Here is a 56,330-nt window from a genome sequence, read left to right as displayed (position 1 = left end):
ATCCCGGCCTTGATGATGCGCTGCTCGTGATAGAGGTCGGCGAGGAACATGTTCAACGCCTTGACCCGCTGGATGCAGCCACGCTCGACGATCCGCCACTCGCTGGCGGGAATGCTGCGCGGAATGGTGTCGAACGGAATCAGGCGCTCGGTACCCTGCTCGTCGCCATAGAGCGTGAACGTGATCCCGGCCCGGTGGAAAAGCAGATCGGCCTCGCGTCGCCGTTGTGCCAGCAACTCGTCAGGCGTGTCGGCCAGCCAGCGGGCGAACTCCCGGTAATGCGGGCGGACCTGGCCGCCGGCATCGTACATTTCATCAAAATAGGTGCGGATCATGCCGTACTCCTTGTCACCCGGACCTACAGGCCTTCGCAAGGCCCGTGCCATCGGCATAAACGCTTTGATTTCAATCGGTTGGAGAATCACGCCGCAAGCACCGCACCATTCCTGTGCGGCAATGGCCCCAACCGGATTGCCCCCGCTTCATTGCGACGCATTGCATCGCCTATCACCAGCATAGTCAGAGTTGATTTCACCGCTCGCACCGAGCTGCGGATAATCGGCGCATTCGCTGAAAACTTCCCCGGTGAAGGTTTCAGCTCCACTGATCCGGACTGCCCGCGCAGTCCCCGCAGGCCGTAACCCTGACCGGTTTCCTCTCCTTATCGGTCTTCCCTTTAGCCACCCTCTCCGGTGGCTTTTTTTTGCCCGGGATTCTTGTTTCAGGGTTTTGCCACGGGCTATTCGGCGGCCAGAAACGACAACGGCCAACCCGAAGGTCAGCCGTTGCTCAATACCTGAAACCAGAGATCAGTTCAGACGATGGCGGTTACGCACCTCCTGCTTGACGCCCCAGCCCTCGATGATGCCGCCCAGCGGCTCGACCACGGCGGAGAAGCCCTGCTCGAAATCGCCAATGTCGTCATAGGTTGCGTACATCACTTTGCTCAGTTCCAGCGACCAGGCGCCATCGTCGCGCGCACTGACCTGGGCATTGATGGATTCACCACGAAATTTGCCTGCCGCCCTGCGCGCCCGCTCCTCGTCCGGGAAAATGGCGTAGAACTCGATGGGATGGAACCGGGAAAAGTCGAAACCGCCTTCTTTCATGCGGCGCAGAACATTGCTGCTGATGTCTTCTTGATAGGCTGTGCTCATGAATCGTCCCCCTCGGATAGATGGATAGACTTTCCGTATTCCCGCCCCGGGCCTTACAGGCCAAAGTACTTCGGCAACGTGGTTGCACGCGGGAAACAAGCATGTAGCTGACAAGACCAGACCTTAGCGATTGTTTCGCTGATCTCGCTTGCAGAGTAGCCCCAAGATAGAGCTGCTGCCAAGGCCTGGTGCTTCAAGTGACAGGAAGAATTTCAGATTGGCGTGATACTGCGGATTTCGATGCTGTTCTGGGTTTTCAGGCTTTTCACGCCAGCATCGGTGGTGCGCCCTTCAAGATCGTTCATATCCAGTTCGGCGGCCACCGGCAGGAGCCGTTCCTTGATCAGGCGTGCAGCCTCGTCGTCGCTGGGGCATTCCGCGCGCTCGAACACCTCATCGACAATTTCACCATGATCGTCCACGAAAGTGACTTTCCACTTTTGCATCGGTGCCTCCTCGATCAAACCCGCAAATGGGCTTACTACTATCTCGACTTTTGGCGAGATTGATCGTTCAAAAGGATTGCAGCAGACGAACATGAAAAAAAATATATTCAGTGTGCATCGAGCTCTTGTGGGAGCGGGCTTGCTCGCGAAAGCGCTGGATCATTCAACAGATATGTCGAATAACAATACGCCTTCGCGAGCAAGCCCGCTCCCACAGGGGAGTTGCGGGGCTTTTAGTCGTTGCTTGGCTTGTTGATCGCCTGCAACACGTACTGCGGCAGCGCAAATGCGCCGATGTGGATTTCCGGATTGTAGTAGCGGGTGACGATGCCGCTGCCGATGAAGCGCTGTTGCAGGGTTTCACGGCTCAGTTTGCGGTAGGCAGGGTTGGTCGAGCCCCAGGCGAAGGTCATCGACCCGCCGATGTAGGTCGGCACGGCCGCCTGATAGAAGTGCCAATCCGGAAACAGGCTGCGCAGGCGGCCGGCGGTGGTTTTGACTTCGTCGATCTGCATGAACGGCGTGCCGTTCTGAGTCACGAGGATCCCGCCTTCGTTCAGGCAACGGTGGCAGGCCTGATAGAAGTTTTCCGAGAACAGCACTTCGCCCGGGCCGATCGGGTCGGTGGAGTCAGAGATGATCACGTCGAATTTTTCCGTGGTGGTGGCGACGAAACGCATGCCGTCGTCGATCACCAGGTTCAGCCGTGGATCGTCGTAGGCGCCCTTGGAGTGGTTCGGCAAGAATTCCTTGCACATGTCGACCACGGTGCCGTCGATCTCGACCATGGTGATGTGCTCGACGCCGGCGTGCTTGGTCACTTCGCGCAGCATGCCGCCGTCGCCACCGCCGATGATCAGCACGCGCTTGGCGGTGCCGTGAGCGAGGATCGGCACGTGAGTGAGCATTTCGTGGTAGATGAATTCATCGGCTTCGGTGGTCTGGATCACGCCGTCCAGCGCCATCACCCGGCCCATGCGCGGGTTCTGGAAAATCACCAGGTGCTGGTGTTCGGTGCGCACTTCGTGCAGCAGTTTTTCCATGCGAAAACGCTGGCCGTAGCCTTCGTAGAGGGTTTCCAGGTACTCGCTGGTTTTGGTGACGGTCATGGTCAAGTGCTCCGATGAATGCGCGGGCGCCAATCGTGGGGGACGATTGCCCGGGAAAGGCGCGCATTCTACGTTGCCGAAGATGACAGGTCGAACCTTCCTCCGACAGGGCACACTCTGGAGCTACCACAAGACCAATGTGGGAGCGGGCTTGCTCGCGAAAGCGGAGTGTCATTCAACCTGTGTTTCGACTGAACAATCGCCTTCGCGAGCAAGCCCGCTCCCACAGGGGATCAGCGTGTTTTCGGGAAAGCGTCAGACCCGCACATTGCCCCGTGGCCCGGCGATCGCCCAGATGATCAGGCCCAGTACTGGCAGGAGGATGATCAGCAGAACCCAGAGGATTTTCATCCCGGTCTCGGCGCCGCTTTTCAGTACGTTGATGATCGCCCAGATATCGAGGGCAAGAATGATCAGGCCAATCAGACCGTTGAACGTGGAACCCATGGTGTCGCTCCAGAATAGTGGCATGCACTTTTAGGATAGACGGTCGCGCGCAGGGTTCCCTTTTATTGCGTTCAGACGTGAACGGCGACTTTCAGCGCTTCCAGCGAAGGCCCGGCAGCGATGCCGACTTCGGCGCACAGCTCCAGCACCCGTGGCACGTCGTTGCCGTAGACCAGCACCACTTGCAACTCGTCGTCGAGCAACTGGCTGAAGTTCATCAGCGTGTAACCGCCGTTTTCCTTGTTCAGGCTGCTCATCTGCACCTGGATGCGATTGAGCGCAGTCAACGCTTCGGTCTTGGCCAGTTGTTTGGGCTTGAGGTTGAATTCGACGCCCGGGCCGAACGAGGCGACGATCTGCGCGAACAGGTCGACGTAGGTGTCGGCCTGGAACAGTACGGTTTCCGGCAGGCTGCCGACCACCACCCACTCGCCCAGCGGGATCGGGAAGGTGTCGTCGTAGTTGATGTCCGGGTTGGCTGCCAGAAAGGCGTCGGCATCAGCGTAGGCCTGCGCCGCTTCGTCCGCCACGTTCAGGATCTCGTCCTCGCCCATGCAGCCGGAGCTGATTTTGCTGATGAGTTCGACGAGTGCGGCTTTCATGAGGGCGGATCCTGTGGAAGGTTGAATTTGAGGGCGCGGAGGATAGCGCACAAAGCAAAAGATCGCAGCCTGCGGCAGCTCCTACAAGTTCCGCGCCCATTTGGCGAACGAATGTGAGACCTGTAGGAGCTGCCGCAGGCTGCGATCTTTTGACCTTATCAGGCCAGCAGTTTTTCCAGCTGCGCCGTGGTATCGACCGCGCCCATGGTGCGGGCCGCGTCCAGCGCGGTGACGCCATTGGCATCCTTGGCTTGCGGGTCGGCGCCCTTGCTGATCAGGTAATCAACGATTTCAACGCGGTTGAACATCGCCGCCATCATCAGCGCGGTGCGGCCGTCGAAGGACGAACCTTCGATCTCGGCGCCCGCTTCCACCAGCGCCTTGACCACCGCCAGATCGCCCTTGAACGCGGCGCCGGCAATCGGGCTCTGGCCGTTGCCGTTGCGCATTTCCGGGTCGGCCTTGTGCTTGAGCAGCACCTGCACGGCGTCGACGTGGCCATAGTAACTGGCGAGCATCAGCAGGGTGTCGCCCTTGCTGTTTTTCAGGTTCACCGGCAAACCGGCGCTGATCAGCCGATCAAGCATCAGCGCATCACCTTCGCGCGCCTTGTTGAAAACCTGCTCGGTGAATTCGGCAGCTTCTTCAGGGGTCATCTGGCGGCTCTGGTCAGACATAGGGCAACTCCACTTTCGGTTATTCGCAAAGCCGACAGTTTCCCGAGCGCGACGATAGCTGTCACCCCCTTTTTCTCAAGTCAGGCCATAGCCAATCTCAATAGCGGTATTTGCCTTGATGAATATCGGCCAGAATTTCGTCCGTCACTTGCACGTAAGTCTGGGTGCCAGGCAGCCACGCGTAAATCGGATCATCACCTGTCTGGCCGGGGTCGAAGCCCTCGTTTTTCAATCGGGTCTTTTGGTATTTGAAAGTCCCGGTGGTTTCCATTTTCACCTTCACCCGCAGAAACAGCGGCACCGCATAGGCCGGCATGCGCTGACGGGCGAATGCGAGCAATTCGGCGAAATCCAGGGTCGCCAGTGACTCGGCGGGCGTGATTGCCGCCATGCCGGCGCGACCGTTGGTGTTGCGCACTTCGACGCCGTAGGCGACGGCCTCAGAGATATGCGGATGCTGCAGCAGCAGGTTTTCCACTTCAGTGGTCGAGACGTTTTCGCCCTTCCAGCGATAGGTGTCGCCGAGTCGATCGACGAACTGCGCGTGGCCGAAGCCAATATTGCGCAGCAGGTCGCCGGTGTTGAAGAAACGGTCGCCCTTGCTGAACACATCGTGCAACACCACCTTGGCGTTTTTCTGTGGGTCGGTGTAACCGTCCAGCGGTGCTTTTTCGTCGATCCGCGCCAGCAGCAAGCCCTGCTCGCCTTTACCGACCTTGCGCATGAAGCCGTCGGCGCTGCGCAACGGCTGACCGCTGTCGTGGTCGTACGCCACCAGCTCCCAGGCCATCAGCGAGAAACCGATGGTGTTGTCGAAGTTGAGGATATTGCTGAAGCCGATATTACCGTCGCTCGCCGCGTACAGCTCGCAGATGTGCTCGACGGCAAACCGGGTCTTGAACTCGGCCCAGGCGCCGGGACGCAAGCCGTTGCCGATCATCTTGCGCACCGCGTGACGGCTGTCATCGGCGCTGGGCGGTTGATCGACCAGATAGCGGCACAATTCGCCGACATAGCCGAGGGTGGTCGCGTTGTAGCGACGCACGTCCGGCCAGAACTGACTGGCGCTGAACTTGCGACGGATCGCGAACCCGGAAGCGCCGTTGATCGCCGAGCCCCAGCACACGCAGAGGCCGGTGGCGTGGTACAGCGGCAAGGTGCAATAGACGACATCGTTGGGGCACATGTTCAGGGCAATCAGGCCGAAGCTGGCGGAGCTGCGCATCCAGCGCCCGTGCTTGAACACGCCGGCCTTGGGCAGGCCGGTGGTGCCGGAGGTGTAGATGTAAAAGCACGGATCGTTGAAGAACACTTCACCGCTGCTGGGCGGGTTTTCAGCGCAGGCGTCAGTACTGGCGCTGATCAGATTGACGTAGCCCTCGGGCGCAATGCCCGGGTGGCTATAGGTGTCACGGTCGGCGATAAACCAGGTGCGCTGCGCCGGGATCGACACCTGCTCGCGGATCGCGGCAAACGCCGGCTGCAATTCCTCACCGAGGACAATCGCCACCGGCGCCACCAGATTTACGCTGTGAATCAGTGTGTCGCGGGTTTGCGAAGTATTGAGCAGCGCACTGACCGCGCCGAGTTTGGCCAGCGCCAGAATGGTCACCAGCAGCTCGGGACGATTTTCGATGAACACCGCGACCACGTCGCCCTTGCCGATGCCCTGCGCGCTCAGATAGTGGGCGATGCGGTTGGCCCACTGGTTGACCTGCGCATAGGTCAGCAAGACGTCGTCCTGCAAGATCGCCTGCCCCTCTGGATTGCGCAGCGTTGCTTGCTCGAAGGTCCAGCCGAGGCCACACGTTTGGGTCGGATCCGTGACGTTGGCGACTTTCATGCCCTTGACCACCCGCGGGATGGCTTTGGCGATCGTCGGCAGTTTGCGGAGCATCATGCTCCAGGTAATCGTGTCGCTCGACGCGTGACGCATGGCAGCTCCCCGGTCGGCCTGGTCGGCCGGTTTTTTATTGTTCGGGCTGTGGCATGACCTGCGTGGTGGGCAAGGTCGAGATCGAAAATACGTCAGCGCTTCGCGGCCTGTACACGCGGTTTTTGCAATGTTTTGTATCCGCCCTTTCACGTCTGGCGGCAGTGATTGCGCCTTTGCCGTTTGGTTCCGTTCAACTCATGAGAATCCCGCAAAATGCAGGATGCACGATGGCCATTCATGCAGTTTGCACGACGCCTGCAAATTTCACGATTTTTAACTTATTGATTTATAAGCATTTTTATTTTTTCGCGTGCTGGCACAATCGCTGCAACCTCCTCTGCATGCTTGCCATTCAAGTGCATACGGAGCTGAAAGACATGAGCCTGATCCAAGAAAAATTTACCTCGCTGTTCTCCAACTTCAACGTCACCACTGCGCCACGTCCCGATGGCGGGATCCTGCTGACGCTGCGCAGCAGTGAAGGCAAAGTATTCAAGCGCGCCCTGACGTATCAGCAAATGCACAACGCCGACCAACTGTCGTGGGCGATCAGCGCGATCCGTCGTGACCTGGCGGAAGAAGCCAGTGAGCTGCCGCAGATTGCGATGCTGCAAAGCCAGCAGCGCTTTGCCCTGCCGACGTATCACTCGCTGTAATTTGATTCGAGGTTTTAAACAGCCTTAAACAAAAACAGGCCGGGCAGTTTTCACTGTCCGGCCTGTTTTTTTGGCTGATGCAAAACTCCGTGTGGGAGCGGGCTTGCTCGCGAAAGCGGCGTGTCAGTCAAAAATATTTGGCTGACACACCGCTTTCGCGAGCAAGCCCGCTCCCACATTGGATTGAGGGTGGTTAGAAGGCTTCGGGTTCGATGCCGGTGAAGCTGTCGACGGTGATATGGCTTCCCAGCTCCCCACCCTCGCGCGCCAGGCCGCAGGTCTGCAGGCCTGCCGATTGAGCGGCATCCAGCTCCTCAACAATGTCGGACAGAAACAGAATGTCCTGCGGTTCGACACCAATCGCCTGTTGAATGTTGGTGTAAGACTGCGCCTCACGCTTGGGCCCCGACGTGGTATCGAAATACCCGCTGAACAGCGGTGTCAGATCTCCCGCCTCGGAGCAGCCGAAGATCAGCTTCTGCGCCTGGATCGAACCCGACGAATACACAAACAGTTGATATCCGGCCTGATGCCAGCGCTTGAGCGCTTCAACGGCATCCGGGTACACGTGGCCCTTCAACTGCCCGGCGTGATAACCCTGCGCCCAGACCATGCCTTGCAAGGCTTTGAGCGGCGTGGCTTTGCGATCTTCCTCGATCCAGCTCAAGAGAATTTCAACAACCCGTTCAACATCGGCCTGCGGTGCATTGCTGTCGCGGCGCACGGCGTCGAGTTGCTCAGCCACATCGGCACGTTCGGCGTTCTGCCGAACAAAATCCGGCAGGTGTTTGGCCGCATATGGGAACAGCACATCAAAAACGAAACTCACCGCGCTGGTGGTGCCTTCAATGTCAGTGACAATGGCTTTGATCGGCATCGGCTCAGTCCTCCAGACGTGGGAAGCGCCCGGCGATGTCTTCGCCGGTGAAGTTGGCGACCCAGCCTTCCGGGTTGTTGAACAGACGAATCGCCACGAAGTGCGGGTGCTCGCCCATGTCGAACCAGTGCTTGGTACCGGCCGGCACCGAGATCAGGTCGTTCTTCTCGCACAACACCGCGTAGACATAATCGTCGATGTGCAGGGTAAACAGGCCACGACCGGCAACGAAAAAGCGTACTTCGTCTTCGCCATGGCGGTGTTCTTCAAGGAACTTGGCGCGCAGTTCGGCTTTTTGCGGGTGGTCGCTGTTGAGGCTGATCACATCGACGGTGATGTAACCGCGCTCGGTCATCAGTTTGTCGATCTGCTCCTGATAGGCGCTGATCACCTCTTCCTGGCTGGCGCCGGGCTGGATCTTCGCGGCGGCTTGCCAGCGGTCGAAGCGCACGCCCTGCTCGGCGAGCGTCGAGGCGATGTCTTCGAAATGGGTCAGCACCTTGTTCGGAATCTCGGGGCTGGATACGTGATAGACGGACAGGCTGCTCATGGGCAATTCCTCGGTATCGGCCTTGCCGTCCGGCTCTTGCAGACCGGTCGGGCAGTGCATTTCATCAGGCGAATGGGCGGCTTCTGGTGAAGTCAGCCTTGGCGGTTCATGACGCTGCGGGTTTTCAACTCGCATTCAAACAGGAATTCAAAAGCCTCAATCTGCCGCAGGGCATCGCTCATCTGCGCGCCCCAGGTGTAGAGGCCGTGGCCGCGAATCAGGTAACCGACGCAATCGGGATGGGCGTCGAGCCAAGGCTGCACCTTGGCGGCGAGGCGCGCAATGTCCTGATCGTTGTCGAAGATCGGCACGCGCACCCGGGATTCGTGGGTGGAGATGCCGCTGAAGGCTTTTTGCAGTTCGTAGTCTTCGAACTCGATAAAGTCTTGCGGCGTCAGGCGCGACAGCACCGTGGCGTTCACCGAGTGGGTGTGCAGCACCGCGCCGATCTCCGGGCGCCAGCGATACAGCTGGGTGTGCAGCAGGGTTTCGGCGGAGGGCTTTTTGCCCGGTTCCAGGCTGTTGCCGGACAAATCCGTGGCGAGCACGTCGTCCAGGCCCAACTGGCCCTTGTGCTTGCCGGACACGGTCAGCAGCGCTTCGCTCGGCGACAGGCGCGTCGAGTAATTGCTGCTGGTGGCCGGCGACCAGCCGCGACCATAAAGAAAACGCCCGGCGTCGACGATTTGCTGGGCGAGTTGTTCACGCGTAAGGCTCATGGCCTGTCCTCTTGCATACGTGTGGCAATGATAACGGCAGCAGCGAGCGCCGCGAGACTGGCAATACTAAAGGTCAATGTGGCGCCGAGGGCATTCCAGCTGTAACCGGAATACAACGCGCCCAGCGCGCCACCGGTGCCGGCCAGCGCCGCGTACAACGCCTGACCCTGACCTTGCTGACGCGCACCGAAGCTACGTTGCACGAACGCGATGGCAGCCGCATGAAAGCTGCCGAAGGTCGCCGCGTGCAGCACCTGGGCCAACAACAGTACCCAGAGGAATTCGGCGAACGAACCTAGCAGCAACCAGCGCAGCGCCGCCAGCAGAAAACTCGCCATCAGCACCCGACGCAATGAAAAGCGCACGAGAATCCGGCTCATCGCCATGAACATCAGCACCTCGGCGACCACGCCCACGGCCCAGAGCATGCCGATTGTGCCGCGTGTGTAACCGAGGCGTTCAAGGTGCAAGGTCAGAAACGTGTAATACGGGCCGTGGCTCATCTGCATCAGCGCGACGCAGGCGTAAAACGCCAGCACACCGGGGCTGCGCAGCTGCTTGAGAAAGCCCTCCCCGCTCGGCCGATTACCTTGCGGTGGCTGCGCGTTCGGCACCCACAGGCTGCTGAGGACGATGCCGGCCATGATCAGCACCAGCGCCGCCGGGTAGATGTCGAGGCTCAGCCATTCGAACAAACGGCCCAGCGCGACCACGGTGATGATGAAACCGATCGAGCCCCACAGGCGAATCTGGCTGTAGCGCGCGGTTTGCCCCTGCAAGTGCGCGAGGGTGATGACTTCGAACTGCGGCAGCACCGCGTGCCAGAAGAACGCGTGCAACGCCATGACCATCGCCAGCCAGGCGTAGGTCTTGCTGACGAAAATCAGCGAGAACGTCAGCAGCGTACACACCGCACCGAAGCGCACGATGGCCAAGCGTTTGCCGGTGTAGTCGCCGAGCCAGCCCCAGATGTTCGGCGCCACACAGCGCATCAGCATCGGGATCGCCACCAGCTCGCCGATGCGCGCAGGGCTGAAGCCGAGATGATCGAAGTACAGCGCCAGAAACGGCGCTGTCGAGCCGAGCAAGGCGAAATAGAACAGATAGAAACTGGACAGCCGCCAGTACGGGAGCGCCGCCACGGTCAGACCGCGACGGCTTGGCGATCAACCATCAAAGCTGACCCAGCACCGGGGTGCTGACGCGCACGTCGGCGTTCTGCCCACGATGACGCAGCAGGTGATCCATCAGCACGATGGCCATCATCGCTTCGGCAATCGGCGTGGCGCGGATGCCGACGCACGGGTCGTGACGGCCCTTGGTGATCACGTCCACCGGGTTGCCGTGGATGTCGATCGAACGGCCCGGGGTGGTGATGCTCGACGTCGGCTTCAACGCCAGGTGCGCGACGATCGGCTGACCGGACGAGATGCCACCGAGAATGCCGCCGGCGTTGTTGCTGAGGAAACCTTGCGGGGTCAGTTCATCGCGATGCTCGGTGCCGCGCTGAGCGACGCAGGCGAAACCGGCGCCGATTTCCACGCCTTTCACTGCGTTGATGCTCATCAGCGCATGCGCCAGTTCGGCGTCAAGGCGGTCGAAAATCGGCTCGCCGAGACCCGGCATCACGCCTTCGGCAACCACGGTGATCTTCGCCCCGACCGAGTCTTGGTCGCGACGCAATTGATCCATGTAAGCTTCCAGTTCCGGGACCTTGTCCGGATCCGGGCTGAAGAACGCGTTCTGTTCCACCGAATCCCAGGTCTTGAACGGGATTTCGATCGGGCCGAGCTGGCTCATGTAGCCACGGATGACGATGCCCTGGCTGGCCAGATACTTTTTGGCAATCGCACCTGCCGCCACACGCATCGCGGTTTCCCGCGCCGAGCTGCGACCGCCACCACGGTAGTCGCGCTCGCCGTATTTGTGGTGGTAGGTGTAGTCGGCGTGCGCCGGGCGGAACAGATCCTTGATCGCCGAGTAGTCCTTGGACTTCTGGTCGGTGTTGCGGATCAGCAGGCCGATCGAGCAACCGGTGGTGCGGCCCTCGAACACGCCGGAAAGGATTTCGACTTCATCGGCTTCCTGACGCTGGGTGGTGTGGCGGCTGGTGCCTGGCTTGCGCCGATCGAGGTCGCGCTGCAGGTCTTCGAGGGAGATCTCCAGGCCCGGCGGGCAGCCGTCGACAATGGCGACCAACGCCGGACCATGGCTCTCGCCAGCGGTGGTGACAGTGAACAACTTGCCGTAGGTATTGCCGGACATGCAGGACGCTCCGTGAAATCAAACCCGAATTCGTGATGCGCGCCAGTATACGCAGGCTAACCGAGTAGTTCATCCTCGAACCTTAGTGGTGTTGGTGAGTCCAACCGGCACCTTGGCGAATGATGGCGTGATGATGCTGCGAGTTCTGATCTTGAGTCTTACCCTGTTTACCGGTTTTGCCCACGCGACTGTCCTGCAGCGCCCGATCTCTCTGGATACCGGGAGCGGTGAGCTTTTCGGCTCGCTGTTGCTGCCAAAATCCGACAATCCGGTGCCGGTTGTCCTGATCCTCGCCGGCTCCGGTCCTACAGATCGTGACGGCAATAACCCCGATGGCGGGCGCAATGACAGCCTCAAGCGGCTGGCCTGGGTGCTGGCCAAACACAACATCGCCAGCGTGCGCTACGACAAGCGCGGGGTGGCTGCGAGCCGGCCGGCCACACCTGACGAGCGCAATCTGTCTGTGGAGGGCTACGTTGACGACGCTGTAGCGTGGAGCCAGAAGCTGAAAAGCGATCCGCGCTTCGGCCCATTGATTGTGCTCGGCCACAGTGAAGGCGCCCTGATCGCTACCCTCGCCGCCCCGCGCGCAGATGCTGCTGCGCTGATTTCGTTGTCCGGCAGTGCCCGCCCGGTGGATCAGGTAATCCGCGAGCAACTGGCGCGCAGCCTGCCGCCACCGTTGATGTTGCGCAGCAACCAGATTCTCGACAGCCTCAAGGCCGGTCACACCGATGCCGACGTGCCGGCGCCGTTGCAACCGATCTTCCGCCCGAGCGTGCAGCCGTATCTGATTTCGCTGTTCCGCCAGGACCCGGCCAAGGCTTTTGCGCAACTGAAGATGCCGGCGCTGATCGTCCAGGGCAGCAACGACATGCAGGTCGGCGTCGGCGATGCGCAGGCGCTGAAAGCCGCCAAACCCGACGCCGAACTGGTGGTGATCGAAGGTATGAACCACGTCATGCGCATCGTCCCCGCCGATGTGAAGCGGCAATTGGCCTCGTACAAGGACCCCAATTTGCCACTGGCGGCGGAACTGGGCGGCAAACTCATCGAATTTATTGACGGCATTCGCAACCGTTAACCGTAGTTTGCCCTCCAGTCCTGCAAAAAACGGCCGATAAGCCTTTGTCGCCAGCGTACCGGCTGGCGACAAGCAGAGCTTGGACAGGATCTCGCCGTTATGACTGATACCCCGACTTCACCCGACACCACCGCTGAAAAAGACGCACCGCCAGCGGTCGAGCTGCCATGGGCGGACGTCAGCGTCGAGCACCACAAGATGCTCCGCCTGGCCCCACTGCAGACTGATCGTCACACTGGTGGCCGGCCTTTGCGCTTTGTCGAATTCGGCTATGCCGAGCGCAACAGCAAAGAACACAGCCTGATGCGCATGGCGATCAAACTGCCCGGTCAGCGCGTGCGCAAAGAGCAGAACCACCTCGACGTGTGGGTCGATCACACCAGCAAACGTGTGCACTTCGGCCCCGACAGCGGTTTGCAGATCGAACCGTTGAACCGTGGCATCGGCCGTTTCATGGCCGCGCAAGGCATCAACTGGGCGAAAAAACGCTGGCCCGCCTACACCGTCGACGGCATGGACTTGAACAACAAGGACGCGCTGAACGAAGACACCCGCCTGCGTCGCGATCACTTCTTGCGCGTGCATGGTTTTGACGTGGTCTACGCCGACGCCCAGCATTTGAAGGGCAGCGTCAAAGAGGTGCAGGTCGGTGACCTGCTGGGCGACTGGAACAGCGAAAAGCTGCAGATCGTCGAGATTCTCGAAGCGGCGCAGATGCTGCAACAGGCCGAGCAGAACCTGGCCGAGCAGGAAGTGAAGCTGAAGAAGCAGGAAGAGAAGGTCAGCAAGTTCAAGCGTGAAGACGCTGGATTGCGCTTTACCATTACCTGTCTGGTGGCGTTTGCGGTGTTTCAGGCGGGGTTGTTGATCTGGATTGCTACGCACCGCTGAAATCAGCGTTGACCTGTGGCGAGGGAGCTTGCTCCCGCTCGACTGCGAAGCAGTCGTAAAACATGCACATGCGGTATGTCTGGTGCACCGTCATTGCATATTTTGGGTCTGCTTCGCAGACCAGCGGGAGCAAGCTCCCTCGCCACAAAAGTCAGTCAGGTCAGACGCGGGAAGCGAACAAGGCCTGATGATCGCGGCACTGCTCCGCCGTCAGCATGAACACGCCATGCCCGCCGCGCTCGAAATCGAGCCAGGCGAAGTCGACTTCCGGGTACAACGCTTCGACGTGTACCTGACTATTGCCCACTTCAACGATCAACAGCCCCTTCTCGGTCAGGTGATCCGCCGCTTCGGCGAGCATCCGCCGTACCAGGTTCAGACCATCATCACCGCAGGCCAGACCCAGCTCCGGTTCGTGCTGGTATTCGTCCGGCATGTCGGCGAAATCTTCGGCATCAACGTACGGCGGGTTCGACACGATCAGGTCGAAACGCTGCCCCGGCAGGCCATCGAAACCATCGCCCTGCACGGTGTACACACGCTCATCGACGCCATGGCGCTCAATGTTCTGGTTGGCCACTTCCAGCGCTTCGAACGACAGGTCCGCCAGCACCACTTCGGCGTTCTGGAACTCGTAGGCACAGGCGATACCGATGCAGCCCGAGCCGGTGCACAGGTCGAGGATGCGTGCCGGCTCGTCGCCGATCCACGGTGCGAAGCGGTTTTCGATCAGCTCGCCAATCGGCGAACGCGGGATCAGCACGCGCTCATCGACGATGAACGACATGCCGCAGAACCACGCCTCGCCCAGCAGGTACGCAGTCGGGATGCGCTCTTCGATGCGGCGCTTGAGCAGGCGTTGCAGGTTGACCAGTTCGTCGTCTTCCAACGCACAGTCGAGGTAGCTGTCGGCGATCTCCCACGGCAGGTGCAAGGCACCGAGCACCAACTGCCGGGCTTCATCCCAGGCGTTGTCGGTGCCATGGCCGAAAAACAGATCCTCCCCATGGAAGCGGCTGACGGCCCAACGGATGTGGTCGCGCAGGGTACGAAGTCGGGAAGTGATCACGGGGCAGAACTCCAGAAAAAACGACTGGCGATTCTACCAGCCAAAACGCGTCACGACGACGCGGGAAACATTCGCGGCCGACAGTAGGACTTTTCTGTTTTTTGCATCAGCTATTGAACAGAACGTGTAACTTGACAAGGCTGCAGGCCAGTAACGACGCTGCCTACGATGGTAGCGGTTCACAGAACCGCTCAGCCAGAGGACAATGCCGCAAAAGCCCCACCCCAAGGAGCCCCGAATGTCCGTTCCAAAAACGATGTTTCAACTCAGCGGCCGCGGTTACGCAGCGGCCACACTGAGCCATGCCACCGTGGTCATCATCGATGCCCAGAAAGAGTACCTCAGTGGCCCGCTGGCCCTGAGCGGCATGGACGCGGCCGTCGCGAACATCAAACAACTGGTCGCCGCGGCCCGTGCAGCCGGTCGGCCGATCGTGCACGTGCGTCATCTCGGCACCGTCGGTGGCCTGTTCGACCCGCAGGGCGAACGCGGCGAATTCATCCCCGGCCTTGAGCCACAAGGTGACGAAACCATCATCGGCAAACTGCTGCCGAGCGCGTTCCACGGCACCGAACTGCTCGACCGTTTGCAGAATCTTGGCTCGCTGGACCTGATCGTCTGCGGTTTCATGAGCCACTCCAGCGTCAGCACCACCGTGCGCGCGGCGAAGAACCTGGGCTTCCGTTGCACCCTGGTCGAAGACGCCTGCGCTACCCGTGACCTGCCGTTCAAGGGCCGCGTGCTCAGCGCCGCCGTGGTGCAGGAAGCGGAAATGGCGATCATGGCCGACAACTTCGCCACCCTTGCCCTGACTCAAGATCTGATCTGATCTGCTCTGATGAGCGGCTCAGCACGCCGCTCATCCGCAAAAGCCTCGCATTTGCTTCAATTGCCTTAGCCTCAGGAACAACCCGGTCAACTCCCGGTCGAAGGGCCGATACCCATTGAGGAAGGTCGGAATGAAGTTATCCGATGGATTTGACGCACGCCGCTTGCGGCCCAAAGGCCAAAGTAACTGGCGTTTTCGATTCGGCGCATCGATCGCCGCCATTCTGGCGACGTTCGGTGTGCTGCTGGCGATGGCCGGTGCCGCCAGCCTGCTGGGGCGCCCGCCGGCGCTCGGCGACTTGAATGCCACGCCGACGGGTTCGGCGATCATTCTCGCGGTCGGCTTGTTGTTCCTGTATTTCGGCGTGGCCCTGTGGCGTCGATGCCGGCGGCGCGCCCGGCAATCGCGGGAGCTGAACATGTCCCCGCACCTGATGAAAAAACACGACTGACTCCACGGCCTGGCTTTTTGCCGGGCCGTTTTGTTTCGACTTGGGTAAACTGGCCGCCCTTCGCGGAGGCTGACATGCAAGACGACGATTTTTCCCTGTTCAAAAGTGCGATCCAAGGCGTCAAGCCGATCAAGCACGACCGCGCCGACACCGGCAAACCCAAGGCTGACCGCGCGCAGATCGCCAAACTGCGCCAGTCCGCCACCGTGCGCACCGACACCACCACCGTGGATGGCCTGTCCGATCAGTTCGTGATCGACGTCGGCCCCGAAGACGAGTTGATGTGGGCCCGCGACGGGGTGCAGGAAAGCCAGATGCGCAAGCTCAAGATCGGCCAGATCCCGTTCGAAGGCAGCCTCGACCTGCACGGCATGAACGTCGAAAAAGCCCGCGAGACCCTCTGGGCGTTTCTCGCCGAAGCGACCAAATTCGAAATCCGCTGCGTGCGCGTCACCCACGGCAAGGCCGTGCGCCTGGACGGCAAGCGGCCGATGATCAAAAGCCACGTCAACACCTGGCTGCGCCAGCATCCGCAAGTGCTCGGTTTCACCTCGTGCCAGGCGAAACACGGCGGTGCCGGCGCGGTGTACGTGATGCTCAAACGCACCATGATGGAAGGCCGCGACGAATAATCGCGTTACACCGAACTTGCAGGGTTGTGTCCGCCACCGTACCCTTGCCCTTTGCGAAAATCCCCACAGGTAGTTTCATGTCCCTGGAACAGAATTACACCGCGATTCTCGGCCAACTGGGCGAGGACGTGTCCCGCGAGGGCCTGCTCGACACGCCAAAGCGTGCCGCCAAAGCCATGCAGTACCTCTGCCGCGGTTATGAACAGACGCTCGAAGAGGTCACCAACGGTGCCCTGTTCAGCTCCGACAACAGCGAGATGGTGCTGGTCAAGGACATCGAGCTGTACTCGTTGTGCGAACACCACCTGCTGCCGTTCATCGGCAAGGCGCACGTTGCGTACATCCCGAGCGGCAAGGTGCTGGGCCTGTCGAAGGTCGCGCGGATCGTCGACATGTACGCCCGCCGCCTGCAGATCCAGGAAAACCTCAGCCGCCAGATCGCCGATGCGGTGATGCAAGTCACCGGTGCGCTGGGCGTTGCCGTGGTGATCGAGGCCAAACACATGTGCATGATGATGCGCGGTGTCGAGAAACAGAATTCGTCGATGATCACTTCGGTGATGCTCGGTGAGTTCCGCGAAAACGCGGCGACTCGCAGCGAGTTCCTCAGCCTGATCAAGTAATCGGCTGCAGAAAAAAACCGGCGTTGATCGCCGGTTTTTTTTCGTCCGTGAAAAATCGGGTAAGCTGCGCGCCCTTCTCTCTTTGCACCGTGAGGCTTTCAACGTGTTCGTAAAAGCGCTTCGTGTCGGCCTTGGCCAACTGATTATCTTCATCGACTTCATCACCCGCCCGGGCAAGAAACAGCGCCCGGCCGAGGTACAGGCGCAAGTCAACGCCGCCGCCAAAGGCCTGACCCTGTATCAGTTCCACGCCTGCCCGTTCTGCGTGAAAACCCGTCGTACGCTGCGTCGCCTGAATGTGCCGGTCGCACTGAAGGACGCGAAGAACAATGAACAGGATCGCCAGACGCTGCTTGACCAGGGCGGCAAGATCAAAGTGCCGTGCCTGCGCATTGAAGAGAATGGGCAGACGACCTGGATGTATGAGTCCAAGGTGATCATTGATTATCTGGATAAGCGGTTTGCGGCGGTCTGAGTCTTTTTGGGTGCATTTGAAGGCCCTATCGCGAGCAGGCTCACTCCTACAATTGGAATGCGTTCTCCTGTAGGAGTGAGCCTGCTCGCGATGAGGCACTTGAGGGCACCATAAATCCCAGACAAAAATAAACCGGCCCTCGAGCCGGTTTATTTGTTTTTCACGCCGCTTTATTTATCTGCGCCTGCCTCACCACCGCCGCCAACCGCTTCAACCCTTCATCCAGTCGCGCCGGGTCGATGTGGCTGAAATTCAAACGCAGGTGCCCGAGGTTTTTATCCGGTTCGGGAAAGAACGGCTCGCCCGGCATGAACGCCACATCATTGGCCAGCGCCTCGTTGAGCAACGTCCGCGTATCCAGCGGTTGCTTCAGCGTCAGCCAGAAAAACAACCCGCCCTGTGGCATGTTCCAGTTCGCCAGATCGGAAAAGTGCGTTTCCAGCGCTGACTGGAAAGCATCCCGCCGCTGCCGGTAAAAGCCGCGCAACTCGCTCAGGTGCTGCTGATATTTTTCACTGCCGATCCATTGCAGCGCCTGCCACTGGCCGATGCGGTTGGTGTGCAGATCCGCCGATTGCTTGAGCTTGAGCAAATGCGGAAACAGGTCCGGGCTGGCGATCAGGTAGCCGACGCGCAAACCCGGCAGCAAGGTTTTCGACACGGTGCCGGTGTAGATCCAGCTGGCTTTCTGCAAACGCCCGGCAATCGGTTTGGCGCTGCCGCCATCGAACGTCAATTCGCGGTACGGCTCGTCTTCGATCAGGGTCACGCCGAATTCATCGAGCAATGCGGCGACGGCGGCGCGCTTGGCTTCGCTGTAGCGCACGGCGGAGGGGTTCTGGAACGTCGGGATCAGGTAGATGAACGCCGGGCGATGTTGCTCAAGGCGACTGCGCAGTTGGGCCAGATTCGGGCCATCGGCCTCTTGCGGCACGGTCAGGCACTCGGCGCCGAACAGCTGGAAGATCTGCAGCGCGGCCAGATAGGTCGGCGCCTCCAGCAGGATTTCGGTGCCTTTGTCGATGTATAACTTGGCCGCCAGATCCAGGGTCTGCTGGGAACCGCTGACCACCAGCACCTGACTCGCCGTACACTCCAGCCCCAACGCTCGCGCCTGCGCCGCCAGCGCTTCACGCAGCGCCGGCTCGCCTTCACTCATGCCGTACTGACCAAGCGCCAGCGGCATGTCGGCCCATTCGACTTTCGGCAACATGGCTTCGGCGGGAAGGCCGCCGGCAAACGACATCACCTCCGGGCGCTGGGCGGCGGCGAGGATTTCACGGATCAGAGAACTTTTAAGGCGCGAAACACGTTCGGAAAAAGCCATGGGAGTCACCGGTAGCGAGGCCTGGGAAAAATGAGTCAAACTGGTTGACTGAAACTACGACAGCTTGAGCGAGTACGTCAACATGCTTGACCTTAAAAACCCCGCCAGCCAGCAACAGGCGATGGAAGCGTTTTTCTTCGGCTATCAGGCGTTCACCGCCAAGGCTGATGAAATGCTCGAGCGACGCGGCCTGTCCCGGGTGCATCAGCGGATTGTGTTTTTCATCGCGCGTTATCCAAATTTGAGTGTGAAGGAATTGCTGGGCTTGCTCGGCGTCAGCAAACAGGCGCTGAACATGCCGTTGCGCCAGTTGCAGGAAATGCATCTGGTGCAGAGCGTGGCGTCGGAGGCAGACAAGCGTAAGCGTCTGCTGGAGCTGACTACTGAAGGTGAGAAGTTTGAGCAGGCGTTGCGGCGTGAGCAGGTGAAATTGCTCGAGCGGGTGTTTGCTGAAGCTGGCGAGGCGGCGGTGAATGGGTGGTTGGCGGTGAATATGGCACTTGGGAGCTCCCAGTCACATCTTGATTGACTGGACTGGCCTCTTCGGGAGCAAGCCCCCTCCCACAGGGTTCTGCGGGTTACCCATGATTCGGGTCCACTGGAGATCCACTGTGGGAGGGGGCTTGCTCCCGAAGAGGCCAGAACAGGCGATATATCCCTATCGCCTGACCTTTCGTAAACAAAACCAAAAACAATATTTGCTTTATTTGTACACAAAAGCATAATCCACTGCGTGCGAGTTCCTGACCGCATGGTCAACAAATTCGCGTATGCCTCAAAGGGCTGCTGCCACCCCTCATGGGTCCGGCCCTGGAAATAACAATAAAACTCTTGAGGAGTACTCGCTGTGGAAAGCCGCAAATCCGAAGCATCGACGCTGGAACTCTCGCCGCCCTTACGCACAGGCGTGCTGGAGCGCATCTTCAAACTCAGCTTGCATGGCACCACGGTGAAGACCGAGCTGATTGCCGGTCTGACAACCTTCATCACCATGGCTTACATCATCTTCGTCAACCCGAACATCATGGCCGATGCCGGGATCGATCACGGTGCAGCCTTCGTCGCCACCTGCATCGCCGCCGCACTCGGCTGCCTGCTGATGGGCCTGTACGCCAACTGGCCGGTGGGCCTGGCACCGGGCATGGGCCTCAACGCCTTCTTCACTTACACCGTGGTCGGCACCATGGGCTACAACTGGGAAACCGCGCTTGGTGCGGTGTTCGTTTCCGGTGTGTTGTTCATGGTCCTGACCTTCTCGCGGATTCGCGAATGGCTGCTCAACAGCATTCCGGTCAGCCTGCGCTTTGCGATGGGCGCTGGCGTCGGCCTGTTCCTCGGGCTGATTGGTCTGAAAACCGCCGGTATCGTCGTCGACAGCCCGGCCACCCTGATCAAACTCGGCTCCCTGCGTGAACCCGGCCCGCTGCTGGCGGCGATCTGCTTCCTGATGATCGCGATCCTCAGCTACCACAAAGTCTTCGGCGCGATCCTCATCAGCATCATCACCGTGACCCTCGCCGGTTGGGGCCTGGGCATCGTGCACTACGAAGGGATCATGTCGACCCCGCCAAGCCTGGCACCGACCTTCATGGCAATGAACGTCGCCGGTGTGTTCAACGTCAGCATGATCAGCGTGGTGCTGGCTTTCCTCTTCGTACACATGTTCGACACCGCCGGCACCCTGATGGGCGTGGCCCAGCGCGCCAATCTGGTCAACGCGGACGGGCGTATCGAAAACCTTTCCCGGGCGATGAAAGCCGACAGCGCCTCCAGCGTCTTCGGCGCGGTGGTCGGTGTCCCTCCGGTAACAAGCTATGTGGAAAGTGCCGCTGGCGTAGCCGCTGGTGGTCGGACTGGTCTTACCGCAGTCACCGTGGGTGTGCTATTTATAGCCGCGATGTTTTTCGCACCGCTGGCCGGGATGATTCCGGCTTACGCCACCGCCGGTGCGCTGATTTATGTCGCGATGCTGATGATGGGCGGCATGGCCCACATCGAATGGGATGAAGCCACTGACGCCATCCCGGCGATCGTCACCGCGATCATGATGCCGCTGACCTTCTCGGTCGCCGACGGCATCGCGCTGGGCTTCATCACCTACGTGGCGTTGAAGGCCGGTACCGGCAAGTACAAGGAAATTTCCGTCAGCCTGTGGGTGCTCTGCGCGATCTTTATCGCCAAGTTCATCTTCTTGTAAGCGTCACGCGGTTCAAGCGTCAAACCAGCCTCACCCTCGCGGGTGGGGCTTTTGCACATTCTTGAGTACAACAAAAAAAGGAGCAAAGTGATGAGTCTGGAAACCTGGCTGCTGTTCAGCGGCGCGGCATTGGTGGTGATCCTGATTCCGGGGCCGCTGTCATTGCTGATGATCAGCAACAGTCTGAACTACGGCTTGCGCCGCTCTTACCCGGCATTTCTCGGCGGCGTGATCGCCTCGATCTGCCTGCTCAGTGCATCGGCGCTGGGCCTCGGCGCCCTGCTGCTGGCGTCGGAGCAATTGTTCAGCGCCCTGAAGATCGTCGGCGCGCTGTACCTGTTCTACCTCGCCTGGCAGAGCTGGCAGCAATCGCGTCAGCCGTCGGTAGGCGCCGAAGTGCCGCAAGCCGCGCCGGTACCACGTTTCCGCACACTGTTCGGCCGCGCATTTGTCTTGGGCGCGAGCAATCCGAAGGACATTCTGTTTTTCGCCGCGTTTCTGCCGCAGTTCCTCAGCGCACAACAGCCGTTCCTGCCGCAGTTGCTGATCATGATTGCGACGTGGGTGGTGCTGGATCTGTGCTGCAAACTGGCTTACGGGCTGGGCGCGCATGGTGCGGCGCGTTATCTGCGCAGCGGCAAGGGGCAGAGCTGGTTCAACCGGGTGAGTGCCGGACTGTTCAGTGGTGCCGGTGCTGCGTCGCTGTTGAGCCGCTGACAGCAAAAGCTTCGCGAGCAAGCCCGCTCCCACATTTGGAATGCATTCCCTTGTGAGAGCGGGCTTGCTCGCGAAGGCGTCAGACCAGACAGCACTTTCCTCCAAGCGAAAAAAAGCCCGCAGTGTGAGCGGGCGAAAGACCAAAGAAGCTATATGCGCAGTCGCTTCCCGGTGGGGGCAGCTGCTTGGGGGTCAGCTGCCCCGATAGGTGGAATAGCTGTAAGGCGAGATCAGCAGGGGTACGTGGTAATGATCCTGCTCGGCGGAGATGCCGAAACGCAGCACCACCACGTCGAGGAACGCCGGCTCCGGCAGTTGCACGCCACGGGCGCGGTAGTAATCGCCGGCATGGAACTGCACCTGATAGACCCCGGTGCGGTAGTCATCGCCTTGCAGCAGCGGCGCATCGACCCGGCCATCGCTGTTGGTTATCGCACTGGCGACCAATTCCAGGTGCGAACCTTCAACGCGGTACAGCTCGACCTTGATCGAGCTGCCCGGGCAACCGTGTGCAGCGTCCAAAACGTGTGTTGTCAAACGTCCCATTGATTCTGCGCGCCTGGCCGCAAAGAGCAGTCAGACTTCGCGCCTCCCGAAGTCAGGTAAAAAGGAGACCGCACCGATTCGGAGCACGAAAAGTTGCGGCGAGCGACTGATTAAGACACTTTTCAAAAAAATTGTACACAATAAAAACGACATTTTTCACCTCACCCCCGCCATTCGGGCGTTTACCCCTGATCTACCCCTCAAGCGCCTGCCTATTGAACCTCACAGCCATTAGCTGACTGATCAGGCAGGTTTCTTGCAGGTTTACGCCATTAGCAGCAAAAGATGACAGTCGGTGAAAAATGCGAAAATTCAGGCTTACAAATTGCGAGTAAAGTTGTATACAATCAGCCCATCGCTGTGACGCCAGCCTGTGCAGGCCGTTACACAAACCTGTCAACGAATAAGAAGGAAGACTGCAGTGAGCGCTGACTACCCACGCGACCTGATCGGTTACGGCAGTAACCCTCCTCACCCACACTGGCCGGGCAACGCGCGCATCGCCCTGTCCTTCGTGCTCAATTACGAAGAAGGCGGCGAGCGCAACATTCTGCACGGCGACAAAGAATCCGAAGCCTTCCTCTCCGAGATGGTCGCTGCTCAACCGCTGCAAGGCGCACGCAACATGAGCATGGAATCGCTTTACGAGTATGGCAGCCGCGCCGGCGTCTGGCGGATCCTGAAACTGTTCAAGGAATTCGACATTCCACTGACCATCTTCGCCGTGGCCATGGCCGCCCAGCGCCACCCGGACGTGATCCGCGCGATGGTTGAAGCCGGTCACGAGATCTGCAGCCACGGCTACCGCTGGATCGACTACCAGTACATGGACGAGGCGCAGGAGCGCGAGCACATGCTCGAAGCGATCCGCATCCTCACCGAACTCACCGGCGAGCGCCCACTGGGCTGGTACACCGGCCGCACCGGCCCGAATACCCGGCGCCTGGTGATGGAAGAAGGTGGTTTCCTCTACGACTGCGACACCTACGACGACGACCTGCCTTACTGGGAACCGAACAACCCGACCGGCAAGCCGCACCTGGTGATCCCGTACACCCTCGACACCAACGACATGCGCTTCACCCAGGTGCAGGGTTTCAACAAGGGCGACGATTTCTTCGAATATCTCAAAGACGCGTTCGACGTACTGTACGCCGAGGGCGCCGAAGCGCCGAAGATGCTTTCGATCGGTCTGCACTGCCGGCTGATCGGCCGTCCGGCGCGTCTGGCCTCGCTCAAGCGCTTCATCGAATACGCCAAAAGTCATGAACAGGTGTGGTTCAGCCGTCGCGTCGACATCGCGCGTCACTGGCACGAAACCCACCCGTACCAAGGGGCCGCCCAATGAGCCGCTTTCAAACCCTGCAACCGTCGACCCTGAGCCGCGACGCCTTCGTCAAAGCCTTCGCCGACATCTACGAACATTCGCCATGGGTGGCCGAGAAGGCCTACGACCTGGGCGCGGACGCGTCGATCAACGAGATCGAAACCCTGCACCAGCGCATGAGCGACATCTTGTTGAGCGCCGATCACGCCAGTCAACTGGCACTGATCAATGCTCACCCGGACCTGGCCGGCAAAGCTGCCGTCCAGGGCCAACTGACCGAAGCCAGCACCAATGAACAGGCTGGCGCCGGTATTCACCAATGCACGGCCGAAGAGTTTCAGCGCTTCACCGAGCTGAACGACGCCTACAAGGCCAAGTTCAAGTTTCCCTTCATCATGGCGGTAAAAGGCAGCAACCGGCATCAGATCCTCGCGGCGTTCGAAACGCGCATTCACAACTCGGTCGACACCGAATTCAAATGCGCGCTGGCGGAGATCAATAAGATCGCCCTGTTCCGTTTACTGACTCTCTAGCGAAGCCTGGCCCGAGTGCATCAAACGCGGAGAGCACCCAGGGCCTTGCAAGCATCCCCAGCCAACTTATTAAAGGCAGACAAGAAGAATGAAAGCTTACGCCGTACCTTTCGAGAAGTTCGTCAACCTGGCCGATGCCCGTCTGGGCACCAAAATCATCTCGGTCACCGATGACTGGTTCGCAGACGCCAATCGTCTGTTTCAGCCGACCCCGGCCGTGTGGAAGGAGGGGGTGTTCGACGACAACGGCAAGTGGATGGACGGCTGGGAATCGCGTCGCAAGCGCTTTGAAGGCTACGACAGCGCGGTGATCCGTCTGGGCGTACCGGGCTCGATCAAAGGCGTGGACATCGACACCTCATTCTTCACCGGCAACTTCCCGCCATCGGCCTCGCTGGAAGCGTGCTTCCTGGCCTCGGGCGAGCCGGACGAAAACACCCAGTGGACTGAAGTGCTGTCGGCCGTCGAGCTGCAAGGCAACAGCCACCACTACCACGAAATCAGCAATGACCAAGCGTTCAGCCACTTGCGCTTCAACATCTACCCGGACGGCGGTGTCGCCCGTCTGCGTGTGTACGGCATTCCGTTCCGCGACTGGTCGGCTGTTGGGGACAACGAACAGGTTGACCTGGCAGCAGCCCTCAACGGTGGCCGCGCCCTCGCCTGCTCCGACGAACACTTCGGTCGCATGAGCAACATCCTCAACCCGGGCCGTGGCATCAACATGGGCGACGGCTGGGAAACCGCACGTCGTCGCACCCCAGGCAATGACTGGGTGATCGTCGCGCTGGGCCATCCGGGCGAGATCGAAAAAATCATCGTCGACACCCTGCACTTCAAGGGCAACTACCCGGACACCTGCTCGATCCAGGGCGCGTTCGTCAAGGGCGGTACCGACAGCCAGATCGAAACCCAGTCGCTGTTCTGGCGTGAACTGCTGCCGAGCCAAAAACTGGAAATGCACGCCGAACACACCTTCGTCGAGCAGATCAAGGCACTGGGCCCGATCACCCACATCCGTCTGAACGTGTTCCCGGATGGTGGCGTGAGTCGCCTGCGCGTTTTGGGCAAGGTCGCGAAGTAAGCAGTGAAACCATTCGCGAGCAGGCTCGCTCCCACAGGAGACTGCATTCCAAATGTGGGAGCGAGCCTGCTCGCGAAGGCGTCAGAACAGTCAACACAGAATTCGGAAAAGAACAGCATGCGCACACTAACGATTGAACCGCTGACCAAAGAAGCCTTCGCCCCCTTCGGTGACGTGATCGAAACCGACGGCAGCGACCACTTCATGATCAACAACGGTTCGACCATGCGCTTCCACAAACTGGCGACGGTCGAAACCGCTACGCCTGAGGACAACGCGATCATCAGCATCTTCCGCGCCGACGCGCAGGACATGCCGCTGACCGTGAGCATGCTGGAACGCCATCCGCTGGGCAGCCAGGCTTTCATCCCGCTGCTCGGCAACCCCTTTCTGATCGTGGTCGCGCCACTTGGCGATGTACCTGTATCAGGCTTGGTCCGAGCCTTCGTCACCAACGGCAGGCAGGGCATCAATTACCATCGCGGCGTCTGGCACCACCCGGTGCTGACGATCGAAAAGCGGGATGACTTCCTGGTGGTTGATCGCAGTGGCACAGGCAATAACTGCGATGAGCATTTTTTCAAAGAGGATGAGCGTCTGATCCTCGCCCCCCACCAATAAGAGAAGGTCTGATCACTCGACAACAAGAGTGACAGGCGAGAGGTAAAGACTGTGGAAGCACATCTGTTGGAATGGCTGAACCTGAGCGTGCGCTGGGTTCACATGATCACTGGCGTGGCCTGGATCGGCGCGTCGTTCTACTTCGTCTGGCTGGAGAACAACCTCAACCGCGTCAACCCGAAAACCGGTCTGGCCGGTGATCTGTGGGCAATCCACGGCGGCGGTATCTATCACCTGGAAAAATACAAACTGGCCCCACCGTCGATGCCGGAGAACCTGCACTGGTTCAAATGGGAAGCCTACTTCACCTGGATGTCGGGGATCGCGCTGCTGTGCGTGGTGTTCTACTCCAATCCCGTGCTCTACCTCGTGGCACCCGGCAGCGGCCTGACCGGCCCTGAAGGCGTGGCCATCGGCATCGGTTCGCTGATCGCCGGCTGGTTCATCTACGACTTCCTCTGCGATTCGGCTCTGGGCAAGAAACCCGCCCTGCTCGGCTTTATCCTGTTCGTGCTGATCATCGGCGCGGCGTATGGCTTCAGCAAGGTGTTCAGTGGTCGGGGTGCGTATCTGCACGTCGGCGCGATCATCGGCACCATCATGGTCGGCAACGTGTTCCGCATTATCATGCCGGCGCAGCGTGCACTGGTCGCGGCGATTGCCGAGAACCGCACACCGGATCCGGCGCTACCCGCCAAAGGCCTGCTGCGTTCGCGTCACAACAACTACTTCACCCTGCCGGTGCTGTTCATCATGATCAGCAACCACTTCCCGAGCACTTACGGCAGCCAGTACAACTGGTTGATCCTCGCCGGGATCGCGGTGTTGGCGGTGTTGGTGCGTCACTACTTCAACACCCGTCACGACAGCCACAAGTTTGCCTGGACCCTGCCGGTGGCAGCGGTGGGCATGATCACCCTGGCGTACGTCACCGGCCCTGCGCCGATGCCGACCGCACCGGACGTGGCCAAGGCACCGGCGAAAATCGAGTACCAGCCACTGCCGGAAACGGCACTGGGCGGTGGCGCGAAACCGGCTGAAGCGGCGGCACCTGCAGCGCCAGCAGCAGCCCCTGCTGCGGCACCGGCGCAAGCGTCCAACGCAGGTCCTGCGTTCGACAAGGTGCACAACGTAATCCAGGAACGCTGCGCGGTCTGCCATTCGGCCAAACCGACCAGCCCGCTGTTCAGCGCGGCGCCCGCCGGTGTGATGTTCGACACCCCCGAGCAGATCCGTCAGAACGCGGCGCGGATCCAGGCGCAAGCCATCACCACGCAGATCATGCCACTGGGCAACATCACGCAGATGACCCAGCAGGAACGTGACCTGATCGGTGCATGGATCGCCCAGGGAGCCCAGACCAACTAAGCAACAAAGCTTCGCGAGCAGGCTCGCTCCCACAGAGATCGCGCAATTCCTGTGGGAGCGAGCCTGCTCGCGAATCGCCTTAACGCGGTTTACCTGATGCAAAGAAACAGCTGTGAGCCACCCGGCAGCTGTTCAATCACAAGAATAAAAAAGATCCGAGGTGTTGCATGTCCGAGCTGTCCAAAGCGCGCATCCCCGACGCACCCGCCATTCAGCGTTTGCCCCTTTTGCAACTGATCCTGGTCGGTTTGCAACATGTTCTGCTGATGTACGGCGGTGCCATCGCGGTGCCGTTGATCATCGGACAGGCCGCTGGCCTGAGTCGTGAAGAAATTGCCTTCCTGATCAACGCCGACCTGCTGGTCGCCGGTATCGCCACCATCGTCCAGTCGCTGGGTATCGGCCCGATGGGCATCCGCATGCCGGTGATGATGGGCGCCAGTTTCGCGGCCGTCGGCAGCATGGTCGCCATGGCCGGCATGCCCGGTATCGGTCTGCAAGGGATCTTCGGCGCGACCATCGCCGCCGGGTTCTTCGGCATGCTCATCGCGCCGTTCATGTCCAAGGTCGTGCGCTTCTTCCCGCCTTTGGTGACCGGCACAGTCATCACCTCGATCGGTTTGTCGCTGTTCCCTGTGGCCGTGAATTGGGCCGGTGGCGGTGCCGCCGCGGCGCAATTCGGCTCGCCGATTTACCTGGCCATCGCCGCTCTGGTGCTGGCGACGATTCTGCTGATCCACCGCTTCATGCGCGGCTTCTGGGTGAATATTTCCGTGTTGATCGGCATGTGCCTGGGCTACGTGCTCTGCGGTGCGATCGGCATGGTCGACCTGAGCGGCATGGCCAACGCGCCATGGGTTCAGTTCGTCACCCCGCTGCACTTCGGCATGCCGAAATTCGAACTCGCGCCAATTCTGTCGATGTGCCTGGTGGTGGTGATCATCTTCGTCGAGTCCACCGGGATGTTCCTCGCGCTGGGCAAGATCACCGGCCAGGAAGTCTGCCCGCGCATGCTGCGGCGCGGCCTGCTGTGCGATGCCGGCGCCTCGTTCGTTGCCGGTTTCTTCAACACGTTCACCCATTCCTCGTTCGCGCAGAACATCGGCCTGGTGCAGATGACCGGCGTGCGTTGCCGTTCGGTGACCATCGTTGCCGGTGGCCTGCTGATCGTGCTCAGCCTGCTGCCGAAAGCCGCATTCCTGGTGGCGTCGATTCCGCCGGCGGTGTTGGGCGGTGCGGCGATCGCGATGTTCGGCATGGTTGCTGCCACTGGGATCAAGATTCTTCAGGAAGCCGACATCGGTGACCGTCGCAACCAGTTGCTGGTGGCAGTGAGCATCGGCATGGGCCTGATCCCGGTGGTGCGTCCGGAGTTCTTCGCGCATCTGCCGCTGTGGATGAGCCCGATCACCCACAGCGGCATCGCCATGGCCACCCTCAGCGCGCTGACCCTGAATCTGCTGTTCAACATCCTTGGCGGCGCCGAACGCGCAGCGATCAACGACTGCCACGCACATCAGCATTAACCAAGTCACCACAAAACCTTGTGGGAGCGAGCCTGCTCGCGAAAGCGTTGTGTCATTCAACAGTGATGGCGACTGACACGCCCTCTTCGCGAGCAGGCTCGCTCCCACAGGGGACGTGCAACACCCTGCCTCAACAATAAAAACAAGAGGGAGCAACCGATGATTCGCACGCAAACCAGCGTTCTGTTGAGTGGCGGCCTGCTGGCCGCGAGTCAGGCCATGGCCGGCGATTTACTGCTGTGGCAGACCAACAGCCTGAGCTATCTGTACGGCAAGAACTTCGCGATCAACCCGTCGATCCAGCAGACGGTGACGTTCGAGCACGCCGACAAGTGGAAGTACGGCGACAACTTCCTGTTCGTCGACAAGATCTTCTACAACGGCCAGGAAGACCGCAACAAAGGCCCGCACACCTTCTACGGCGAATTCACCCCTCGCTTCTCGTTCGGCAAGATCTTCGACCGGAAAATCGAGTTTGGCCCGATCAAGGACGTGCTGCTGGCGATGACCTACGAGTACGGCGAAGGCGACAGCGAGGCCTACCTGATCGGCCCCGGCTTCGACCTGAAAGTACCCGGCTTCAACTACGTGACCCTGAACATCTTCCGTCGCCACACCGAAGGCCCGCGCCCCGGCGACGGCGTCTGGCAGATCACCCCGGGCTGGTCGTACAGCGTGCCGCTGGGCAATTCCGACCTGTTGATCGACGGCTATCTGGACTGGGTCGTCGACAACGACCAGAACTCGCGCGGCACCTACCACGCCAACCTGCACATCAATCCGCAGATCAAATACGACCTCGGCAAAGCCATCGGCTGGAGCCACAAACAGCTGTATGTCGGCACCGAATACAGCTACTGGAAGAACAAATACGGCATCGAAAGCAGCCACAACCTCGACACCAACCAGAACACCGCCAGCCTGCTGGTGAAGGTGCACTTCTGAGATGGCCCGCAACCGTGCCCCATACCTGTCGTCGGTGCTCTGTTGCGGGGCACTTGAGAGCTGGCCGAGGAGTCAGTATTCTCCGCGGCCTCTTGAATTCGGTCTAAAAAAAAGCCCGGATTTAATTCCTGACCGACAAGCCAACTTATCCCGGCCCCGGTCAGTACCGAGGCATCCCGAAAACACGCGCAATCGACTGTTTTTCAGCAGCCGAACGGGCGTTTTTTTGCTTTTCGAAAGCGTTGGCCCAGCTCTTGCTATCACCAGCGAAGCTGACCGATCGGATGACTTTTGCAGCGACGAAAAAAGGCGCCACACCAGAGCGCCGATCTTAAAAAAATAAACGTGGAACACCTACTTTGGGAGCAACCGAATGAAACGTATGTGCACCAGCCTGATGCTCGCGGGATCGATGCTGGCCGGCGGCGAGGCCATGGCCGACGGCCTGCTGCAATGGCAGAACAACAGCCTGACCTACCTCTACGGCAAAGACTTCAAGGTCAACCCGGCGATCCAGCAGACCGTCACCTTCGAGCACGCCGATGCCTGGAAGTACGGGGACAACTTCCTGTTCGTCGACAAGATCTTCTACAACGGCAAGCCGGATGGCGGCGTCGGCAACAACACTTACTATGGCGAATTCAGCCCACGCCTGTCGCTGGGCAAGATCCTCGACCAGAAGATCGAATTCGGTCCGGTCAAGGATGTGCTGCTGGCGATGACTTACGAGTTCGGTGAAGGCGACGTCGAGTCGTACCTGATCGGCCCGGGTTTTGACCTGGCGATTCCAGGCTTCGACTACTTCCAGCTGAACTTCTACCAGCGCCACACCGAAGGCTCGCGCGCCGGTGACAACGTCTGGCAGATCACCCCGGTCTGGTCCTACACCATCCCGGTTGGCGACTCGAACATCCTGATCGACGGTTTCATGGACTGGGTGGTCGACAACGACGTCAACAGCAAAGGCGAATACCACGCCAACCTGCACTTCAACCCACAGGTCAAATACGACCTGGGCAAGGCGCTGAATTTCGGCGAGAAGCAGCTGTACGTCGGTGTTGAATACGACTACTGGAAAGACAAGTACGGGATCGACGACACCCGTGCGTTCACCACCAATCAGAACGTGACCAGCTTCCTGGTGAAGTTCCACTTCTGATCTTAAAAGCTTCGCGAGCAGGCTCGCTCCCACATTCGACCGAGTTCCAATGTGGGAGCGAGCCTGCTCGCGAAGGCTTCACCGCAAATCTCAGACTGGAACCACCGACTCGGTGATCCCCAGAAACTGGCACAACTCCTCACGCTTGGCCAACGCATCGCGCCGTCCCAGGTCGATCAGTTCGCTGCAATACCCCGCCTCGAACAGCAGATAACTCAGCACCCCTGCCCCACTGGTCTTGGTCGCCCCCGGCCCACGCAAAAACAGACGCAATGCCGCCGGCAATTCCTGTCGATGTCGCGCCGCGATCTCGTCGATCGGCTGACTCGGCGCAATCACCAGCACTTCCACTGGCGCCACACCCAACTCTCGGGTCGGCACGCCCTCGGGCATCAGGTGGCTGAACTGGTTCAGACGCTGCAGCAACTCGATGTCGCTCTCCAGGCTGTCAATGAACGTGCTGTTGAGCATGTGTCCGCCAATCTGCGCCAGCGTTGGCTGCTGACCGCTGTAGGCGCGCTCCAGCGGCTGCTGCGGATCAAACCCGCGCGGGTTGCCGCTGACGCCCACCACCAGCACCCGACTCGCACCCAGGTGCAGCGCCGGGCTGATCGGCGCCGACTGGCGTACCGCACCGTCGCCGAAATATTCCTCACCGATTTTCACCGGGGCAAACAGCAACGGGATCGCTGAACTGGCCAGCAGATGGTCCACCGACAATTGCGCCGGCACGCCGATCCGCCGATGGCGCAACCACGCATCGATCGTGCCGCCGCCCTGATAGAAGGTCACCGCCTGGCCCGATTCGTAGCCGAACGCGGTCACCGCCACCGCATGCAATTGCTTGCGCGCGATGGATTCGGCGATCCCGGGCATGTGCAGTTTTTCATTGAGCAGCTCGCGCAGCGGCGAACTGTTGAGCAGCGCCACCGGCAGTTGCCGACCGATGCCGAGCAGGCTGTGACTGACAAAGCGGCTGGCCTGACGGATCACCCCCGGCCAGTCGCTGCGCAGCACGCGGTGGCTGCGAAAGCCCTGCCAGAACAGTGTGAGGCGTTCGATGGCGGCGCGAAAATCGGTGGCACCACTGGCCAGGCTGACCGCATTGATCGCCCCGGCCGAAGTGCCGACGATCACCGGAAACGGATTGTCCGCGCCCAGCGGCAGCAATTCGGCAATCGCCGCCAGCACCCCCACCTGATACGCCGCCCGAGCCCCGCCGCCGGAAAGAATCAAACCTGTGACCGGTTCCGCTGGGCTCATCGCAACGCTCCATGGTGCTTGAAAGGGTGAGTGAATCAGCCGCGCCGTTTCGGGTAAAGCTTCGGCTCGCCCGGTGGACGGCTCTTGAAGCGGCGGTGCGCCCACAAGTATTGCTCAGGACAGGCGCGCAGCGCACTTTCCACCCACTGGTTGATGCGGATGCAGTCGGCTTCTTCGGTCTCGCCCGGGAAGTCTTCCAGCGGAGGATGGATCACCAACCGGTAACCGCTGCCGTCGGCCAGACGCTCCTGAGTGAACGGCACCACCAGCGCCTTGCCCAGACGGGCAAACTTGGTGGTCGCAGTCACCGTCGCCGCCTGAATGCCGAACAGCGGCACGAAGATGCTTTGCTTGGCGCCGTAATCCTGATCCGGTGCGTACCAGATCGCCCGGCCCGAACGCAGCAACTTGAGCATGCCACGCACGTCGTCACGCTCCACCGCCAGCGAATCGAGATTGTGCCGCTCACGGCCCCGACGCTGGACGAAGTCGAACAACGGGTTTTTGTGCTCGCGGTACATGCCATCGATGGTGTGCTGCTGGCCGAGCAACGCGGCGCCGATTTCCAGGGTGGTGAAGTGCGCGGCCATGAGGATCACGCCCTTGCCTTCGCGCTGGGCGTTTTGCAGATGCTCCAGGCCTTCGACGTGGGCCAGTTTGGCCAGACGCTCACGGGACCACCACCAACTCATCGCCATTTCAAAAAAAGCGATGCCGGTGGAGGCGAAGTTTTCCTTGAGCAAGCGTTTACGCTCGGCGGCGGATTTTTCCGGGAAGCACAGCTCGAGATTGCGCTTGGCGATACGCCGCCGGTCGCCGGCCACGCGATACATCAATGCGCCCAAAACACGACCGATCGTCAGTAAAACCGCATATGGCAACTGCACGACCAGCCACAACAGCCCCAGACCGCACCAGAGCGGCCAGAAGCGGGGAGAAAGAAAGGCTCTTCGAAAACGCGGGCGATCCATTAAAGCTTCCGTAAATTCAGTGGCCGCGCATTCTACATCGTTCGACCCGGCTTGCGGCTCGCGGGCGTTCTCGTTATAAGTCTCGGCACTTTTAGTGACAAGCCGTTGTATGCCGATATGAGCCAAAACGAATCGCCAGACCGAGATCCCGTGTTCCAGTTGAAGGGCAGCATGCTGGCCATCACGGTGCTGGAACTGTCCCGCAACGACCTCGACAGCCTTGATCGGCAACTGGCCGCCAAAGTCGCCCAGGCGCCGAATTTCTTCAGCAATGCACCGCTGGTCCTGGCGCTGGACAAACTGCCGCCCGGCGAAGGCGCGGTCGATCTGCCCGGCCTGATGCGCGTATGCCGTCAACATGGCCTGCGCACCCTGGCGATCCGCGCCAGCCGTATCGAAGACATCGCTGCCGCCATCGCCATCGACATCCCGGTGCTGCCGCCGTCCGGCGCCCGCGAGCGACCGCTGGAAGCGCCGGAACCGGAAGTCAAAAAGAAGCCGGAAAAGCCGCCGGAGCCAACGGTCAAACCGACCCGCGTCATCACCACGCCAGTACGTGGTGGCCAACAGATATATGCCCAGGGTGGCGATCTGGTGGTGGTGTCCTCGGTCAGTCCGGGGGCGGAACTTCTGGCCGATGGCAACATCCATGTATACGGCCCGATGCGCGGTCGCGCACTGGCCGGCGTCAAAGGCGACACCAAGGCCCGGATTTTCTGTCAGCAATTGAGCGCTGAACTGATCTCCATCGCCGGGCATTACAAGGTTTCCGAAGATTTGCGCCGCGATCCACTGTGGGGCTCCGGCGTCCAGGTCAGCCTGTCGGCCGACGTGTTGAACATCATTCGGCTTTAACGGATACTGCCGCATTTTCCAAGCATCTCTAAAACGTAGCGAAAACGGCTCAAACGAAGTAGGAAAAAGGAACAAGCAGCGTTTGCCCCCGGCAAGTGCGACTTGCGCCGAATTCCAGCCAAGGCTGTCCGACTGCAGTAGTTTTCAAGAGATGTTTTTCAGGGGCTAAAAAGTCCTTCTTCCTTAGGGGTGAAACACCTTGGCCAAGATTCTCGTGGTTACATCCGGCAAGGGTGGTGTGGGTAAGACCACCACCAGCGCCGCTATCGGTACCGGCCTCGCTCTGCGCGGCCACAAAACAGTGATCGTCGACTTCGACGTGGGCCTGCGTAACCTCGACCTGATCATGGGTTGCGAGCGTCGCGTGGTGTACGACTTCGTCAACGTGGTCAACGGCGAAGCCAACCTGCAGCAGGCCCTGATCAAAGACAAGCGCCTGGAAAACCTCTACGTGCTGGCCGCCAGCCAGACCCGCGACAAAGACGCGCTGACCCAGGAAGGCGTGGAAAAGGTCCTGATGCAGTTGAAGGAAGACTTCGACTTCGTGGTCTGCGACTCCCCGGCAGGCATCGAGAAAGGCGCACACCTGGCCATGTATTTCGCCGACGAAGCGATCATCGTGACCAACCCGGAAGTGTCCTCGGTACGTGACTCCGACCGCATGCTCGGCCTGCTGGCCAGCAAATCGCGTCGTGCCGAACTCGGCGAAGAGCCGATCAAGGAACACCTCCTGCTGACCCGTTACAACCCGCAGCGCGTCAGCGATGGCGAAATGCTGGGCGTCGAAGACGTGAAGGAAATTCTGGCCGTGACCCTGCTGGGCGTCATCCCTGAGTCGCAGGCGGTCCTGAAGGCTTCCAACTCGGGCGTCCCGGTGATTCTCGACGACCAGAGCGATGCCGGTCAGGCCTACAGCGATGCCGTTGATCGTCTGCTGGGCAAAGAAAAAGAACATCGTTTCCTCGATGTTACGAAGAAGGGATTCTTCGAGCGCCTGTTTGGAGGTAGGTAATGAACCTTTTTGACTTCTTTCGTGCCAACAAAAAGCCAAGTACCGCCTCGGTAGCGAAAGAGCGTCTACAGATCATCGTGGCGCATGAGCGCGGCCAGCGCAGCACGCCGGATTACCTGCCAGCCTTGCAGAAGGAACTGGTCGACGTGATCCGCAAGTACGTCAACATCGGCAACGACGACGTACATGTTGCACTGGAAAGCCAGGGCAGTTGCTCGATTCTGGAACTCAACATCACCCTGCCCGATCGCTGAGTCGATCCGGCAGGAACGACGGCGGCTCAGGGCCATTCCCATCGCGGAATGGCCCTGAGCCGCCGTTGGCATTTGTTACGAGGCTGTTTTAATGCCGTTGTCCAACATCCGCATCATTCATCAGGACGCCGCCGTACTGGTGGTCGACAAACCGACGTTGCTGCTCTCGGTGCCCGGTCGCGCCGACGACAACAAGGACTGCCTGATCACCCGCCTGCAGGAAAACGGCTACCCGGAAGCGCGCATCGTCCATCGCCTGGACTGGGAAACCTCCGGCATCATTCTGCTGGCCCGTGACGCGGATACTCACCGCGAACTGTCGCGGCAGTTTCACGATCGTGAAACAGAGAAAGCCTACACTGCGCTCTGCTGGGGTCAGCCGGAGCTGGACAGCGGCAGCATCGACCTGCCGCTGCGCTACGATCCACCGACCAAACCGCGGCACGTGGTCGACCACGAATTCGGCAAGCATGCGCTGACCTTCTGGCGCGTACTGGAACGTTGCGGCGACTGGTGCCGCGTCGAACTGACGCCGATCACCGGTCGCTCGCACCAGTTGCGTGTGCACATGCTGTCCATCGGTCACCCGCTGTTGGGCGACGGGCTGTACGCCCATGAGCAGGCCTTGGCGGCCTGGCCGCGTCTGTGCCTGCACGCCAGCATGCTGAGCTTCACCCACCCGCAAACCGGCGAGCGTTTGCGCTTCGAATGCCCGGCACCGTTTTAAGCGTTGCCTGAGCGGCAGCGCGTTTTTTTGTACAAGGATTTTGTTTTCGGATGAGTTGTATTGATTCCCGGGTAACCCCCCTCACGAAAGTTCGTCATCAACTGCTTTACCTGGTTTACGGCAATCAGGATGTGTACCGCCGCGAAGCCAAGTTCAGCATCCTGACCGTACTGTCCCAGGCTAAAAACGGCGAGCGTCCGGCGATCCGCATTCTCACCGATCGCCCCGATGACTATGCGGGCTGGCCGGTCGACACGGTGTTGCTGGACGAAGCGACCCTGACCCGCTGGCAAGGCACCCACGGCTATCACCACCGCCGCAAGGCCTGCGCCATCGCCGCGGGCATGCAGTGGGCGGAAAAAACCCTGTTCGTCGACACCGACACCCTGTTCACCCGCCACCCGAGCCAACTGTTCAAATTCATCGAGCCGAATCGCTCGGTGATGGATCGCTTCGAGTACGACTGGAAAGATGTGCACCAGCGTCCCGACTATCAAAAACTCGGTCGCGACCTGCGCAGCCACGGCGTGACGCCGGATAACGGTTTCAAGCTCTACAACAGCGGCTTGTGCGGCGTGACCGACAGCGACTCAGCGCTGTTCGAAGAGTCGATCCGCCTGATTGATGAGTGGACACTCGGCGGCTTCGAAATCCACACCATCGAACAGATCGCCCTGTCGTATGCCATGCGCGAGCGTCAGGTGGTGGAAGCGCGCAAACACGTCTACCACTACTTCGCGGAAAAACGTTTCTTCCACGCGATGCAGACGTACTTCTTCTCCCAGCACGGCGAGCAGTTCAGCCAGCGCCTGGTGGATCTGTGCAGCGATGTGCCACGGGTCAAACCGTTCCCCTCGGCCTGGCGCCGATTGAAAATCAAATGGAAGCTGCGCCACCAGAAAGGCGCCCTGCGCAAGGTCGGTCGTGATCTGCTGTACGGCAGCGCCGCGCCGGAAGATCCGTACTACAGCGTTTGCCGACACGAATGGTGGGAATGCGCCTCGCGGGAAATTCTGCGTTGGGACGAGAGCCAGCAGAAAAAACTGCTGAGCCAGAAGTCCTGGCCGCAACAGCTGCCGCGTCCGGATAAACCGGAAGATGAAAAAGTCATCATGAACTACTTGAAAAAACGCGTAGCCGCCCGCTGATCCACATCACTCCCTGTGGGAGCGGGCTTGCTCGCGAAAGCGGTGTGTCATCCAAGAATCTGCATCTGACTCACCGCTTTCGCGAGCAAGCCCGCTCCCACCCCGATCCTGCCCGGATTCAATTCCCGGGCCGATGCGTTAAACTCGCGCCCATTGCTGTCTGGAGCTTCTTATGCGCGAAGAGTTGAACCAAGGCCTGATCGACTTCCTCAAGGCCTCCCCTACCCCGTTCCACGCCACCGCCAGCCTTGTTCAGCGTCTGGAGGCCGCCGGTTACGTGCGCCTCGACGAGCGCGAGCCGTGGACCACCGAGGCCAACGGCCGCTACTACGTCACCCGTAACGACTCCTCGATCGTCGCGATCAAAATGGGCCGCAACTCACCACTGCACGACGGGATCCGTCTGGTCGGCGCCCACACCGACAGCCCGTGTCTGCGGGTCAAGCCGCAACCGGAACTGCAACGTCAGGGCTTCTGGCAACTGGGCGTTGAAGTCTACGGCGGCGCGCTGCTGGCGCCGTGGTTTGACCGCGACCTGTCGCTGGCCGGGCGCGTTACCTTCCGTCGCGACGGCAAGGTCGAAAGCCAGTTGATCGACTTCAAGGCACCGATCGCGATCATTCCCAACCTGGCCATCCACCTGAACCGTGAAGCCAATCAAGGCTGGGCGATCAACGCGCAGACCGAGCTGCCCCCGATCCTCGCGCAATTCGCCGGCGACGAACGCGTCGACTTCCGCGCCGTGCTGACTGATCAACTGGCCCGCGAACATGGCCTGAACGCCGACGTGGTGCTGGATTACGAGCTGAGCTTCTACGACACCCAGAGCGCGGCGGTCATCGGCCTGCATGGCGACTTCATCGCCGGTGCGCGCCTGGACAACCTGCTGTCGTGCTACGCCGGCCTGCAAGCCCTGCTCACTGCCGACACCGAAGAAACCTGCGTGCTGGTGTGCAACGACCACGAAGAAGTCGGCTCCTGCTCGGCGTGCGGTGCCGATGGCCCGATGCTCGAACAGACCCTGCGCCGTCTGCTGCCGGAAGGTGACGAGTTCGTCCGCACCATCCAGAAATCGCTGCTGGTCTCAGCCGACAACGCCCACGGCGTGCACCCCAATTACGCCGAGAAGCACGACGCCAACCACGGCCCGAAACTCAACGCCGGCCCGGTGATCAAGGTCAACAGCAACCAGCGTTACGCCACCAACAGCGAAACCGCCGGGTTCTTCCGCCACCTGTGCATGGCCGAAGAAGTACCGGTGCAGAGCTTCGTGGTGCGTAGCGACATGGGCTGCGGCTCGACCATCGGCCCGATCACCGCCAGCCACTTGGGCGTACGCACCGTCGACATCGGCCTGCCGACCTTCGCCATGCACTCGATCCGCGAACTGTGCGGCAGCCACGATCTGGCGCACCTGGTCAAAGTGCTGAGCGCGTTCTACGCCAGCCGCGAGTTGCCTTAAAAGCTTCGCGAGCAGGCTCGCTCCCACAGTTTGGAATGCATTCCAGGGTGGGAGCGAGCCTGCTCGCGAAAGCGGTAGTCCAGACAACACAATTTCATCATTGGACTGACTCAATTCTGATACACATCAGAACCGCTGCGCCAAAAGCGACCTAGACTTAAATCATTCCCTTCGACAAGGCAGTCACCATGATTTCGATGTCCTCCTTCCACGCCATGCTCATTCCGATTCTGTCCGGGATGATCCTGCTGGCGATCGGCTTCAACTTCCGCGACAAGAACGCCGGTGTGTTTGCCATGTGGGTCGGCATGCTGATGATCCTGGCGACCGTGGTCTACAAGATCCTCGCCAAACTCAACGAATAAATCCGCGCCCGGCTCGCATTGATTCTGGCTGCCTCGTACACTCGCTCAATTCGCCCCTTTGCGAGGTTGACCGCCTAGTGTTCGCTCGTCTGTTTGCTCTGCCCTGCCTGCTCCTTGTCTGCCTGATGACGCTGCTGCCGTTGGCCCCTGCCCAGGCGGTCGGTCTGCCGGGGCTGCTGAACACCACCAAGACGCAGCCGGAGGCGCAAGAGCCGCTGGGCCAGTCGCTGGATGAAGTCATCAAGTCGCTGGAAAACGACAAGCAACGCGCGCAATTGCTGAGCGATCTGAAAAAGCTGCGCGACGCCACCAAGAAAGCCCAGGCTTCACCGGAAGAAGGCGTGCTGGGCCTGATCGGCGGCACCCTGGCCAGTTTCGAGAAACAGTTCTCCGGTGACGACAGCCCGCTGACCCGCTGGTCCGACGAGTTCGATCTGGCCAGGGACGAACTCGACAACCTGATGTTGCCCGCCAGCGAATGGCTACCGATCATCTTCGGCTTCGCCGTGATCCTGATGGTCTGGAGCCTGCTCGCCGCCGCGCTGATCTGGCTCGGTCACCGGGTGCGCATGCGCTTCGGCCTGACCGAAGAACTGCCGCAACACCCCAAGGCCCTCGACATGCTGCGCTTCGCCCTGCGCAAGCTCGGGCCGTGGTTGATTGCATTGGTCATCACCGTTTACATGAGCTACGCGCTGCCGTCGTCATTGGGTAAAAGCCTGGCGATGGTGCTGGCTTATGCGCTGGTGGTCGGCACCTGTTTCTCGGCGATCTGCGTGATCGCCTTCTCGCTGCTCGACGGCCCGCACCGGCACCGGGCGTTGTACATCCTGCGGCATCAGGCCTTCCGTCCGTTGTGGCTGATCGGCAGCTTCGCCGCATTCGGTGAAGCGCTGAGTGACCCGCGCCTGGTCGAAGGCCTCGGCGTGCACCTGGCGCACACCACCGCGACCATCACCAACGTGCTCGCGGCGCTGTTCACCGGGCTGTTCATCCTGCGTTTCCGCCGGCCGATCGCGCACCTGATCCGCAACCAGCCGTTGTCCCGCCGCCTGACCCGCCGCGCCCTCAGCGACACCATCGATATCCTCGGCACCTTCTGGTACGTGCCGGCGCTGGTGCTGGTCGGGATCTCGCTGTTCGCCACCTTCGTCTCCGCCGGCGACACCAGCACCGCCCTGCGCCAGTCGCTGATCTGCACGGTGTTGCTGGTGATGTGCATGGTGATCAACGGCCTCGTGCGCCGTCACTCGCTCAAACCGCAACGCGGGCCCAAGCGCCATGCGCTGTATTCGGAGCGTCTGAAAAGCTTCTTCTACACCCTCGCCCACCTGCTGGTGTGGCTGATCTTCATCGAGCTCGGCCTGCGCGTGTGGGGCAAATCGCTGATCGGTTTCGCCGAGGGCGAAGGGCATGACGTCAGCGTCAAACTGTTCAGCCTGATCGGCACGCTGATTTTCTCCTGGCTGATCTGGATCCTCGCCGACACCGCCGTGCACCACGCCCTCACCCGCTCGCGCAAAGGCCTGGCGAATGCCCGCGCGCAGACGATGATGCCGCTGATCCGCAACGTGCTGTTCGTGGCGATTTTCATCATCGCGCTGATCGTCGCCCTGGCGAACATGGGCATGAACGTCACGCCATTGCTGGCCGGTGCCGGTGTGATCGGTCTGGCCATCGGTTTCGGTGCGCAGTCGCTGGTGGCGGACCTGATCACCGGCCTGTTCATCATCATCGAAGACTCGCTGGCCATTGATGACTACGTCGACGTCGGCGGCCACCTCGGCACTGTCGAAGGCCTGACCATCCGCACCGTGCGCCTGCGCGACATCGACGGCATCGTCCACACCATCCCGTTCAGCGAAATCAAAAGCATCAAGAACTACTCCCGGGAATTCGGCTACGCGATCTTCCGCGTGGCGGTGCCGTACAACATGGAAATCGACGATGCGATCAAACTGATGCGCGAAGTCGGCCAGAAAATGCGCACCGATCCCCTGCAACGGCGGAACATCTGGTCGCCGCTGGAGATTCAGGGCGTGGAAAGTTTCGAGTCCGGCAGCGCGATTCTGCGCGCCCGGTTCAAGACTGCGCCGATCAAACAATGGGAAGTTTCCCGAGCGTTCAACCTGTCGCTCAAGCGCCATCTGGACGAAGCCGGCCTCGATCTGGCGACGCCACGCATGAGCGTGCAGGTCATCACTGCCGGCGGTGGCCAGCCGAAGGAATAGCACTTCGCGCAGACACTCGGGTCACAGGCAGGGAAGCCAGAAAAACAATAACCATGGAGACACCCGATGCAGCTGACACGTATCGCCCAGTCCGTTCTGCTCACTCTGCTGGCCGGCACCGCCAGCGCCGCCACCCTGGACAGCACCCGCGAACAGATCGCCACGCAAGCCAAGGCACTTGAACCGCAACTGCTGGAAACCCGCCGCGACATCCACGCGCATCCGGAACTGGGCAACACCGAAACACGCACCGCGGAACTGGTCGCCAGACAACTGAAGGCCATGGGCCTGGAAGTCAAAACCAACGTCGCCCGCACCGGCGTGGTTGCCATCCTCAAGGGCGCACTGCCCGGCCCGACCGTGGCCCTGCGCGCCGACATGGACGCGTTGCCGGTCAAGGAAGTCGCCGACCTGCCCTTCGCCTCGAAAGCCAAAGGCACTTATCTGGACAAAGAAGTCGACGTGATGCACGCCTGCGGCCACGACGCCCACACCGCGATCCTGTTGAGCACGGCGAAAATTCTTACGGGCATGCGCGACACCCTGCCCGGCACCGTGGTCTTCTACTTCCAGCCCGCCGAAGAAGGCCCGAGCGACTTCATCCCCGACGGCAAAAACACCTGGGGCGCGAAAATGATGGTGCAGGAAGGCGTGATGAAATCCCCCAAACCCGACGCCGTCTTCGGCCTGCACGTCTGGGCCGGCGTCCCCGCCGGCCAGATCGCCTACCGCCCCGGCGCCACTCTGGCCAGCTCCGACGACCTGCGCATCAAAATCCTCGGCAAACAGACCCACGCCGGCCGCCCGTGGGACGGCATCGACCCGATCACCGTCGGCGCACAAACCATCGTCGGCCTGCAAACCGTGGTCAGCCGCCGCACCGACATTTCGTCCTACCCGTCGGTGGTCAGCATCGGCACCATCAACGGCGGCACCCGCTACAACATCATTCCCGAGTCCGTGGACATGAGCGGCACCATCCGCTCCTACGACTACGGCATCCGCCAGAAACTCCACGCCGACGTACGCCAGACCATCGAAAAAATCGCCGAAAGCGGCGGCGCGAAAGCCGACGTCACCATCATCGAAAAATACGACCCCACAATCAACAACCCGGCACTGACGGAAAAAATGCTGCCGACGTTGAAGTGGGCCGCCAAGGATGACGTGGTCAATGCGCCGCTGGTGGGCGGCGCGGAAGACTTCTCGTTCTTCGCCAAGGAAGTGCCGGGGCTGTTTGTGTTTCTCGGGGTGACGCCACGGGATCAGGACATGAGCAAGGCAGCGCCGAATCACAATCCGGGGTTCTTTGTGGATGAGTCGGCGCTGGTGGTTGGAGTGAGGACGATGGCGTCGTTGGCGACGGATTATTTGTATGCCAATGCAGGGGCGAGCAAGTAGAGATGAAGTTACAGTGGGGGCGCCTTCGCGAGCAGGCTCGCTCCCACATTTGACCGTGTGCAGCCTGTTAGAGATTGGTCGGCTGTCAGGCCGCCATCGCTGGCAAGCCAGCTCCCACAGTTGGATTGAGTGCAGGCAGTTGGAGATTGGTCGGCTGTCAGGCCGCCTTCGCGAGCAGGCTCGCTCCCACAGTGGGATTGGGTGCAGGCAGTTGGAGATTGGTCGGCTGGGAGGTCACCATCACTGGCAGGCCAGCTCCCACAGAGAGATTGGGTGCAGGCAGTTAGAGATTGGTCGGCTGTCAGGCCGCCTTCGCGAGCAGGCTCGCTCCCACAGTGGGATTGGGTGCAGGCAGTTGGAGATTGGTCGGCTGTCAGGCCGCCTTCGCGAGCAAGCTCGCTCCCACAGTGGATGGGTGTGGGCTGTTGGAGTTGGTCGGCTGGGAGGTCACCACCACTGGCAGGCCAGCTCCCACAGTTGGATTGAGTGCAGGCAGTTGGTGATTGGTCGGCTTTCAGGCCGCCATCGCGAGCAGGCTCACTCCTACAGAAAAGCAAAAGCCGACCGCAGGCTCTTCACCACTCAATGGCCGAGTGTCAGCTCGCCGAAAGCTCTTGATCTTGACTCACCGGCCCGTCGGCAGGCTGAGCGGAGGGATTGATCCGGGGGTGGGAGCGAAGCGACCGTTCGACGAAGTCGAACACATCGAGAGGAGGTGCAGCGAAGCAAACCGGAGGCGATGCGCCCGGATCGATCCCGGAGCGAAGGAACCCCGAGCTTTAGCGAGCGGGCCGAACGTCAGGGCACAGACCTTTGGTTCCTTTGGGGCGTTTGCCAAAGGGACTCGCTGTAAAAGCGAAACCGCCAGCCGCAACACCCGAAGCAACGGATATACACCCAAAACCCCAAGAACCTGGTCGGCCCAAAGGCCGCCAAGGTCAAACAACATCTACACCAACGTGAATCGCATCATGCCGCCAAAACTCCAGATCACAATCAATCAACCGCTCATGCTGATCATAATTGACCCGAGCAATCCGTAACCCCGGACTCCCGACAGAAACCCGCAAAGCCGCCGCCGCATCCACCGACAACGACGTCGGCACAATCTCGAACCGCACCCGCCCATAGTGCAAATCGTAATGCCGCGCATAAAGCTCGGTCATCGACTGATTCAAATCAAATCCCAGAATCCCCGGAAAATACTGCGGATTCAGATAATGCTCCACATACAACACCAGCCGCCCGTCAATCCGCCGCGACCGGCAAATCTGAATCACGCTCGACAAAGCAGGCAACTGCAACAACGCACAAACCGCCACCGACGCCGGCTGCAACCGCGCCGAAATCACCTCGGTCGACGGCACCCGCCCCTGCGCACTGACCATCGCGTGAAAGTGACTGCGCTGCATCAGGTTGTACGCCAGACGTGGCGGCGAAACGAACCAGCCACGGCGCTCCTCGCGATAGATCTGCCCCTGCGCCTCCAACTGCAACAAGGCCTCACGCACAGTAATGCGCGTGGTGCCGAACAACTCACTGAGCTTGCGCTCGGCCGGCAACTTGCTCCCGGGCGCGAGCAGGCCGTGATCAAGTTGCTCCTGCAGCACCTGACTAATCGCTGTCACCGCTTTTGTTGCCTCATCGCGCATCAACGTTACCTATCTGGACTAGACCAGCACTGTTTCGGGGCAAAAACCGTACGGCCTGCAAGCCGTTTCCTTGTATTGCAAGCCTAGGCAGTGCAGATGACCGAGAGATGACAAACCCGCCCGACGGTCGCCCTCATGACTTGCAATACATCGGCCAAGTGCCTTGTCCGCCGGGGCTTTGACCTTGGTCTACGCTTACCGGGCAAGCGCCGAAACCGGGCCAATAAAAGGCCTGCCGGGCGACCGCCGACATCAAAGTGTCATCCAGCCCCCTTAAATTGGCTCAGGTATTGCTGACCTAGACCAACACAAACCGCAATCGCAGCGTTGAACACGACCAAGGAGCTTCGGAATGAAACAGCTTTTCCTGGCAACACTGTTAGGCTCGACCATTGCAATGTGCACCTCCGCCATGGCGGCGGGTACCGACCTGAAAACCCTCGAAGCCGCTGCGAAAGCGGAAGGCGCCGTCAACAGCGTCGGCATGCCCGATGACTGGGCCAACTGGAAAGGCACCTGGGAAGACCTGGCCAAGACCTATGGCCTGAAACACATCGACACCGACATGAGCTCGGCCCAGGAAATCGCCAAGTTCGCCGCCGAAAAAGACAACGCCACTGCCGACATCGGCGACGTCGGCGCGGCCTTCGGCCCGATCGCGGTCAAGCAGGGCGTGGTGCAACCGTACAAACCAAGCACCTGGGATCAAGTCCCGGACTGGGCCAAGGACAAGGATGGCAACTGGGCACTGGCCTACACCGGCACCATCGCCTTCATCGTCAACAAGAAGCTGCTGCACGGCTCCGAAGTGCCAACCAAATGGGCCGACCTCAAGGGCGGCAAATACAAGGTTTCCATCGGTGACGTGAGCACCGCTGCGCAAGCCGCCAACGGCGTACTGGCCGCTGCCCTGGCCAACGGTGGCGACGAGAAGAACATCCAGCCGGCCCTGCTGCTGTTTGCAGACATCGCCAAGCAAGGTCGCCTGTCGATGGCCAACCCGACCATCGCCACCATGGAAAAAGGCGAGATCGAAGTCGGCGTGGTCTGGGACTTCAACGGCCTGAGCTACAAGGCCAAGATGGCCAACCCGGATGACTACGTGGTGCTGATCCCGTCCGACGGTTCGGTGATTTCCGGCTACACCACCATCATCAACAAATACGCGAAAAACCCGAACGCCGCCAAGCTGACCCGCGAATACATCTTCAGCGACGCCGGCCAGACCAACCTCGCCCGTGGCAACGCCCGTCCGATCCGTGCCGAGCACCTGCAACTGCCGGAAGACGTGAAGGCCAAGCTGCTGCCAAACGAGCAGTACAAGAAGGTCACGCCGATCAAGGACGCCGACGCCTGGGAAAAAACCTCCAAGGCCCTGCCACAGAAGTGGAACGAAGAAGTCATCGTAGAGATGAAGTAATCCTGTAAATCCCCACTGCTGGATCCATTGGAGATCCAAATGTGGGAGCGGGCTTGCTCGCGAAGGCGGTGGATCAGTCAAGTATCTATCGACTGACACTCCGCCTTCGCGAGCAAGCCCGCTCCCACAGGGGATCCAGGTTGAATCTGAAATTTCCTGTTTTCGCGGAGTTTTTGCCCCTATGAAGCACAACGTCATCCTTGTCGTGCTCGACGGTCTCAATTACGAGGTCGCGCGTCACGCCATGGGGCATCTGCAGGCTTACGTTGGCGCAGGACGCGCCGCGCTCTATCAGTTGGAGTGCGAGTTGCCGGCCCTGTCCCGACCGCTTTACGAATGCATCCTTACCGGCGTGCCGCCGATCGACAGCGGCATCGTCCACAACAATGTTGCGCGCCTGTCCAACCAGCGCAGCATCTATCACTACGCCCGCGACGCCGGCCTGAAAACCGCCGCAGCGGCCTATCACTGGGTCAGCGAGCTGTACAACCGCTCACCGTTCCTAGCGGCCCGCGACCGTCATACCGACGATCCAGCGTTACCGATCCAGCACGGGCATTTCTACTGGAACGATCACTACCCGGATTCGCACCTGTTCGCCGACGCGGAACACCTGCGCCTGCGCCATGCGCCGAATTTCCTGCTGATCCACCCGATGAACATCGACGACGCCGGGCACAAGCACGGCCTCGATTCCGCGCAATACCGCAACAGCGCGCGCTCGGCGGACATCATCCTCGCCGACTACCTGCAATGCTGGCTCGACGCGGATTATCAGGTGCTGGTGACTGCCGATCACGGCATGAACAACGACCGCTCGCACAACGGCCTGCTGCCGGAAGAACGCCAGGTGCCGCTGTTCGTCCTCGGCGACGCGTTCAGCCTGAATGCTGACGCCATGCCGAAGCAGACTGATCTCTGCGGCACCGTCTGCGAACTGCTCGGCGTGCCCCACGACAAACCTGTGTGCCGGGAGTTGCTCAAGTGAACGCCATGACTCGCGGAAAATGGCTGGCGGCCCTGTGTCTGGTGCCGTTCGCGCTGTTCTTTATCGTGTTCGAAATCGCCCCGCTGGTCTGGGTGATGATCAACAGCCTGCAGTCGGAAGAGTTCGGCTGGGGCTTTGCCAACTTCAGCAAGATCTTCAGTTCGAAGTTCTATCTGCAGGCGATCCAGTACAGCCTGGAGATCAGTTTCTGGTCCAGTGTGTTCGGCATCATCATCGCCGTGCTCGGGGCGTATTCATTGCGCCGGGTCGACTCGAAGCTGCGCAACTTCGTGAATGCCTTCGCCAACATGACCAGCAACTTCGCCGGTGTACCGCTGGCCTTCGCATTCATCATCCTGCTCGGCTTCAACGGCAGCATCACGATCATGCTCAAGCAGGCCGGGATCATTCAGGACTTCAACCTGTATTCGAAAACCGGTCTGATCATCCTCTACACCTATTTCCAGATTCCCCTCGGCGTGCTGCTGCTCTACCCGGCCTTCGACGCCTTGCGTGAAGACTGGCGCGAATCCGCCGCGCTGCTCGGCGCCAACGGCTGGCAGTTCTGGCGCCACATCGGTCTGCCGGTGCTGACCCCGGCCCTGCTCGGCACTTTCGTGATCCTGCTGGCCAACGCCCTCGGCGCCTACGCCACGGTGTACGCCTTGACCACCGGCAACTTCAACGTGCTGCCGATCCGCATCGCGGCAATGGTTTCCGGGGATATTTCCCTAGATCCGAATCTCGCCAGTGCCCTGGCTGTGGTGCTGGTGGCGTTGATGACCATCGTCACCGTCGTGCATCAACTGCTGTTGAAGAGGAGCTACCATGTCTCGCGCTGAATCCGGCCCGGCCGGCGTCTACCACCGCGTCGTGGTTTATCTGCTGTTCGCGATTCTGCTGCTGCCGCTGGTGGGCACGCTGATCTACTCGATTGCCAGCAGTTGGTCGGCGACCATCCTGCCCAGCGGTTTCACCTTCAAGTGGTACCTCCAGTTATGGAGCGATCCGCGCTTTCTGCATGCCTTCGGCCAGTCGCTGCTGGTGTGCGTCGGCGCGCTGGTGCTGTCGGTGGTGCTGATCCTGCCGCTGCTGTTCGTGGTGCATTACCACTTCCCGAAACTCGATGCGCTGATGAACATCCTGATCCTGCTGCCCTTCGCGGTGCCGCCGGTGGTGTCGTCGGTGGGCCTGTTGCAACTCTATGGCTCCGGGCCGCTGGCGATGGTCGGCACACCGTGGATTCTGATCGGTTGCTACTTCACCGTGGCGCTGCCGTTCATGTACCGGGCGATCACCAACAACCTGCAGGCGATCAACCTGCGCGACCTGATGGACGCTGCGCAACTGCTCGGCGCCAGCACCTTTCAGGCGGCATTTCTGGTGGTACTGCCGAACCTGCGCAAGGGCCTGATGGTCGCGTTGCTGCTGTCGTTCTCGTTCCTGTTCGGTGAGTTCGTGTTCGCCAACATCCTCGTCGGCACGCGCTACGAAACCCTGCAGGTGTACCTGAACAACATGCGCAACAGCAGCGGCCACTTCACCAGTGCGCTGGTGATCTCGTACTTCTTTTTCGTGCTGGTCCTGACCTGGATCGCCAACATCTTGAACAAGGACAAAAGCGAATGAGCTATGTCAGCGTCCAACACCTGCAGAAAAACTACGCGGGCACGACCGTGTTCAGCGACATCAACTGCGAAATCAACAAGGGCGAATTCGTCACCCTGCTCGGCCCTTCAGGTTGCGGCAAGTCCACGCTGCTGCGCTGCATTGCCGGCCTGACGCCGGTGGATGGCGGCAAGATCCTGCTTGATGGCGTCGACATCGTGCCGCTGAGCCCGCAGAAACGCGGGATCGGGATGGTGTTCCAGAGCTACGCGCTGTTCCCCAACATGACCGTCGAACAGAACGTCGCCTTCGGCCTGCGCATGCAAAAAGTCAACTCGGACGACAGCCACAAGCGTGTCGCCGAGGTGCTGAAACTGGTTGAGCTCAACGACTTCGCCAGCCGTTATCCGCATCAGCTCTCCGGCGGCCAGTGTCAACGCGTGGCCCTCGCCCGCTCGCTGGTGACCCGTCCACGCCTGTTACTGCTGGATGAACCGCTGTCGGCGCTGGATGCGCGTATCCGCAAACACCTGCGTGAACAGATCCGGCAGATCCAGCGCGAACTCGGCCTGACCACGATTTTCGTCACCCACGATCAGGAAGAAGCATTGACCATGTCCGACCGGATTTTCCTGATGAACCAAGGGAAGATCGTGCAGAGCGGCGATGCCGAAACCCTCTACACCGCACCAGTGGACATATTCGCCGCAGGCTTCATCGGCAACTACAACTTGCTTGACGCCGACAGCGCCTCGAAGTTGTTGCAACGGCCGATCAACCACCGCATCGCGATTCGCCCGGAAGCCATCGAACTGAGCCTCAATGGCGAACTCGATGCGCAGATCCGCAGCCACAGCCTGCTCGGTAACGTGATCCGCTATCGGGTCGAAGCGCGCGGTGTGGAACTGGTGGTGGACGTGCTCAACCGCTCGGCGGCGGATCTGCATCCCGACGGTCAGCGTCTGGCGCTTTCCATCGATCCGACGGCCCTGTGTGAGGTAGCCTGATGACTTTGCTGACGTTGAAGAGAGAACTGCACTGATGGCCCTGGCAATTTTTGATCTGGACGAAACCCTGATCCACGGCGACTGCGCCACCCTCTGGAGCGAGCAGATGGGGCGCCTGGGCTGGGTCGATCCCGAGTCGTTCATGCGCAAGAACAACGAGCTGATGGACGCCTACAGCCATGGCAAATTGCGCATGGAAGAATTCATGGCGTTCAGCCTCGAACCGATGGTCGGCCGTACCCCGGAAGAGGTCGAACACCTGGTCGGCCCATGGGTGGAAGACTTCATCGAACCGATCATCTTCAGCGACGCCACCAAAACCATCGCCGCCCACCGCAAGGCCGGCGACCGGATTCTGGTGATCTCGGCTTCCGGCACGCACCTGGTCAAACCGATCGCCGAGCGCCTGGGCATCGACGAAATTCTCGGCATAGAACTGGACGTTGCGCACGGCGTTTACACTGGCCAGACCGTCGGCACGCTGACCTACCGCGAAGGCAAGATCACCCGCCTGCTGGAATGGCTGGATGCCGAGGAAGAGAACCTGGAAGGCGCGAGTTTCTACTCCGACTCACGCAACGATTTGCCATTGTTGCTGAAGGTGGACTTCCCGCATGTGGTGAATCCGGATCCGGTGCTGCTGGAGCATGCCGAAAAAGCAGGCTGGCCGATCCATCTCTGGAAATAACCAAAGATCCAGATATGGATTATTGACTGTGGCAAGGGAGCTTGCCGAAAAATCCGGCTAAACATCGATCCAAATGTGGGAGCGGGCTTGCTCGCGAAGGCGGAGTGTCAGTCGATAAATTCTTGTCTGATTCACCGCCTTCGCGAGCAAGCCCGCTCCCACAGGTTTTTCGGTGTTTTCAGGTCAGGCTTTCGTCGACCACCAGCACCAGTTTGCCGGCAACTTTGTTGCTCGCCAGCTCGGCAAACGCCGCTTCGGCGTCTTTCACCGGGAAGGTTTTCGCCAATTGCGGACTCAACCGCCCTTCGGCAAACAGCGGCCACACATGCTGGCTCAAATCGCTGAACAGGTCGGCCTTGAACTGATCGTCGCGACTGCGCAACGTCGAACCGAGCAACTGCACGCGCTTGGCCAGTACCTGTGCCAGGTCCAGTTTCGCCTCACGTCCGCCCATCAGGCCGATCAGTACCCAGCGTCCGTCCAGCGCCGTCAGCTTGAGGTTCAGTGCCGCATAGTTGCCGCCGACCGGATCAAGGATCACGTCAAACGGCCCGAAGTCGCGCAGGCTCTCCATATCATCGCTGCGCACCGCGCCGCCTTGGGCGCCGAGCGCCTCACAGTAGGCCAATCGCTCAGCCGACCCGACGCTGACCCAACAGGGATTGCCGAACGCCTTGCATAGCTGAATGGCGGCTGAACCAATTCCACTGGCCCCGGCGTGCAGGAGAACCTTCTCGCCGGGTTTCAGCGCCGCCAGTTGAAACACGTTGAGCCAGACCGTTGCATAAACCTCGGGTAATGCCGCGGCCTCGATCAACGAAACACCCTCGGGCAACGGCAGCACGTGCCGTCCATCGACCACCACCTCCTCGGCCATTCCGCCCCCGGCCAGCAAGGCGCAGACCCGGTCGCCGACCTGCCAGGACGAGCCGGCGCCGACTTCGCTGATCACCCCGGAACACTCCAGACCGAGCACCTGACTGGCGCCCGGCGGCGGTGGATAAAGCCCGGCTTTCTGTAATAAATCGGCGCGATTGAGGCCCGCAGCCGCCACGCGAATGCGCACTTGTCCTACATCACATGCCGGACTCGGCTCTTCAAGCCATGCCACTTGACCTTCAACGCCTTGCAATGCCTTCACAGTGCCTCCATAGTGAGTCTGGACTGAGCCCGAAGCTGTAGCGCCGGGCTTTTTGCATTATGCGACCGGCTCTCGTAGAACCGGCGACTTCAAAGACGGCCTAATATGCGTTATCAATTGTCCCCGCGTCGAATCAGCATGAAGCATTTGCTCCCCAGCACCGCCCTCGCTCTTTTCATCGGTATCGGCTTGTTGCCGGTGTCGGGCACTACATTCGCAGCCAACAGCTGGGACAAGTTGCAGCCGGATCGCGACGAAGTGATCGCCAGCCTCAACGTCGTCGAGTTGCTCAAGCGTCACCACTACAGCAAGCCGCCGCTCGACGATGCGCGCTCGGTGATCATCTACGACAGCTACATCAAGCTGCTGGACCCGTCGCGCAGCTACTTCATGGCCAGCGACATCGCCGAATTCGACAAGTGGAAGACCCAGTTCGACGACTTCCTCAAAAGCGGCGACCTCAACGCCGGGTTCACCATCTACAAGCGCTATCTGGACCGCGTCAAGGCGCGCCTGGACTTCGCCATTGCGGAGCTGAACAAGGGCGTCGACAAGATGGACTTCACTACCAAGGAAACCTTGCTGATCGATCGCAAGGACGCCCCTTGGCTCAAATCCACCGCTGAACTCGACGACCTGTGGCGCAAACGCGTCAAGGACGAAGTGCTGCGGCAGAAGATCGCCGGCAAGGATTCCAAGCAGATCCAGGAAACCCTGACCAAGCGCTACAAGAACCAGTTGGCGCGTCTGGACCAGACCCGCGCGGAAGATATCTTCCAGGCGTACATCAACACCTTCGCCATGTCCTACGACCCGCACACCAACTATCTGTCGCCGGATAACGCGGAGAACTTCGACATCAACATGAGCCTGTCCCTGGAGGGCATCGGCGCCGTGTTGCAGAGCGACAACGATCAGGTGAAAGTCGTGCGCCTGGTGCCGGCAGGCCCGGCCGACAAGACCAAGCAGGTTGCACCGGCCGACAAGATCATCGGCGTTGCCCAGGGCAACAAAGAGATGGTTGACGTGGTGGGCTGGCGCCTGGACGAAGTGGTCAAGCTGATCCGCGGCCCGAAAGGCACCGTGGTGCGCCTGGAAGTGATTCCGGCCAGCAATGCGCCGAACGACCAGACCAGCAAGATCGTGCCGATCACTCGCGAAGCGGTGAAGCTTGAAGACCAGGCGGTGAAAAAATCCGTGCTGAACCTGAAACAGGACGGCAAGGACTACAAGCTCGGCATCATCGAGATCCCGGCCTTCTACCTCGACTTCAAGGCGTTCCGTGCCGGTGATCCGGACTACAAGAGCACCACCCGTGACGTCAAGAAACTGCTGACCGAACTGCAGAAAGAGAAAGTCGACGGCGTGGTCATCGACCTGCGCAACAATGGCGGCGGTTCTCTGCAGGAAGCCACCGAGCTGACCAGCCTGTTCATCGACAAGGGCCCGACCGTACTCGTGCGTAACGCCGATGGCCGCGTCGATGTACTGGAAGATGAAAACCCGGGCGCGTTCTACAAAGGCCCGATGGCTCTGCTGGTCAACCGCCTGTCCGCCTCGGCTTCGGAGATTTTCGCCGGCGCCATGCAGGACTACCATCGCGCATTGATCATCGGTGGCCAGACCTTCGGCAAAGGCACCGTGCAGACCATTCAGCCGCTGAACCATGGCGAACTGAAACTGACCCTGGCCAAGTTCTACCGGGTTTCCGGGCAGAGCACGCAGCATCAGGGCGTACTGCCGGACATCGACTACCCGTCGATCATCGACACCAAGGAAATCGGCGAAAGCGCCCTGCCGGAAGCCATGCCGTGGGACACCATCAAGGCAGCGATCAAGCCGGCCTCCGATCCGTTCAAGCCGTACCTGGCGCAGCTCAAGTCCGAGCATGACGCACGCAGCGCCAAAGATGCCGAGTTCGTGTTCATCCGTGACAAACTGGCCCTGGCGCAGAAGTTGATGGAAGAGAAAACCGTCAGCCTCAACGAAGCCGACCGCCGTGCCCAGCACGCGGACATCGATGCCAAGCAACTGGCCATGGAAAACATTCGTCGCAAAGCCAAAGGCGAAGAACCGCTCAAAGAGCTGAAGAAAGAAGATGAAGACGCGCTGGCTGCGGCTGAGCCGGACAAGGTCAAACCAGAAGACGACGCCTACCTGAGCGAAACCGGGCGCGTGCTGCTGGATTATCTGAAGCTGAGCAATCAGGTGGCCAAGAAGTAAGATGATGGCAATTTAGTGGTGACGCTCCCCGGAGCGTCATCAAACAGTCATCATTCTGTCGTGAAATAAAGGACTGGGAGCGCCTCTTCAAGCAAGAGCGCTCCCAGTCCTTTTTTTATCGCCAGAGATTGCCATGACCACGACCGAACAGCTGAGTGCCTTGAGCTCGATCCTGACTCAAAGCGGTTTGCACAGCCTGTTCCAGCCGATCATCTGTCTCTCCGAGCGTCGTATTCTCGGCTACGAAGCCCTCACTCGCGGCCCGTCCAACAGCCCTCTGCATTCGCCTATCGCGCTGTTCGCGGTGGCGCGTCAAGCCGGCCGCTTGAGCGAACTGGAGATTGCCTGCCGCCAGTCTGCCTGCCGTCGTTTCAACGAGCAGCAACTGCCGGGCAAGCTGTTCCTCAACGTCTCGCCGGAATCCCTGCTCGAAGCCGCGCACCAACCGGGGCGGACCTTGCAACTGCTGCAAGACTTCGGCATCCCACCGAGTCAAGTGGTGATCGAACTCACCGAACAGACGCCGATCGACGATTTCCAGTTGCTGCAAACCGCCCTGCATCACTATCGGGCGATGGGCTTTTCGATTGCGCTGGATGACTTGGGTGCCGGCTATTCGAGCTTGCGTCTATGGTCGGAGCTGCGTCCGGACTATGTGAAAATCGACCGCCACTTCATCGACGGCATCCATCAGGACGCATTGAAACGCGAGTTCGTCGGCTCGATCCTGCAAATCGCCAAGGCGTCACGGGCACAGGTGATTGCCGAGGGGATCGAGTTGCCAGAGGAACTGGCGGTGCTGACCGAGATGGGCGTCGATCTGGTGCAGGGTTACCTGCTCGCTCGCCCACAGGAGCATCCGCCGCGCGATGCCCGGGCCCTGATGCCGAAACACGACAGCAGCGCCGTGGCGTTGAACGACGAGGGCAGCGACCTCAGCGCCCTGCTCAACGAGCAACCGGCGGTGCATCGTGACACACCGACCGCCACGGTGCTGGAAGCCTTCCGTCGCCAGGCCAATCTGAACTCACTGGCGGTGCTCGACGAACAGGGCCAGCCGTGCGGCATCGTCCATCGCCATTCGTTGTCCGACGCCTTGCTCAAGCCGTTTGCCACCGACCTGTTCGCCCGCAAGCCAATCAGCCGCCTGATGAACGACGACTTCCTCGCCGTGGAAATGAGCCAGTCGCTGCAACAGGTCAGCCGCCTGATCACCAGCCGCGCCCGGCAGCGCATCGAAGAAGATTTCATCATCACCCTCAACGGCGGTTATCTCGGCCTCGGTCGGGTGATCGACGTGCTCAAACTGATCACCGAACTGAAAATCCAGCAGGCCCGCTACGCCAACCCACTGACCCTGCTGCCCGGCAACGTGCCGATCCAGCAATGCCTGACCCGCCTGCTGCAACAGGGCCGCGAATCGATCATCTGCTACGTCGACATCGACAGCTTCAAACCCTTCAACGACATCTACGGCTACGGCCGTGGCGACGAAGTCCTGCTGTGCCTGGCGCAATGTCTGAACGAACGCGTCGACCCTTCCCGCGACTTCGTCGGCCACATCGGCGGCGACGACTTCCTGCTGGTACTCGGCCCGGAAGACTGGCGCAAACGCCTCAACCAACTGCTCGACGACTTCCAGAGCCAATGCCGCCGCTTCTATCGCCCTGAGCATCTTGAGGCCGGCTGCTTCATCGCGCCGAACCGCCAGGGTGTACGGCAGGAATTCCCGTTGCTCTCGTTATCGATCGGCGTAGTCCACTTGCAACCCGAGGCCTGCGCAGAACTGGATGCCAGCCAACTCGCGGAAATGGCTTCGCAGGCGAAGCATCATGCGAAGAATGTTCCGGGGTATAGCGTGCATGTGATTGATAGCCTTGCTGCTGCCGACCTTCAACTGCCGCAACTGATTGGCCAACGCTGACTCCCCAGGCGACACAGATCCCTGTGGGAGCGGGCTTGCTCGCGAAGGCGTCAGTTGAATTAGCCCAGCTGTTTCATCCTTACCGCATATCTGAATCATCGACGTGATACTTCAACAAACAACTTAACAAAACCTGCATGAACTGACGCTGGTCCTCTACGTCGTCATCAAAATAAGTAGTTATTCTTGTAAATACCTCATCAAAGCTATCACCGGCTTCCAAGTAGTACTTCAGTGTGTCAATACACCACTCTCGCTCCTCAAGACTATAAGAAAGAAACTCAGGTTTCATAAGAATATCGAACAGCTCAGCAAGCTCTTGCTTGTCATTGACATTTTTCGAGACGATGATTTTTTCACGAGCATCATCATGAGTATTTTCTATATCAAAAAGAAAAAGCAGACCACGCAAAACAAAATATTCAGGTTTACGTTTCAATTCAAAAACTCCGTGTAAGAGGTTATCGGCTTAGCTGCTCTATTGAGAATTACTACCGCATGTGTTTGCTGTCCGTAAATGACCCCTCCCCTTTTGTACCCCTCGCCAACAACCTTACCCATATGCATAGGTTCTTTAGACGCGATTTGACCATTACGTCTAAAAATAAGCTGAGCACGATGTATTGCGTTAAGTTGATCTCGATAACTAAAAAAGTGTGTAGCCGCACTGGGTATTTTTGGCTGCCCTGCTCGTCGCCCATTGGTGTAGACCTCAATAATTCCAGTTGTTGGATTTCTTCCCGTCAATGAGCGTTCTTGCTGAGAAGCTAGTGTGGTCTGTTTGCCATGTTTTTCTAAGAAGTGTGCATCTTGTGTGGCTTTCTCCATTTCATCCAAACGCCGATGAGCATTTTCTTCTGCCACCTCATCAAGCCTCGCCCGCCGCTCCTGCGCTGTCATCTTTGGCAGCGGAGGAGAACCCTCTTCAACAACTACGCGGCCAGCCTCGTATCGCATCGGGCGACGCGGATTCGTCGGCGGACAACTGCAGCTCAACCCCAACGGATCCACCCACCCCGTCGGATTCGGCACGTACCGGTACTGATTCAACCCACCCGCCAACTTGATGGGATCCGGCGTCAAATACCGCCCCAACCTCGGGTCGTAATACCGATGCCGGTTGTAATGCAGCCCGCTTTCCGCAT

58 protein-coding genes (1 of these 58 running past the window's edge) are annotated in these 56,330 nt (G+C 60.2%); 36 read left to right on the top strand and 22 right to left on the bottom strand.

Annotation, left to right across the window (positions count from 1 at the left end):
• The 8 genes from QRN61_RS05650 to QRN61_RS05615 all read right to left on the bottom strand — a co-directional run.
• Positions 1-335 carry the 5' end (the start) of a circularly permuted type 2 ATP-grasp protein gene (locus tag QRN61_RS05650; RefSeq protein ID WP_027613322.1) on the bottom strand. 1,075 nt of this gene lie to the left of the window's left edge, so the window shows 335 of its 1,410 coding nt (coding positions 1-335); its start codon is at positions 333-335; its stop codon lies off the left edge, out of view.
• Positions 336-809: 474 nt separating this feature from the next.
• On the bottom strand, positions 810-1,157 hold the full coding sequence (locus QRN61_RS05645) for a ribonuclease E inhibitor RraB (RefSeq protein WP_007960698.1): 348 nt from the start codon (positions 1,155-1,157) through the stop codon (positions 810-812).
• A gap of 212 nt (positions 1,158-1,369) precedes the next feature.
• Positions 1,370-1,603: a hypothetical protein gene (locus tag QRN61_RS05640; RefSeq protein ID WP_027613323.1), complete on the bottom strand. Its 234-nt coding sequence runs from the start codon at positions 1,601-1,603 to the stop codon at positions 1,370-1,372.
• A 233-nt stretch (positions 1,604-1,836) separates the two neighbouring features.
• A complete protein-coding gene (speE, locus tag QRN61_RS05635; RefSeq protein ID WP_003223223.1) occupies positions 1,837-2,712 on the bottom strand; it encodes a polyamine aminopropyltransferase in 876 nt (291 codons plus the stop codon).
• A 255-nt stretch (positions 2,713-2,967) separates the two neighbouring features.
• On the bottom strand, positions 2,968-3,159 hold the full coding sequence (locus QRN61_RS05630) for a PLDc N-terminal domain-containing protein (protein WP_007960694.1): 192 nt from the start codon (positions 3,157-3,159) through the stop codon (positions 2,968-2,970).
• 71 nt (positions 3,160-3,230) lie between these two features.
• On the bottom strand, positions 3,231-3,761 hold the full coding sequence (locus QRN61_RS05625) for a hypothetical protein (RefSeq protein WP_285373397.1): 531 nt from the start codon (positions 3,759-3,761) through the stop codon (positions 3,231-3,233).
• 158 nt (positions 3,762-3,919) lie between these two features.
• Complete coding sequence (locus QRN61_RS05620; protein WP_027613325.1) at positions 3,920-4,438, bottom strand: ankyrin repeat domain-containing protein; 519 nt, start codon at positions 4,436-4,438, stop codon at positions 3,920-3,922.
• A gap of 97 nt (positions 4,439-4,535) precedes the next feature.
• Positions 4,536-6,374 (bottom strand): long-chain-acyl-CoA synthetase, encoded by a 1,839-nt coding sequence (locus QRN61_RS05615; RefSeq protein ID WP_285373396.1) that lies wholly within the window; start codon positions 6,372-6,374, stop codon positions 4,536-4,538.
• 377 nt (positions 6,375-6,751) lie between these two features.
• Here QRN61_RS05615 and QRN61_RS27595 point away from each other — a divergent pair, with 377 nt between their 5' ends.
• Complete coding sequence (locus QRN61_RS27595) at positions 6,752-7,030, top strand: DUF3509 domain-containing protein (RefSeq protein WP_027613327.1); 279 nt, start codon at positions 6,752-6,754, stop codon at positions 7,028-7,030.
• Between the two features lie 193 nt (positions 7,031-7,223).
• Here the strand turns inward: QRN61_RS27595 and mtnC are convergent, their stop codons facing one another.
• The 5 genes from mtnC to aroC form a co-directional block, all read right to left on the bottom strand.
• Positions 7,224-7,907 carry an acireductone synthase gene (mtnC, locus tag QRN61_RS05605; RefSeq protein WP_027613328.1) on the bottom strand — a complete coding sequence of 228 codons (684 nt, stop codon included), beginning with the start codon at positions 7,905-7,907 and terminating at the stop codon, positions 7,224-7,226.
• A gap of 4 nt (positions 7,908-7,911) precedes the next feature.
• The gene (locus tag QRN61_RS05600) at positions 7,912-8,457 is read right to left on the bottom strand and encodes a 1,2-dihydroxy-3-keto-5-methylthiopentene dioxygenase (protein WP_027613329.1); all 546 of its coding nucleotides are present in this window, start codon (positions 8,455-8,457) and stop codon (positions 7,912-7,914) included.
• A gap of 92 nt (positions 8,458-8,549) precedes the next feature.
• Positions 8,550-9,176, bottom strand: coding sequence for a methylthioribulose 1-phosphate dehydratase (locus QRN61_RS05595; protein WP_123586173.1), 627 nt, complete (start codon positions 9,174-9,176; stop codon positions 8,550-8,552).
• Complete coding sequence (locus QRN61_RS05590; RefSeq protein ID WP_086794744.1) at positions 9,173-10,318, bottom strand: MFS transporter; 1,146 nt, start codon at positions 10,316-10,318, stop codon at positions 9,173-9,175. The genes QRN61_RS05595 and QRN61_RS05590 overlap by 4 nt, the downstream gene beginning before the upstream one ends.
• A gap of 31 nt (positions 10,319-10,349) precedes the next feature.
• Complete coding sequence (aroC, locus tag QRN61_RS05585; protein WP_027613332.1) at positions 10,350-11,441, bottom strand: chorismate synthase; 1,092 nt, start codon at positions 11,439-11,441, stop codon at positions 10,350-10,352.
• A 130-nt stretch (positions 11,442-11,571) separates the two neighbouring features.
• On the opposite strand from aroC, the gene QRN61_RS05580 reads away from it, so the two are divergent.
• Together QRN61_RS05580 and QRN61_RS05575 are read left to right on the top strand one after the other, a co-directional pair.
• Complete coding sequence (locus QRN61_RS05580) at positions 11,572-12,525, top strand: alpha/beta hydrolase (protein ID WP_285373395.1); 954 nt, start codon at positions 11,572-11,574, stop codon at positions 12,523-12,525.
• 99 nt (positions 12,526-12,624) lie between these two features.
• Entirely contained in the window at positions 12,625-13,416 is a 792-nt protein-coding gene (locus QRN61_RS05575; RefSeq protein ID WP_103368922.1) for a hypothetical protein, read from the top strand.
• A gap of 160 nt (positions 13,417-13,576) precedes the next feature.
• Here QRN61_RS05575 and prmB read toward each other — a convergent pair whose 3' ends face one another.
• The gene (gene prmB / locus QRN61_RS05570) at positions 13,577-14,485 is read right to left on the bottom strand and encodes a 50S ribosomal protein L3 N(5)-glutamine methyltransferase (RefSeq protein ID WP_097087565.1); all 909 of its coding nucleotides are present in this window, start codon (positions 14,483-14,485) and stop codon (positions 13,577-13,579) included.
• 238 nt (positions 14,486-14,723) lie between these two features.
• Between prmB and QRN61_RS05565 the strand changes: the two genes are divergently transcribed.
• The 5 genes from QRN61_RS05565 to QRN61_RS05545 all read left to right on the top strand — a co-directional run bounded on the left by QRN61_RS05565 (position 14,724) and on the right by QRN61_RS05545 (position 17,495).
• Positions 14,724-15,314: a cysteine hydrolase family protein gene (locus tag QRN61_RS05565; RefSeq protein ID WP_003223193.1), complete on the top strand. Its 591-nt coding sequence runs from the start codon at positions 14,724-14,726 to the stop codon at positions 15,312-15,314.
• A gap of 130 nt (positions 15,315-15,444) precedes the next feature.
• A complete protein-coding gene (locus QRN61_RS05560) occupies positions 15,445-15,765 on the top strand; it encodes a hypothetical protein (RefSeq protein WP_098967923.1) in 321 nt (106 codons plus the stop codon).
• A 74-nt stretch (positions 15,766-15,839) separates the two neighbouring features.
• Entirely contained in the window at positions 15,840-16,397 is a 558-nt protein-coding gene (locus QRN61_RS05555; RefSeq protein WP_096797013.1) for a Smr/MutS family protein, read from the top strand.
• A 77-nt stretch (positions 16,398-16,474) separates the two neighbouring features.
• The gene (gene folE / locus QRN61_RS05550) at positions 16,475-17,020 is read left to right on the top strand and encodes a GTP cyclohydrolase I FolE (RefSeq protein ID WP_003442011.1); all 546 of its coding nucleotides are present in this window, start codon (positions 16,475-16,477) and stop codon (positions 17,018-17,020) included.
• A gap of 103 nt (positions 17,021-17,123) precedes the next feature.
• Positions 17,124-17,495 carry a glutathione S-transferase N-terminal domain-containing protein gene (locus QRN61_RS05545; RefSeq protein WP_007960660.1) on the top strand — a complete coding sequence of 124 codons (372 nt, stop codon included), beginning with the start codon at positions 17,124-17,126 and terminating at the stop codon, positions 17,493-17,495.
• 160 nt (positions 17,496-17,655) lie between these two features.
• Here the strand turns inward: QRN61_RS05545 and QRN61_RS05540 are convergent, their stop codons facing one another.
• Positions 17,656-18,822 (bottom strand): aminotransferase-like domain-containing protein, encoded by a 1,167-nt coding sequence (locus tag QRN61_RS05540; RefSeq protein WP_285373394.1) that lies wholly within the window; start codon positions 18,820-18,822, stop codon positions 17,656-17,658.
• An 82-nt stretch (positions 18,823-18,904) separates the two neighbouring features.
• Here QRN61_RS05540 and QRN61_RS05535 point away from each other — a divergent pair, with 82 nt between their 5' ends.
• The 3 genes from QRN61_RS05535 (at position 18,905) to QRN61_RS05525 (ending at position 21,736) form a co-directional block, all read left to right on the top strand.
• The gene (locus QRN61_RS05535) at positions 18,905-19,351 is read left to right on the top strand and encodes a MarR family winged helix-turn-helix transcriptional regulator (protein ID WP_183782100.1); all 447 of its coding nucleotides are present in this window, start codon (positions 18,905-18,907) and stop codon (positions 19,349-19,351) included.
• Between the two features lie 318 nt (positions 19,352-19,669).
• Positions 19,670-21,019, top strand: coding sequence for an NCS2 family permease (locus QRN61_RS05530; RefSeq protein WP_285373393.1), 1,350 nt, complete (start codon positions 19,670-19,672; stop codon positions 21,017-21,019).
• 90 nt (positions 21,020-21,109) lie between these two features.
• Positions 21,110-21,736, top strand: coding sequence for a LysE family translocator (locus QRN61_RS05525; RefSeq protein WP_064586707.1), 627 nt, complete (start codon positions 21,110-21,112; stop codon positions 21,734-21,736).
• 192 nt (positions 21,737-21,928) lie between these two features.
• Here the strand turns inward: QRN61_RS05525 and uraH are convergent, their stop codons facing one another.
• A complete protein-coding gene (gene uraH / locus QRN61_RS05520) occupies positions 21,929-22,282 on the bottom strand; it encodes a hydroxyisourate hydrolase (protein WP_003223171.1) in 354 nt (117 codons plus the stop codon).
• A 421-nt stretch (positions 22,283-22,703) separates the two neighbouring features.
• Here uraH and puuE point away from each other — a divergent pair, with 421 nt between their 5' ends.
• The 8 genes from puuE (at position 22,704) to QRN61_RS05480 (ending at position 30,845) form a co-directional block, all read left to right on the top strand.
• Complete coding sequence (puuE, locus tag QRN61_RS05515; protein ID WP_096797017.1) at positions 22,704-23,630, top strand: allantoinase PuuE; 927 nt, start codon at positions 22,704-22,706, stop codon at positions 23,628-23,630.
• A complete protein-coding gene (gene uraD, locus QRN61_RS05510) occupies positions 23,627-24,142 on the top strand; it encodes a 2-oxo-4-hydroxy-4-carboxy-5-ureidoimidazoline decarboxylase (protein WP_096797018.1) in 516 nt (171 codons plus the stop codon). Before puuE ends, uraD begins: the two co-directional genes overlap by 4 nt.
• 88 nt (positions 24,143-24,230) lie before the next feature.
• Positions 24,231-25,226 (top strand): allantoicase, encoded by a 996-nt coding sequence (gene alc / locus QRN61_RS05505; RefSeq protein ID WP_003223166.1) that lies wholly within the window; start codon positions 24,231-24,233, stop codon positions 25,224-25,226.
• A gap of 117 nt (positions 25,227-25,343) precedes the next feature.
• Positions 25,344-25,847 (top strand): ureidoglycolate lyase, encoded by a 504-nt coding sequence (locus tag QRN61_RS05500; protein WP_027613342.1) that lies wholly within the window; start codon positions 25,344-25,346, stop codon positions 25,845-25,847.
• A gap of 51 nt (positions 25,848-25,898) precedes the next feature.
• Positions 25,899-27,215: a urate hydroxylase PuuD gene (locus QRN61_RS05495; RefSeq protein ID WP_041068826.1), complete on the top strand. Its 1,317-nt coding sequence runs from the start codon at positions 25,899-25,901 to the stop codon at positions 27,213-27,215.
• A 167-nt stretch (positions 27,216-27,382) separates the two neighbouring features.
• Positions 27,383-28,741, top strand: a complete 1,359-nt coding sequence (locus tag QRN61_RS05490) for a nucleobase:cation symporter-2 family protein (protein ID WP_047292943.1) — start codon at positions 27,383-27,385, stop codon at positions 28,739-28,741.
• Between the two features lie 159 nt (positions 28,742-28,900).
• Positions 28,901-29,686, top strand: a complete 786-nt coding sequence (locus tag QRN61_RS05485) for an outer membrane protein OmpK (RefSeq protein ID WP_285373392.1) — start codon at positions 28,901-28,903, stop codon at positions 29,684-29,686.
• A gap of 373 nt (positions 29,687-30,059) precedes the next feature.
• On the top strand, positions 30,060-30,845 hold the full coding sequence (locus QRN61_RS05480; RefSeq protein WP_027613346.1) for an outer membrane protein OmpK: 786 nt from the start codon (positions 30,060-30,062) through the stop codon (positions 30,843-30,845).
• Between the two features lie 90 nt (positions 30,846-30,935).
• On the opposite strand, the gene QRN61_RS05475 is transcribed toward QRN61_RS05480, so the two are convergent.
• Positions 30,936-32,108: a patatin-like phospholipase family protein gene (locus QRN61_RS05475; protein WP_285373391.1), complete on the bottom strand. Its 1,173-nt coding sequence runs from the start codon at positions 32,106-32,108 to the stop codon at positions 30,936-30,938.
• A gap of 35 nt (positions 32,109-32,143) precedes the next feature.
• Positions 32,144-33,079: a lipid A biosynthesis lauroyl acyltransferase gene (locus QRN61_RS05470; RefSeq protein WP_210559049.1), complete on the bottom strand. Its 936-nt coding sequence runs from the start codon at positions 33,077-33,079 to the stop codon at positions 32,144-32,146.
• Positions 33,080-33,196: 117 nt separating this feature from the next.
• On the opposite strand from QRN61_RS05470, the gene minC reads away from it, so the two are divergent.
• From minC to QRN61_RS05425, 9 genes are all read left to right on the top strand, one after another.
• Positions 33,197-33,934, top strand: a complete 738-nt coding sequence (gene minC / locus QRN61_RS05465) for a septum site-determining protein MinC (protein WP_027613349.1) — start codon at positions 33,197-33,199, stop codon at positions 33,932-33,934.
• A 199-nt stretch (positions 33,935-34,133) separates the two neighbouring features.
• Positions 34,134-34,946: a septum site-determining protein MinD gene (minD, locus tag QRN61_RS05460; protein ID WP_007960626.1), complete on the top strand. Its 813-nt coding sequence runs from the start codon at positions 34,134-34,136 to the stop codon at positions 34,944-34,946.
• On the top strand, positions 34,946-35,200 hold the full coding sequence (gene minE, locus QRN61_RS05455) for a cell division topological specificity factor MinE (protein WP_003223146.1): 255 nt from the start codon (positions 34,946-34,948) through the stop codon (positions 35,198-35,200). Before minD ends, minE begins: the two co-directional genes overlap by 1 nt.
• Positions 35,201-35,291: 91 nt before the next feature.
• Positions 35,292-35,927, top strand: a complete 636-nt coding sequence (locus tag QRN61_RS05450) for an RluA family pseudouridine synthase (protein ID WP_027613350.1) — start codon at positions 35,292-35,294, stop codon at positions 35,925-35,927.
• 50 nt (positions 35,928-35,977) lie between these two features.
• Positions 35,978-37,075, top strand: coding sequence for a hypothetical protein (locus tag QRN61_RS05445; RefSeq protein WP_285373390.1), 1,098 nt, complete (start codon positions 35,978-35,980; stop codon positions 37,073-37,075).
• 172 nt (positions 37,076-37,247) lie between these two features.
• Complete coding sequence (locus QRN61_RS05440; RefSeq protein ID WP_047598982.1) at positions 37,248-38,537, top strand: M18 family aminopeptidase; 1,290 nt, start codon at positions 37,248-37,250, stop codon at positions 38,535-38,537.
• Positions 38,538-38,725: 188 nt separating this feature from the next.
• Complete coding sequence (locus QRN61_RS05435; protein WP_007965354.1) at positions 38,726-38,902, top strand: hypothetical protein; 177 nt, start codon at positions 38,726-38,728, stop codon at positions 38,900-38,902.
• Between the two features lie 77 nt (positions 38,903-38,979).
• A complete protein-coding gene (locus QRN61_RS05430) occupies positions 38,980-41,133 on the top strand; it encodes a mechanosensitive ion channel family protein (protein WP_285373389.1) in 2,154 nt (717 codons plus the stop codon).
• Between the two features lie 66 nt (positions 41,134-41,199).
• Positions 41,200-42,534 (top strand): amidohydrolase, encoded by a 1,335-nt coding sequence (locus QRN61_RS05425; RefSeq protein ID WP_285373388.1) that lies wholly within the window; start codon positions 41,200-41,202, stop codon positions 42,532-42,534.
• A 938-nt stretch (positions 42,535-43,472) separates the two neighbouring features.
• On the opposite strand, the gene QRN61_RS05420 is transcribed toward QRN61_RS05425, so the two are convergent.
• Positions 43,473-44,186, bottom strand: coding sequence for a UTRA domain-containing protein (locus QRN61_RS05420; RefSeq protein WP_285373387.1), 714 nt, complete (start codon positions 44,184-44,186; stop codon positions 43,473-43,475).
• 352 nt (positions 44,187-44,538) lie between these two features.
• Between QRN61_RS05420 and QRN61_RS05415 the strand changes: the two genes are divergently transcribed.
• The 6 genes from QRN61_RS05415 (at position 44,539) to QRN61_RS05390 (ending at position 49,897) form a co-directional block, all read left to right on the top strand.
• Positions 44,539-45,606, top strand: a complete 1,068-nt coding sequence (locus QRN61_RS05415) for an ABC transporter substrate-binding protein (RefSeq protein WP_027613356.1) — start codon at positions 44,539-44,541, stop codon at positions 45,604-45,606.
• Between the two features lie 181 nt (positions 45,607-45,787).
• Positions 45,788-46,594, top strand: a complete 807-nt coding sequence (locus QRN61_RS05410) for an alkaline phosphatase family protein (protein ID WP_115990363.1) — start codon at positions 45,788-45,790, stop codon at positions 46,592-46,594.
• A gap of 5 nt (positions 46,595-46,599) precedes the next feature.
• On the top strand, positions 46,600-47,436 hold the full coding sequence (locus QRN61_RS05405) for an ABC transporter permease (protein ID WP_163005303.1): 837 nt from the start codon (positions 46,600-46,602) through the stop codon (positions 47,434-47,436).
• The gene (locus QRN61_RS05400; protein ID WP_007965346.1) at positions 47,423-48,223 is read left to right on the top strand and encodes an ABC transporter permease; all 801 of its coding nucleotides are present in this window, start codon (positions 47,423-47,425) and stop codon (positions 48,221-48,223) included. Before QRN61_RS05405 ends, QRN61_RS05400 begins: the two co-directional genes overlap by 14 nt.
• On the top strand, positions 48,220-49,209 hold the full coding sequence (locus tag QRN61_RS05395; protein WP_027613359.1) for an ABC transporter ATP-binding protein: 990 nt from the start codon (positions 48,220-48,222) through the stop codon (positions 49,207-49,209). Before QRN61_RS05400 ends, QRN61_RS05395 begins: the two co-directional genes overlap by 4 nt.
• Before the next feature lie 34 nt (positions 49,210-49,243).
• On the top strand, positions 49,244-49,897 hold the full coding sequence (locus QRN61_RS05390; protein ID WP_027613360.1) for an HAD family hydrolase: 654 nt from the start codon (positions 49,244-49,246) through the stop codon (positions 49,895-49,897).
• A 178-nt stretch (positions 49,898-50,075) separates the two neighbouring features.
• Here QRN61_RS05390 and QRN61_RS05385 read toward each other — a convergent pair whose 3' ends face one another.
• Positions 50,076-51,038, bottom strand: coding sequence for a zinc-binding dehydrogenase (locus QRN61_RS05385; protein WP_285373386.1), 963 nt, complete (start codon positions 51,036-51,038; stop codon positions 50,076-50,078).
• 138 nt (positions 51,039-51,176) lie between these two features.
• Between QRN61_RS05385 and QRN61_RS05380 the strand changes: the two genes are divergently transcribed.
• Together QRN61_RS05380 and QRN61_RS05375 are read left to right on the top strand one after the other, a co-directional pair.
• Entirely contained in the window at positions 51,177-53,261 is a 2,085-nt protein-coding gene (locus QRN61_RS05380) for a carboxy terminal-processing peptidase (protein ID WP_167734107.1), read from the top strand.
• A gap of 133 nt (positions 53,262-53,394) precedes the next feature.
• Entirely contained in the window at positions 53,395-55,185 is a 1,791-nt protein-coding gene (locus QRN61_RS05375; protein WP_285373385.1) for a bifunctional diguanylate cyclase/phosphodiesterase, read from the top strand.
• 79 nt (positions 55,186-55,264) lie between these two features.
• Here the strand turns inward: QRN61_RS05375 and QRN61_RS05370 are convergent, their stop codons facing one another.
• Positions 55,265-55,624, bottom strand: coding sequence for a hypothetical protein (locus tag QRN61_RS05370; protein WP_204896427.1), 360 nt, complete (start codon positions 55,622-55,624; stop codon positions 55,265-55,267).
• Positions 55,621-56,330: RHS repeat-associated core domain-containing protein (locus tag QRN61_RS05365; RefSeq protein ID WP_285373384.1), on the bottom strand; the 710-nt coding region annotated here is incomplete at its 5' end. The genes QRN61_RS05365 and QRN61_RS05370, both read right to left, overlap by 4 nt.

Source organism: Pseudomonas sp. lyk4-TYG-107, assembly GCF_030209055.1.
GTDB classification, from domain to species: Bacteria; Pseudomonadota; Gammaproteobacteria; order Pseudomonadales; family Pseudomonadaceae; genus Aquipseudomonas; species Aquipseudomonas putida_A.
The sequence above is the reverse complement of the archived record's forward strand: the minus strand, read 5'-3'. Positions and strand labels throughout refer to the sequence as shown.

What these genes read in the sequence shown, in the direction of transcription:
- QRN61_RS05645 (WP_007960698.1), bottom strand. Translation starts at nt 1,157, where the DNA reads ATGAGCACAGCCTATCAAGAAGACATCAGCAGCAATGTTCTGCGCCGC.
- QRN61_RS05640 (WP_027613323.1), bottom strand. Translation starts at nt 1,603, where the DNA reads ATGCAAAAGTGGAAAGTCACTTTCGTGGACGATCATGGTGAAATTGTC.
- speE (WP_003223223.1), bottom strand. Translation starts at nt 2,712, where the DNA reads ATGACCGTCACCAAAACCAGCGAGTACCTGGAAACCCTCTACGAAGGC.
- QRN61_RS05630 (WP_007960694.1), bottom strand. Translation starts at nt 3,159, where the DNA reads ATGGGTTCCACGTTCAACGGTCTGATTGGCCTGATCATTCTTGCCCTC.
- QRN61_RS05625 (WP_285373397.1), bottom strand. Translation starts at nt 3,761, where the DNA reads ATGAAAGCCGCACTCGTCGAACTCATCAGCAAAATCAGCTCCGGCTGC.
- QRN61_RS05620 (WP_027613325.1), bottom strand. Translation starts at nt 4,438, where the DNA reads ATGTCTGACCAGAGCCGCCAGATGACCCCTGAAGAAGCTGCCGAATTC.
- QRN61_RS05615 (WP_285373396.1), bottom strand. Translation starts at nt 6,374, where the DNA reads ATGCGTCACGCGTCGAGCGACACGATTACCTGGAGCATGATGCTCCGC.
- QRN61_RS27595 (WP_027613327.1), top strand. Translation starts at nt 6,752, where the DNA reads ATGAGCCTGATCCAAGAAAAATTTACCTCGCTGTTCTCCAACTTCAAC.
- mtnC (WP_027613328.1), bottom strand. Translation starts at nt 7,907, where the DNA reads ATGCCGATCAAAGCCATTGTCACTGACATTGAAGGCACCACCAGCGCG.
- QRN61_RS05600 (WP_027613329.1), bottom strand. Translation starts at nt 8,457, where the DNA reads ATGAGCAGCCTGTCCGTCTATCACGTATCCAGCCCCGAGATTCCGAAC.
- QRN61_RS05595 (WP_123586173.1), bottom strand. Translation starts at nt 9,176, where the DNA reads ATGAGCCTTACGCGTGAACAACTCGCCCAGCAAATCGTCGACGCCGGG.
- aroC (WP_027613332.1), bottom strand. Translation starts at nt 11,441, where the DNA reads ATGTCCGGCAATACCTACGGCAAGTTGTTCACTGTCACCACCGCTGGC.
- QRN61_RS05580 (WP_285373395.1), top strand. Translation starts at nt 11,572, where the DNA reads ATGATGCTGCGAGTTCTGATCTTGAGTCTTACCCTGTTTACCGGTTTT.
- QRN61_RS05575 (WP_103368922.1), top strand. Translation starts at nt 12,625, where the DNA reads ATGACTGATACCCCGACTTCACCCGACACCACCGCTGAAAAAGACGCA.
- QRN61_RS05565 (WP_003223193.1), top strand. Translation starts at nt 14,724, where the DNA reads ATGTCCGTTCCAAAAACGATGTTTCAACTCAGCGGCCGCGGTTACGCA.
- QRN61_RS05560 (WP_098967923.1), top strand. Translation starts at nt 15,445, where the DNA reads ATGAAGTTATCCGATGGATTTGACGCACGCCGCTTGCGGCCCAAAGGC.
- QRN61_RS05555 (WP_096797013.1), top strand. Translation starts at nt 15,840, where the DNA reads ATGCAAGACGACGATTTTTCCCTGTTCAAAAGTGCGATCCAAGGCGTC.
- folE (WP_003442011.1), top strand. Translation starts at nt 16,475, where the DNA reads ATGTCCCTGGAACAGAATTACACCGCGATTCTCGGCCAACTGGGCGAG.
- QRN61_RS05540 (WP_285373394.1), bottom strand. Translation starts at nt 18,822, where the DNA reads ATGGCTTTTTCCGAACGTGTTTCGCGCCTTAAAAGTTCTCTGATCCGT.
- QRN61_RS05535 (WP_183782100.1), top strand. Translation starts at nt 18,905, where the DNA reads ATGCTTGACCTTAAAAACCCCGCCAGCCAGCAACAGGCGATGGAAGCG.
- QRN61_RS05525 (WP_064586707.1), top strand. Translation starts at nt 21,110, where the DNA reads ATGAGTCTGGAAACCTGGCTGCTGTTCAGCGGCGCGGCATTGGTGGTG.
- uraH (WP_003223171.1), bottom strand. Translation starts at nt 22,282, where the DNA reads ATGGGACGTTTGACAACACACGTTTTGGACGCTGCACACGGTTGCCCG.
- uraD (WP_096797018.1), top strand. Translation starts at nt 23,627, where the DNA reads ATGAGCCGCTTTCAAACCCTGCAACCGTCGACCCTGAGCCGCGACGCC.
- alc (WP_003223166.1), top strand. Translation starts at nt 24,231, where the DNA reads ATGAAAGCTTACGCCGTACCTTTCGAGAAGTTCGTCAACCTGGCCGAT.
- QRN61_RS05500 (WP_027613342.1), top strand. Translation starts at nt 25,344, where the DNA reads ATGCGCACACTAACGATTGAACCGCTGACCAAAGAAGCCTTCGCCCCC.
- QRN61_RS05490 (WP_047292943.1), top strand. Translation starts at nt 27,383, where the DNA reads ATGTCCGAGCTGTCCAAAGCGCGCATCCCCGACGCACCCGCCATTCAG.
- QRN61_RS05485 (WP_285373392.1), top strand. Translation starts at nt 28,901, where the DNA reads ATGATTCGCACGCAAACCAGCGTTCTGTTGAGTGGCGGCCTGCTGGCC.
- QRN61_RS05480 (WP_027613346.1), top strand. Translation starts at nt 30,060, where the DNA reads ATGAAACGTATGTGCACCAGCCTGATGCTCGCGGGATCGATGCTGGCC.
- QRN61_RS05475 (WP_285373391.1), bottom strand. Translation starts at nt 32,108, where the DNA reads ATGAGCCCAGCGGAACCGGTCACAGGTTTGATTCTTTCCGGCGGCGGG.
- QRN61_RS05470 (WP_210559049.1), bottom strand. Translation starts at nt 33,079, where the DNA reads ATGGATCGCCCGCGTTTTCGAAGAGCCTTTCTTTCTCCCCGCTTCTGG.
- minC (WP_027613349.1), top strand. Translation starts at nt 33,197, where the DNA reads ATGAGCCAAAACGAATCGCCAGACCGAGATCCCGTGTTCCAGTTGAAG.
- minE (WP_003223146.1), top strand. Translation starts at nt 34,946, where the DNA reads ATGAACCTTTTTGACTTCTTTCGTGCCAACAAAAAGCCAAGTACCGCC.
- QRN61_RS05450 (WP_027613350.1), top strand. Translation starts at nt 35,292, where the DNA reads ATGCCGTTGTCCAACATCCGCATCATTCATCAGGACGCCGCCGTACTG.
- QRN61_RS05445 (WP_285373390.1), top strand. Translation starts at nt 35,978, where the DNA reads ATGAGTTGTATTGATTCCCGGGTAACCCCCCTCACGAAAGTTCGTCAT.
- QRN61_RS05440 (WP_047598982.1), top strand. Translation starts at nt 37,248, where the DNA reads ATGCGCGAAGAGTTGAACCAAGGCCTGATCGACTTCCTCAAGGCCTCC.
- QRN61_RS05435 (WP_007965354.1), top strand. Translation starts at nt 38,726, where the DNA reads ATGATTTCGATGTCCTCCTTCCACGCCATGCTCATTCCGATTCTGTCC.
- QRN61_RS05425 (WP_285373388.1), top strand. Translation starts at nt 41,200, where the DNA reads ATGCAGCTGACACGTATCGCCCAGTCCGTTCTGCTCACTCTGCTGGCC.
- QRN61_RS05420 (WP_285373387.1), bottom strand. Translation starts at nt 44,186, where the DNA reads ATGCGCGATGAGGCAACAAAAGCGGTGACAGCGATTAGTCAGGTGCTG.
- QRN61_RS05415 (WP_027613356.1), top strand. Translation starts at nt 44,539, where the DNA reads ATGAAACAGCTTTTCCTGGCAACACTGTTAGGCTCGACCATTGCAATG.
- QRN61_RS05410 (WP_115990363.1), top strand. Translation starts at nt 45,788, where the DNA reads ATGAAGCACAACGTCATCCTTGTCGTGCTCGACGGTCTCAATTACGAG.
- QRN61_RS05405 (WP_163005303.1), top strand. Translation starts at nt 46,600, where the DNA reads ATGACTCGCGGAAAATGGCTGGCGGCCCTGTGTCTGGTGCCGTTCGCG.
- QRN61_RS05400 (WP_007965346.1), top strand. Translation starts at nt 47,423, where the DNA reads ATGTCTCGCGCTGAATCCGGCCCGGCCGGCGTCTACCACCGCGTCGTG.
- QRN61_RS05395 (WP_027613359.1), top strand. Translation starts at nt 48,220, where the DNA reads ATGAGCTATGTCAGCGTCCAACACCTGCAGAAAAACTACGCGGGCACG.
- QRN61_RS05390 (WP_027613360.1), top strand. Translation starts at nt 49,244, where the DNA reads ATGGCCCTGGCAATTTTTGATCTGGACGAAACCCTGATCCACGGCGAC.
- QRN61_RS05380 (WP_167734107.1), top strand. Translation starts at nt 51,177, where the DNA reads ATGAAGCATTTGCTCCCCAGCACCGCCCTCGCTCTTTTCATCGGTATC.
- QRN61_RS05375 (WP_285373385.1), top strand. Translation starts at nt 53,395, where the DNA reads ATGACCACGACCGAACAGCTGAGTGCCTTGAGCTCGATCCTGACTCAA.